The organism is Streptomyces sp. NPDC048442, from assembly GCF_040651475.1.
GTDB lineage: Bacteria > Actinomycetota > Actinomycetes > Streptomycetales > Streptomycetaceae > Streptomyces.
This window is the reverse complement of record NZ_JBEZKB010000020.1, coordinates 115343-172340: the sequence shown is the minus strand read 5'-3', so window position 1 is coordinate 172340 and position 56998 is coordinate 115343. Positions and strand designations below refer to the sequence as shown.

Sequence of the window (56998 nt, the reverse complement as noted above, 5' to 3'; positions counted from 1 at the left end):
GTGCGTGGAGGAGTGACGGCGTGCGACTGACCCCGACCGAACGTGACCGGCTGCTGCTTTTCGGAGCGGCGGAACTGGCGCGGGCCCGCAGAGCGCGCGGGCTCCGGCTCAATGTCCCCGAGGCGACCGCCCTGATCGCGGACACCGTCTGCGAGGCGGCGCGGGACGGCCGCCGGCTCGCGGAGGCGATCGAGGCGGCCCGCAGCGTGCTGGGCCCCGACGACGTCCTGCCCGGAGTCGCCGACGTGGTCACCGAGGTCCACGTCGAGGCGGTCTTCGACGACGGCTCACGGCTCGCCGTGGTGAGCGACCCCATAGGCGGCGGCTCACTCGGCGCCGAAGCCCCCGGAGCGCTGCTGCCGGGCCCCGGATACGAAGACCCCGCACCGGCCGTACACCTCACCGTGCACAACACGGCCGCGGTCCCGGTCTCGGTCACCTCGCACTTCCACTTCTTCGAGTCCAACCCCCGGCTGGACTTCCCCCGGGCCGCCGCCTACGGGATGCGGCTCGCCGTGCCAGCGGGGTCCTCGGTCCGCTTCGGTCCCGGCGAGAGCGCCGAGGTGGGCCTGGTCCCGATCGGCGGAAACCGCGTCGCGATCGGCTTCGCGGGCCTGGTGGATGGAGCGCTCGACGCCCCGGGCGCGAAGGAGGAGGCACTGCGCAGAGCGGTGGCCTGCGGCTACCTCGGGGCCACGGAATGACGCGCCGCCCGGCTCCGCCCCGGCCTGTCCCCGCTGCCGCCCCTCCCACCCCCACCCCCACTCCCACCCCGAGTCCGAGTCCGAGTCCGACGGAGGCAACCCGATGAGCCCTGGCATCACCCCCTACGAGTACGCCGCCGTGCACGGGCCCCGGGCCGGGGACCGGGTGCGGCTCGGGGATTCCGGGCTCACCGTGCGGGTGGAGTCGGACTCCCAGCTGCCGGGGGAGGAGTTTCTTGCCGGGTTCGGCAAGACCGCCCGTGACGGACTGCATCTCAAGGCCGCCGCCGTACGCGACACCTGCGACGTGGTGATCAGCAACGTGCTGCTCATCGACGCCGTACAGGGCATCCGCAAGGTGTCCATCGGGATCAGGGAGGGCCGTATCTCCGGTGTCGGGCGGGCCGGCAATCCCGACACCCTCGCCGGCGTCGACGTCGTCGTCGGCACCGGGACCAGCATCGTCTCCGGCGAGGGCCTCATCGCCACCGCGGGCTCCGTCGACACCCACGTACACCTGCTGTCGCCGCGCATCATGGAGGTGTCGCTCGCCAGCGGCGTGACGACGGTCATCGGGCAGGAGTTCGGCCCCGTGTGGGGCGTCGGCGTCAACTCGCCCTGGGCGCTGCGCCACGCCTTCAGCGCCTTCGACGCCTGGCCCGTCAACATCGGCTTCCTCGCCCGGGGTTCGTCCTCGGACGGCGCGCCCCTGGTGGAGGCGCTGGCGGAGGGCGGGGCATCCGGTTTTAAGGTGCACGAGGACATGGGCGCCCACACCCGCGCCCTGGACACCGCCCTGCGGGTCGCCGAGGAGCACGACGTCCAAGTCGCCCTGCACAGCGACGGGCTGAACGAGTGCCTGACCGTCGAGGACACCCTGAAGGTGCTGGAAGGCCGCACCATCCACGCCTTCCACATCGAGGGCTGCGGCGGCGGACACGTACCCAACGTCCTGAAGATGGCGGGCGTGCCGAATGTGATCGGTTCGTCCACCAACCCCACGCTGCCGTTCGGCAGGGACGCGGTCGCCGAGCACTACGGGATGATCGTCTCGGTACATGACCTGAAGACCGATCTGCCGGGCGACGCCGCCATGGCGCGCGACCGCATCCGCGCCGGGACCATGGGTGCGGAGGACGTACTGCACGACCTCGGGGCGATCGGGATCACCTCGTCGGACGCCCAGGGCATGGGCCGGGCGGGCGAGACCGTGCGCCGCACCTTCCAGCTCGCAGGGAAGATGAAGGCCGAGCGCGGCGCCGAGGGCGACGACGACAACGCCCGCGTCCTGCGCTACATGGCCAAGCTCACCATCAACCCGGCGATCGCGCACGGCCTCGCCCACGAGATCGGCTCCGTCGAGGTCGGCAAGATGGCCGACATCGTGCTGTGGCGGCCCGACTCCTTCGGTGCGAAGCCGCAGTTGGTGCTGAAGTCCGGCTTCCCGGCGTACGGAGTGACCGGCGATCCGAACGCCGCCACCGACACCTGCGAACCCCTCGTCCTCGGCCCCCTGTTCGGCGCCCACGGCGCGGCCCCCGCCGACCTCTCGGTGGCCTTCGTCGCCCAGGCGGCCCTGGACCAGGGCAACGACACGATGCCCACCCGCCGCCGCCGGGTCGCGGTCCGCCACACCCGGGGCATCGGCCCCGCCGACCTGCTCCTCAACTCCCGTACCGGCTCCGTCGACGTCGATGGCCGCACCGGCCTCGTCACCCTCGACGGCGACCCGCTGCGCTCGGAGCCCTCGGACTCCGTCTCGCTCAACCGCCTGTACTTCCTCTGAGCCCGTCCCGCGACACCCCTTAAGGACCACCATGTTCCGTATGCCCGCCGAGTGGGACCCGCACGAGCGCACCTGGATGGCCTGGCCGGGCCCCAACACCACCTTCGCCGACCCGGCGGAACTCGCCGAGTCCCGCGCCGCCTGGGCCGCCGTGGCCCGTGCGGTGCGCCGCTTCGAACCCGTCACCATGGTCGTGGGCCCCGGCCAGGCCGACAGCGCCGCCGCCCTCCTCGGCCCCGGCGTCGACCTCGTCGAACGCGACCTCGACGACGCCTGGATGCGTGACATCGGGCCCACCTTCGTCACCGACGAAGAGGGTCAACTGGCTGCTGTGGACTGGGTGTTCAACGGCTGGGGCGCCCAGGAGTGGGCCTCCTGGGAGCACGACTCGAAGATCGCCGCACACATCGCGGACCTCGCCTCCGTACCCGTACACCGCTCCCGGCTCGTCAACGAGGGCGGCGGCCTCCAGGTCGACGGCGAAGGCACCGTCCTGCTCACCGAGACCGTCCAGCTCGGCCCCGAGCGCAACCCCGGCTGGACCAGGGAACAGGTCGAGGCCGAGGTCCACGCCCAACTCGGCACCACCAAGGCCATCTGGCTGCCGCGCGGCCTGACCGGCGACTACCCTCCCCCAAGTTCTCGACTTCGCTCGAACAGGGGGGACCCCCTCCACAGTTACGGCACCCTCGGCCATGTCGACATCGTCGCCGCCTTCGCCGCACCCGGCGTGGTCCTCGTCCACTCCCAGCCCGACCCGGCCCACCCCGACCACGAGCTGTGCAAGGGCATCGCCGCCCTGCTGCGCGCCGAGACGGACGCCAAGGGCCGCCCGCTGGAAGTGATCGAGGTCCGAGCCCCCGAAGGCCTCAAGGACGAGGACGGCCACTGGGTCGACCACTCGTACATCAACCACTACCTCTGCAACGGCGGCGTCGTCCTGTGCGCCTTCGACGACCCCCGCGACGAGGAGGCCGCCGCACTCTTCCGCCGGCTCTTCCCCGACCGGGAGGTCACCCTCGTCGACGCCCGCACGATCTTCGCGGGCGGGGGAGGCATCCACTGCATCACCCAGCAGCAGCCCGCTCACGGCCGGTCCGCCCCCCGTCCGAAGCCGGTCGCGTAGAGCGCATCAGGTAGAACGTACGGGTGAAGGAAGCTCCCGCCCCCCGCCGCCGCAAGACCGCCCCGCCCCGCGAGACCGTGCTCGCCGCCGCCATGGCCGCCATCGCCGACGACGGCCTGGAGAAGCTGACCATGGCCGGTCTCGGGCGGGAGGTCGGCATGAGCAGCGGTCATCTCCTCTACTACTTCCACTCCAAGGACGAGCTGCTGCTGCGGACCCTGGAGTGGAGCGAGGAGCAGCTCGGGGTGGAACGGCGCTCCGCGCTGGCCCGCCAGGTGCCGGTGCGGGAACGGCTCGACGCCTTCGTGCAGCTGTACGTGCCGCAGGCGCCGCGCGACCCGCACTGGACGCTCTGGCTGGAGCTGTGGAACCGGGTGCGGGCCATAGACGACGAGGCCCGCGGCCGGCTCCTGGACATCGAGCTGTCCTGGCACCGCGACCTGGTGGCGCTGCTCGTAGAGGGCGCGTCGCGCGGTGAGCTGCGGGCGGTGGACGCGGAGCGCATCGCGACCCGGATCAGGGCGCTGCTCGACGGATTCAGCACCCATGTGGCGATGGGCCTGCCCGGCTCCGACCGGGAGCAGGTCCTCGCCCACATCGGCGACTTCTTCGACGAGACCCTCAGCTGATCCCGACGGGGCCTCAGCTGACTTCGACGGGACGCGCTGCGGATCTCGACGGGACCCTCAGCTGACTTCGACGGGACCTCTGCGGTTTTCGACGAGACGCGCCGCAGATTTCGCCTGGCCCCTGAGACGCTCCGCTGATGACGAGACATCCGGCACCTGCGATGGCAAGATCGGCGCAACTCACACGCACCACGATTCCGTGAGGCTCGCCCACCCCCGGGCCCGCAGCCGAACCTCTCGCATGGAGGCGTCTTGTCCGCTCGCACCGCGCTGCCCCTCATCGCCACCGTCGCCGCCCTCGTCGTCGTCAGTACCGGCTGTACGAGTACGAAGACCTCCGGCTCCGACGGGTCGAAGATCGAACTCGTGAAGGCAGGCAAACTCACGACCTGCACCCATCTGCCGTACGAACCCTTCCAGTCCCGCAAGGGCAACAAGGTCGTCGGCTTCGACGTCGACATCGTCGATCTGGTCGCCAAGGAACTCAAAGTCACCCAGGAGATCGTCGACACGCCCTTCGAGGGCATCCAGACGGGTGAGGACCTCAACGCCGGCAAGTGCGACCTGGCGGCGGCGGGGATGACCATCACGCCGGTGCGCGAGCAGAACCTGGACTTCTCCGCGCCCTACTTCGACGCCACCCAGGCACTGATCGCCAAGAAGGGCTCCGCCTTCACCTCGCTCGCCAGCCTGAAGGGCAAGAAGCTGGGGGTCCAGCAGGGCACCACCGGCGAGACCTACGCGAAGAAGAACGGCGCGGGCATCGAGACCGTCCAGTTCGAAGACGTGGCACTGCTGCTCACCGCCGTGAAGACGGGACAGGTCGCCGCCGCGGTCAACGACAACGGCGTCCTCTTCGAGTACGCCCGCAAGAACCCGGACACCGCGGTCACCGCCGAGTTCGAGACGGGCGAGAAGTACGGCATCGGCGTCCGGACCGGCAACACCGCCCTGCGCGCGGAGATCGACAAGGCCGTCAAGGCCGCGCGGGCGGACGGCCGGTACGACGCCATCTACAAGAAGTGGTTCCCCGCCGCTCCGAAGAATTGAGGGACCCCCACCGATGTCCATGTCCCGACGACAACGGACCCGCGCCGTACGGGGAGTTCAGTACGCCGTACTGATCGCCGTGGTGCTCGTGGTCGCCCTGGCCGCCGACTGGGGCGAGATCCAGCGCGCCTTCTTCGACGTCGAGGTCGCCAAGGCGCAGTTCCCCGACATCATCACCACCGCGCTGGTGAACACCCTCATCTACACCCTCCTCGGGTTCGGCTTCGGCCTGACCCTGGGGCTGCTGCTCGCACTGATGCGGCTCTCGCAGGTCCCGCCGTACCGCTGGCTGGCCGTCGCGTACATCGAGTTCTTCCGCGGCGTGCCCGCGCTGCTGGTCTTCATCGCCCTGGGCTTCGGTGTCCCGCTGGCCTTCCAGATGTCGCTCAACCAGTACGTGACGGTCATGCTGGCGCTCGGCCTCGTGGGCGCCGCGTACATGGCGGAGACGATCAGGGCCGGCATCCTGGCCGTTCCCAAGGGGCAGACGGAGGCGGCGCGTTCGCTCGGCATGTCGCAGGGCAGGGCGATGGTCTCCATCGTCATCCCGCAGGCGCTGCGCATCGTACTGCCGCCGCTCACCAACGAGCTGATCCTGCTGACCAAGGACTCCTCCCTGGTCTATCTGCTGGGCCTGTCCCTCTCCCAGTACGAGCTGGCCAAGTTCGGCCGGGACGCCCTGAACCAGAACCGCAGCCTGACCCCGATCCTGATCGCCGGCCTCTGCTATCTGGTGATCACCCTGCCGCTGGGCCATCTCGTCCGGCGGCTCGAAGCACGTACGTCAAGGGCGAGGTGAGCGCGATGGAGAACCCTCCGGCCGCGGTGGCGTCGGACACGCCGCAGGGCGCGCCCGCGATCGAAGTACGCGCCCTGCACAAGTCGTTCGGCCGGCTGGAAGTGCTGTCGGGCATCGACTTCACCGTCGCGCCCGGCGAAGTGGTCTGCGTCATCGGCCCCTCGGGCTCCGGCAAGTCGACACTGCTGCGCTGTGTGAACCTGCTGGAGGAGCCCACGTCGGGCACGGTCCTGGTGGCCGGTGACGAGGTCACCGACCCGGACGTGGACATCGACAAGGTTCGCCGCGGGATCGGCATGGTCTTCCAGTCCTTCAACCTCTTCCCGCACCTGACCGCCCTCCAGAACCTCACCCTGCCGCAACGGCGCGTGCTGGGACGGGACAAGGCGGAAGCCGCCCGCGTCGCGCGCGACCGACTGGCCCGGGTCGGGCTCACCGACAAGGAGGCCGCCTACCCGGCGCAGCTCTCCGGCGGCCAGCAGCAACGCGTGGCCATCGCAAGGGCGTTGGCGATGGACCCGCAGCTGATGCTCTTCGACGAGCCGACCTCGGCGCTCGACCCGGAGCTGGTCGGGGACGTACTGGCGGTGATGCGCTCGCTCGCCGACGAGGGGATGACGATGCTCGTGGTCACGCACGAGATGAGTTTCGCCCGCGAGGTGGCGGACCGCGTGGTCTTCATGGACGGCGGAGTCATCGTCGAGGAGGGCACCCCGGACCAGGTGATCGGCTCCCCGAGCCACGCCCGTACCCGCTCCTTCCTCGCCCGCCTGCTGGACCCGGCGGCGGCGGGACTGAGCGAGGACGGAACGGGAGGCGCGCACCTGGCTTCGCCGAAGGAGTGAGCGGGAGCGGGCCTCGCGGGACACTTCGGCGTGATCATGGACGGCGGTGACGTTCAGTGACCACCGCTGCCACCCGGATGGCAGGCAGCCGGGTGGCGGTAGAGGGGGTGACGGTCCCCGCGAAGGCTCGTTGCCCAGGCCATGAAGAAGATCGCCGCGCTGTGCGCGCTCACCCTTGCCTCCCTGGCCCTGACTGCCATCCCCGCTCACGCTGACGACGACAACGACAGCAACTTCGGGACCGGCGTCAACGCCGCCAACAACTGGAACTTCACCGCCGCCGCCGTCTGCTTTATGGAGGTCGCCGTCGTTCCCGTTGGCGGTGACTGGGTCGGCGACCACGTCAACCACTGCTCCCTCGGCAACGTCGTCAACCCCAACGGCTGACCCGATCCGTGCCCGGCGCTCTGGCGCCGGGCACGGGGAACAGGGGCGGGAGTCCTTCTCCGCGAAAGCGCTGTCGTTCTTCGGGAAGTGCCATGCTCCGCTGCGCCCGGGCCAGACACGCCGACGGCCGGGGTGGGGCGGCCGGGTCAGGCAGCGCGGCGGCGGCCGTCGGCGTCACAGGGCAGCTCGGCGGCCTTGTGGTTGGCGAGGAAGTCGCGGTCGGCCTGGCGCTGGGCTTCGGCCATGGCGGTGGGCTGGACGTCGATGATGCCGCCGAAGGGCCGGTCGACGTCACGGATGATGCACAGCGTGGCGGTGAGCAGCGCGGTGATCACGATCAGGGTGATCAGCTGCCCGCGGTTTTTCCTGCGGGGAATGCAGATGCCCAGGGCCACCACGGTCACGGCGAGGGTGGCGAGGAGGAACCACAGGATGGCGCTGGGGATGCTGGCGGTTGCCTGGGTGAGGCGTTCCTCGCGTTCGTCGGAGCGCTTGTTGTCGGCGGCGATGAGCATCCCGAAGACGGGTTTGCCTTCCAGGGTGCGGAAGGTCTGCCGGAAGTCGGCGGACCACACGCTGGGCGCCGCGGAGCCGTTGCCGTCGGCCATGGCGGGCCATTCCTGGGTGCGTACCGCGCGGGCGTAGCAGACGGCGGCGGCCTGGATCTGTCCCCGCTGCATCGCGGGCGCGTACTCGGCGCTCTCCACCATCTGGTCCAGGGCGCGAGCTTCGCCGCGGGACGCGACCTCGGCCTTGCCGTAGGAACCATTGGCGGTGACAAGGACGAAAGCCAGCAGCAGGACGGTCAGGGTGAGCAGAGGGCCGACGAGGTCCTTGACGGCCATACCGGTGTCGTCGTCCTCGCTGAGCAGCCGGGGGCGAAGGAAGTGGTTGGCCGCGAGCCCTGCGAGCAGGGCGAGAACGGCGACAACGAGGACGAGAACCATGGGTGCATACCTCCGAAGGCGGGCGGAACGCCCGGCTGTGGGCGCGCCGGGATCGTTTCCCGACGTCAGCGTCGTGAACAGCGGAAACGTTCAATCACCTTCGGATGGGGGCAGGCTTTGCGCCAGTGGGGCGGCGGACCGCGCATCGTGGTCACATCGTTCAGATGATCGGGGTGCGTCCCCGGGCGACAGAGGTTCGCGGATGTCCGTCTTGCGGCGGGGCGCGGGTGCGTACGGCCCCGGCGAGCAGTGGTGGGGCCGGGGGGCGTCATGGTGCGCTCCTTGGGCTCGGGGGAGGAGTGGAAAGGCAGGACCTCCCGAAGGGTGCCGGACCCCACCGCCGCCGAACCGACACCGGAGCGACAGCCGGCATGCCGGCGACACCGGACCGACAGCCGGCATGCCGCCGACACCGGACCGGCAGCCCTCCCCGGAACGCGGCGAAGCTTGTCGAGTGCGCTACTTGGCGGCCGGTGCCGTTGCGATGACGCGGCGGACGATGCGGCGGAGCCTTGCCCACCGAGAGGTCGGCGCGATGCGGAACGCAACGGCTTCCTCGCCGATCCCGAGCACCTCCAAGAGTGCGTCCAGCGCCTTGTCCGCGTCCCTGTGCGGCTGGGTGAGCCAGACCATGGAGACTCCGGCGGGATTGCCGTCGTGCTTGCTGACGGCGAAGCTGAAGCCCCGCAGCAGGAACAGCACGACGTCGAGATCTTCCAGCCCGTCCCAGGACCGCTCCACGTGCAGGCGCAACCGCTCGGCCAGGGGCTGCACCGGCGGTTCGAGCCCGCCGATCAGCTGAAAGAGCGGGGAGCAATGCTCCCAGACGCTCCACTGGTGGGCCGGGTTGTTGCCGGTGCGGTAGGGCGGGACGGTGGCTTGCTGCCAGTCGGGCTCAGGCCCGGGGACCTCGGTCGGTGCCATCGCAAGCCACTGTAGAGGCCGCCCGATCGTGCGGCAGGCCCGACCCCGCGGCCTCGCACCCGGACGTCCACCCGGTTCGAGGAACCGGCAACGTGCATCCCGTTACTTTCCGGGGGTTTATCCGGTTAGGGGTGCGTTTCGTCCGTCGGTTCTCTTTCCGGAGGCAACATGTCCCGTACGCGTACCTCTCTTGCCGTCCTGCTGCTGGCCGCGGCCGGTGTTCTCGGGGTGGCATCGCCCGCCCTCGCGGTCGCCCACTGCCCCAAGCCGCCCGGCACCCATGTGTTCTCCAACGAGGACCACGCACGCTTCCTGCTGGCGTCCCCGCAGGAGCGGCGGCTCATCGAGAACAACCCGGAGTACTACGAGGCCTGGCTCGGATGTCCGGCGCCCAGCCGTGTCGAGCCGAACGTCTGGGGGTCGGGGTACGTCTGCATTCCGGAGGGTGCCGTGCAGTGAATTCCGGAGGGCGCCGGGCAGTGAGCCGGGCGAGGGACTCGTCCTTCGCCAACTCCGCCCGGTGCCCGCCGTGTACGTACCTCTCGCTCCCTTCGTGGCCCCCGCATCCTCGGGTCCTGCGTGGGGTCCGCGTACATCCGTGGGCAACGGAGGCCGATCGCCTCGGTGCGCAGTTCGAAGTGCCAGGGTTCGTTCCGGTAGATCTGGCACAGGCCGTACCCGGCGCCGTGGGTGGACAGCCACGTCGTCGCAGCGGCGGGGCCGATGTCGGCCGCGTCGCCCGACACGTGGGGAGACGTCGCCGGGGGTGCCACCCAGCGGGCGGCCTCGTCCTCGGAGCCGTACTGGGAGACCGCCTCGTGAAGGAGCCGGCGCTGGTGCTGTGGGGAGCGCCAGCCGCTGTTCACGTATAACTCCACTCCGTCGTCCGCGGCAGCCGTCGCCGCCCGGCGGAGGGCCCTGAGCAGGTCAGGATCGAGGTTGGCCACCGCCGGTATCGCGTCGTCGAAGACCGTCACGTGGTGGGGGACGGCACCGAGGACTGCTGTGATCACTGCTGCGACGGCTGCCAGGCCGACGACGAGGAGCCGTCGGAGTGTGCGGGTCGCCGTCCTTGCTGAAGAGGGGGTTCGCGTCATGCTGCCAGGGGAGGCGGCGCGCTGTTGCCCGTACGTAGCCGGATTTCGGTACGCGGACGATATGTGCCGACTCGTAGGCTCTGGGTATGCGTGTACTGATCGTCGAGGACGAGCCCTATATGGCGGAAGCCATCCGCAACGGCCTGCGCCTGGCGGCGATCGCGGCCGACGTCGCGGGTGACGGCGACACCGCTCTGGAACTGCTCGGCATCAACACCTACGACATCGCCGTCCTCGACCGGGACGTCCCCGGCCCCTCAGGTGACGAGATCGCCACCCGCATCGTCGCCTCGGGAAGTGGCATGCCGATCCTCATGCTCACCGCCGCCGACCGGCTCGACGACAAGGCCTCCGGGTTCGGGCTCGGCGCCGACGACTACCTCACGAAACCGTTCGAACTGCAGGAACTCGTGCTCAGGCTCAGAGCACTCGACCGCAGGCGCGCGCACAACAGGCCCCCCGTACAGGAGATCGCAGGGCTGCGTCTTGATCCGTTCCGGCGCGAGGTGTACCGGGACGGCCGCTACGTCGCGCTCACCAGGAAGCAGTTCGCCGTGCTCGAAGTGCTCGTCGCAGCCGAAGGCGGTGTCGTCAGCGCCGAGGAGCTCCTGGAGCGGGCGTGGGACGAGAACGCCGACCCGTTCACCAACGCCGTACGCATCACCGTCTCGGCCCTGCGCAAACGGCTCGGCGAACCCTGGATCATCGCCACCGTGGCGGGCGTCGGCTACCGCATCGACGCGGCGGCCGGTGCCGGAAGCGAGGGGCAGGGCCGTGGATAGGCGGCCCGGTATGAGCGTGCGCGTCAAACTCACCCTCAGCTACGCCGGGTTCCTCATGCTGGCGGGCGCCCTGCTGATGGCGGCGGTGTGGGTGTTCCTCCTGCGTTACGTCCCCGACCGCGCGATGCTCTACGACCCCGACGACAGCCTCGACGGCGGTGTCTTCCCCGTCCGGTCCGTCCTGCTGGAAGTCTTCGTTCCGAGGGCGGCCGCGGTACTGGCGTTCCTGCTGGTGTTCGGCCTCGTGGGAGGGTGGATCCTGGCCGGCCGGATGCTCGCCCCGCTGACCCGTATCACGGACGCCACCCGCACGGCCACGAGCGGATCACTCTCGCACCGGATCCGGCTGCCGGGCCGCAAGGACGAATTCCGCGAACTCGCCGACGCCTTCGACGCGATGCTCACCCGGCTCGAAGCGCACGTCGCCGAACAGCAGAGGTTCGCGGCCAACGCCTCGCACGAGCTGCGCACCCCGCTGGCGATCTCGAAGACACTGATCGACGTGGCCCGCGCCGATCCGCACCACGACACCGGCGAACTCGTCGACCGCCTCCATGCCGTCAACACCCGAGCCATCGACCTCACCGAGGCACTGCTCCTGCTCAGCCGCGCCAACCAGCGGTCCTTCACCCGGGACCACGTCGACCTCTCCCTCCTCGCGGAAGAAGCCACCGAAGCGCTCCTCCCCCTCGCGGAGAGCCACGGCGTCGCCCTCCACTCCCGCGGCGACATCGCCCCCGTGACCGGCTCGTACGCCCTCCTCCTGCAACTGACCACGAACCTCGTGCAGAACGCGATCGTCCACAATCTGCCCGAACACGGCGACGTATGGGTGCGCACCGGCGTCCGCCCCCACTCGGTGGTGCTCACCGTCGAGAACACCGGCGAGCAGCTCACCCCCCAGCGGGTCTCGACCCTCACCGAACCCTTCCAGCGCGGCACCGAGCGCCTCCACACCGACCAGGCGGGCGTCGGCCTGGGCCTGGCCATCGTCAAGACCATCACCCAGGCACACGACGGAACCCTCACCCTCGACCCGCGCCCCTGTGGCGGGCTCCGCATCACGGTGGAACTACCCGCGACCTGCCGCTCAGGCCCGTGAAGGCGCCCCGCCCGTAGCCGGTGCGCCCGGAGCCGGTGCGCCCACGAGTGCGGCGAGGGCAGCCGGGGTCGGATGGCTGTAGAGGTCGCGCATGGCGACCGAGCCGAAGCCCGCTCTGCGCAGCGCGGCCAGCAACCGTACGGCCAGCAGGGAGTTGCCGCCCGCCTCGAAGAAGTGGTCGTGCGGGCCGAGGTCGGCGGTGATCACCTCGCGCCAGACGGCGAGCATCGGGCCGGCCGGGTCGGCGGTGTGCCCTACTGCCCCGCCCTCCGGCACAGCACGTGCCGGCCGCCGGGAGGGCAGCGCGGCGCGGTCCACCTTCCCGTTGAGGGTCATCGGGAGCTTCGGCAGGGCGACGAGCTCCGCGGGCACCATGTAGTCGGGGAGGACGGTGGCGATCCTGCGGCGTACGTCGGCCGCTGTCGTGCCGTCGGTGAGCACCGCATAGCCGACGAGGCGGGCGTGCGCGGGGCCCGCTTCCGCGCCCTCGACGAGGACGGCGGCGTCCAGCACGCACGGGTCGTCGAGCAGGACCGCGCGGATCTCGCCCAGTTCGATGCGGAACCCGCGGATCTTGACCTGATCGTCGAGACGGCCCGTGCAGTCGAGCGTCCCGTCCAGCCGCAGCTGCCCCAAGTCGCCACTGCGGTAGAGCCGTTCGCCACTCACCGGGTCCGTGACGAAGCGTTCCTCGGTGAGTTCGGCGCGGTTCAGGTAGCCCAGCGCGAGGCCCGCCCCGCCGACGTACATCTCGCCGACGGCCCCCGCGGGCAGCGGGCGCCCCCGGTCGTCGCGAACCGACACGGACCAGCCGGGGAGGGGCCGGCCGACGCCGTGCGGGCGGCTGCGGGCGTCCCAGGACCGGACGTGCCGGGCGGTGACGTGGACGGTGGTCTCCGTGATGCCGTACATGTTCACCAGACGGCACTCGTCGTCCGGATGGCGGCTGAACCAGGTGCCCAGTATGCGCGGATCGAACGCCTCGCCGCCGAGGACGACCAGCCGGGGGACCGGAGCACCCGGGGAACGGGCGTCCATTTCGAGGAAGCCCGCGAAGGCCGAAGGCGTCTGGCTGAGTACGGTGACCCCCTCGCGCACGACGAGCGCGTGGAAGTCCTCCGGGGAACGGGTCACCAGATACGGCACGACCACCAGGCGGCCCCCGGTGAGCAGACAGCCCCAGATCTCCCACACCGAGAAGTCGAACGCGGCGGAGTGGAAGAACGTCCAGACATCGGCGGGACCGAGGGCCATGAGGTCGGTGGTGGCGTCGAGCAGGGCCAGCACGTTGGAGTGGGCGACGACCACGCCCTTGGGGCGGCCGGTGGTGCCCGAGGTGTAGATGACGTACGCGGCGTCCTCGGGGCCCACAGTGGGCAGCGGGGTGTCCGCCGTGGAGCGCGCCGCGGCCGCGGTGAGCTCCTGCGGCCTGAGCACCTCGACGCCCTCGCCCGCGGGGAATCCGGACAACGTACTGACCACGAGGACCAGTTGGGCGTCCTGGGCGATGTGACGCAGCCGCTCGTCGGGGGCCTGCGGATCGAGCGGGACGTAGGCGGCGCCGGTCTTCAGGACGGCGAGCAGGGCGGTTACCAGGTCGACGGTGCGTTTGAGACACACCCCGACGAACTGTCCGGGCCCGGCCCCCCGCCGCACGAGCTCCCTCGCCCAGGCGGTGGCCCGTTCGTCGAGCTCCCGGTAGCCGAGGCGGCTCCGTTCGTCGCAGACCGCCGTGGCCTCGGGCTGCCGCCGGGCGAGCTCGGCGACGACCTGGTGGAGGGCGACGGCACGGGGCGGGCCGGGGGCCACGGTGCGCCCGGGGCCGAGGGCAGCGGCCGCGTCCGCGTCGTCGAGCAGGGCGAGGTCGGCGACCGTACGGCCGGGCCCGGCGTCGGCCAGCTGTGCGGCCAGGTGCGCGGTGTGCCGGGCGAAGTCCTGTGCGACGGCCGGGTGTACGGCAGCGGGGTCGTGGGAGTGCCCTGCCGGGGCCACGAGCCTGCCCCGGCCGTGCCAGGCCAGGACGAGCGGGACGGCGTCAGGGGCGAACGGGACGTACTCCTCCCCGTACCCGTCCCGGCCCTCCTCCCCGGCCTTTTCCCCGGTCAGTACGAGGCACAGCGGCGGGAAGTCGTCGGCCGGGGGCTCTGCGGGACCCGCCAGGGCGGCCCGCACCTGCGCGAGCAGGTCGGTCAGGGGCAGTTCGGCGCCGACCGGCACCGAGACGACCCGGGCGCCGGGTGCGGTCCCGGACCCCTCGGTGGCGACGACGGCGAGCCTGACGGTGCGGGCGCGTTCGTAGCGGGCGAGCGCCACGGCGGCCGCGGCCGCCGCCACCTCGGGGGTGAACTCGCCCTGGGGCAGGGCCTGTTGGGTCGCCGCGTACGCGTCGGTGGCCAGACCCCACTGCGGGGCCGGGGCCGCCGACCACCCCCCGCCGTGCTGCGAGCCTTGCTCGGAGTACTCCCGTACGAGCGTCAGCGGGTCGCCGTCGTCCCTGGTCAACGCCTGGAGGAGGGCACGCAGCCGGGTGTGGTCGAGGACGCCGCGGTGGGCGACGGCCACCAGGTCGCCGCCGCCGTCGGCATAGCGGGTGAGGACCACGCGCAGGCCGGGGTCGTCGGGGCTCAGCGCGCGCCGCACCTCCCGCTGCCGGGCGCGGACGGCGTGCGGCGCGTGCCGGTGGTGCTCGGAGTGCTGGACCCAGAAGCTGCCCACCGACGCGGCATCGGCCGACGCGGCCGCCCGGTCGAGGTGCGCCTGCGCGGCGCGGACGCGGGCCGCGTCGGTGAGGTGGACGGCGATGCCGTGTGCGCAACGGTCGCCGAGGACTGCGGGGCCCCCGGTCCTGGGGCGGGGCTGATCGGTCATGTCTCCATCCGCATCGGACGTGTCCAGGGGAGGCTCATCCGTGTCCAGGAAAGGCTCATCCGTGTCCAGGTGTGGGCCGTCGCTCCGTGGGCCCAGGTCGGTCTCGTGGTGCCGTGAGTCCAGGTCCGCCTCATCGCGCGGTGAACCCGCCGTCGACGGTGACGGTGGTTCCGGTGACCTGGCGGGAGTCGTCGCCGGCCAGCCACAGTGCGGCGCCCGCCACGTCCTCCGGCTCCACCAGGGCGTTCATCGGCTGAGCGGTGACGAAGGCCTGCTCGTACTCGTCGGCGCCGACGTCGAGGCTGCGGGCGATCTCGGACAGCATCCGGCCCTCCACGTGCGAGGCGTCCCGCACCGAACCGGGGCAGACCGCGTTGACCCGCACGCGCATCGGCGCGAAGTCGAGCGCGGCGGCCTTGGTCAGGCCGACCAGCGCGTGCTTGGCCGCGACGTACCCGGCGAAGTGCCGGTAGCCCACCAGGCCCGCGGTGGAGGAGATGTTGATGATGCTGCCGCCGCGCTGGGCGAGCATGGTGGGAGCCACCGCCCGGATCATCCGCCAGGCGCCGGACAGGTCGACGTCCAGCATCAACTGCCACTCGTCGTCGGTGATCTCGTGGACGGGTTTGCCGGACGGTGCGGCGATGCCCGCGTTGTTGACGAGGACATCGACCCGGCCGAACCGCCGCAGCGCCGCGTCGACCGCGTCCCGCACCGCGGCCGAGTCCCGTACATCGGCACGTACACAGAGGGTGTCCGCACCGGCCAGGCGGCACAGTTGGGCGGTGCGCTCCAGCTGGGAGCCGGCGGCCAGCGGATAGGGCACCCCTGCGATGTCGCCGCCGACGTCCAGCAGGACGAGGTCGGCGCCCTGCTCGGCGAAGCGCACCGCGCACATCCGGCCGAGGCCGCGCCCGGCGCCGGTCACCACCGCCGTCCTGCCCGCTAGACGCACGGCGCACCGTCGCCCGCGCGTCGGCCTTCGGGGTCGAGCGCGGCCGCCAGCACGCCCAGCAACTCCGGTTGCCCGTCGGTGAGATACATGTGCCCGCCGGCCAGCTCCCGGTAGTCGAAGGCACTGGTGGTGGCCGACTTCCAGAGCTGTGCGTCGTGCGCCGTCACCAGGGTGTCCCGGTCGCCGCGCAGACAGGTCAGGGGAGCCTCGATCGGGTAGTCGGAGGCGGGCCGGTAGGACTCGTGCATCTCCACGTCGGCGCGCAGCGTGGGCAGCATCAGCTCCCTGAACTCGGCGGACTCGAAAGCGGGATGGCGGTATCCGGCCAGCTCCTCGACCCGGGCGACGAACTCGTCGTCGGACAGCTCGGCGGCCTCCCCGGCGCGTCCGTGCTCCGGCGCGGGCGACCCGCTGACGAAGACGTGCGCCACGGGCAGTTCCGTACGCTCCTCCAGCGCGCGGGCCAGCTCGTAGGCGAGGACGGCGCCCAGGCTGTGGCCGAACACCGCGACCTCGGAGTGTCCCTTGACGGCGTCGAGGGCCTCCGGTAGCAGTGCGTGCACCGCGCGGGCCACCTCGCGGTGCGGCTCCTCGTCGGTGCGCTCCTCCCGGCCCGGCAGCTGCAGCGGGACGAGCCGCAGCGAGCTCGGCTGCTGCCACTTCCGGAAGAAGCCCGCACCCGCACCGGCGAAGGGCAGGCACAGGACGGGTACAGGTTCTGCTGGACTCATGGCACTGGCTTCCTTGTCTGCCGCCCCCGGACGGCGGGGCACGGCGGGCGGCGGGGCTGCGGCGCGGGGTGCGCCGGGGGAGTGCGGCGCCGGGCGCGTTTACGGGCGGACGAGACGCGATGACGGGCAGACGAGACGCGTTTACGGGCGGACGACGGCCTCGGGCCACGCGCCGGGCTCGTTGACCCGGGATACCAGCGGGATGTCGCGGATGTCGTCGTGGTTCAGCACCCACATCAGGAAGCGCTCGACGCCCATCCCGAAACCGGAGGTCCGCATCGGCGACTCCGCGCGCATCCGGACGTACCAGTCGTAGTCCTCCTCGTGCACGCCGTGCAGGGCTATCGACTTGCGCAGCAGATCCACGTCGTCGTGCCGCTCGCCGGAGCCCACCACCTCGCCCATCCCGAACAGCAGGTCGGCGGCGAGCGCCGTGCGGGCCTCGTCGTCGCCGAACGCCTGGTAGAAGGGGACCGACAGGGTGTCCAGATGGGTCAGCCAGACGAACTCGCTGACCCGGGACATCAGCAGCCGCTCGCCCTTGCGGGTCAGACTGCGCCACTCGCCGTGGTCCTGCACACAGCCGTCCACGTCGCCGACGACGCCCACGGCCTCCTCGAAGGTGACCCGCTCGAACGGAGCGCTGTGTCCGGCCATCCGCTCCAGGTGGGAAATGTCGCCCCGGCCCTTCGCGAGCCGGTCGCCGTGCTCGTCGAGGACGGCGGCAGCGAGGGCCTTCACATAGCCGTTGACGTAACGGATCAGGTCGTCGAGCCCACCGGGGATCTCCGCCTCGCTGTGCGTGAACTGGCCGAGGTGCGTCGCGTCGGGCGTCTCCAGGCGGAACGACGGCATGACGCTGTAGCAGCCGCCGGGTGTGAGCCGGCAGCCGTACTCCAGCAGGTACTGCATGGAGTCCTGCAAGTACGTGTCGACCCCGTTGACCTGCACCTTGACCGCCTCGGTGTCACTGCCGAAGCCGGTGGGGCAGGTGATGGTCCGGGTGGTCTGCGGAAGCCACATGCTCTTGACGCCCTGCGAGCGGGCGTAGTCCATGGTGGTCCGCTGCACCGTGTCACCGAGGTCGGCGATGAGCGAGTACCACGGCGAGCGCAGGGCGGTCACGAAGGCGGTGGGATCGTTGCTGTCGAAGGTGGCGGGCGGGACGGTGCTCGGCTGCGGGGTGTGGATCTGCGACATGGCGGGTGTCCTTCTGGGCGTACGGGCTGGGACTTGTCCGGGGTTCAGGGCGCAGCGGGGGAGATGTTCTGGTTGCCGGAGAGGACGTTCTCGGGGTCGTAGCGGCGCTTGAGGGCGGCGAGCCGCGCGTAGCGGGCACTGCCGTACACCTCGGCGACCTTGCCCGGCTGTTCGTCCTGGAGGTAGTTGACGTAGGCGCCGCCGAAGTGCCACTCGGCGAGCCTCTCGACGCCGCGCCTGCTCCAGGCCCGGTGCCCGGCGTCCTCGGCCGGATCCGTCCACTGGGCGGAGACGGTGCAGATGTACGGGGCGTCCCGGCGGGGGAACGCGGAGTCCTCGTCGGGGACGTCGCCGATCGCGCCGCGCAGGTACTCGAAGTCGATGGCCGACAGCGGGGAGGCGATCTCCCGCGTGGCGTCGAGGAGTTGGCCGACCGGGCCCTCGGTGAGGTCGGTGAGGTAGCAGGACTTGGTGTAGTAGCGGTTGCCGTGCGGCTCGCCGTGGTCGCCGAGCGCCTGGAGCTCCGCGAACGACAGCAGCCGGGTCAGGACGGCGTCGGGTGCGGCCGTGGCGAACAGGGGCGCGGTGTGCTCCGGGCCCTCGGCGCTCTCGCCGAACCAGGTGGCGGTGAGGAACAGGGCGGGGGTGCCGCGCAGCCGCTCGGGGATCCAGTCCTGCTGCCCGGCGATCTTCAGCGTGGCCACGGCGTGCAGATCGGGCCCCTGCCGTTCGGCGAACTCCCGGTAGAGCGCGAGCGCGGCGGCCGCGTCGGCGAGCGGGAAGACGCCGGTGCGGTGGTGCACGGGGCCCACCGGCCGCAGGCGCAGCGTGAACCGGGTGACGACGCCGAGGTTGCCGCCTGAGCCGCGCAGCCCCCACAGCAGTTCGGCGTGGTCGTCCTCGGTGGCCTCGACGATGCTGCCGTCGGCCAGCACCACCTCGGCGGCCACGATGTGGTCGCAGGTCAGCCCCCACTTGCGGGCCAGCCAGCCGTAACCGCCGCCGAGGGCGAGCCCGCCGAGACCGGTGTGCGAGACCACCCCGGCGGGACAGGCGAGGCCGTGCGCGAGAGTGGCGCTGTCGACGTCCCGCAGCAGGCAGCCGCCCTGCGCGCGGGCGGTCAGTGCGCCGGCGTCCACGTCGACGCGGTTCATCAGCGACAGGTCGATCATGACGGAGCCGTCGGAGACCGCGGTCCCGGCGACGTTGTGCCCGCCGCCGCGCACGGTCACGGCGCGGCCGGCCGCGACGGCGTACCGCAGGGCGACACTGACGTCGGCGGCACCGGTGCAGCGGGCGATCAGTTCCGGCTTCCGGTCGTGCATGCCGTTCCACACCGCGCGCACCTCGTCGTACGAGCGGTCGCCGGGACGTACCAGGACGCCCTGGAAGTGGTCTGTCAGGAACGACTCGGCGCGGTCTGGGGACACCGGGTCCAACAGGTCGGTCATCAGGGTGTGCTGCCTTCCGGTATGAGGGGTCTTGCCGGTCAGCGGCCGAAGAGTTCGGCGGTGACGGTCTCGGCGATGTGCTTGCTGGGGGCGGCGTCCATGGCCTGTTCGTGACGGCAGTCCAGGTCGTGGCGGACGAGCGAGTCGACGTACGGGGACCAGGCGGACGGGCCGGGGCGGCGGGCCCCGGATTCCCGGGCGGCGGTGAAGTGGAGCGTGCGGCCGGCCACCGGCGCGGGTCTCCAACCAGCCACCAGGCGGCTGCTGTTGACTCCGACGCCGACGAGCCGTGCGAAGGCGTCCGGGTCCAGGCCGAGCGACTCGCGGGCCCCGGCCCACAGCTCGTCGAGGACGGTCTGAAAGTCGGGGGTCCCCAGGGAGCCGCTGTCCGGGCCCGCTGCGGCGACGGCGTCCGGCACCAGGGTGGTCAACAGGCTGTACGTGTCCCACTGTTCGGCCGTCGCACGGGCCGGCACCGGCCAGCTCTCGCCCGGATAGGAGTCCACCAGCGCGAGCAGCTCGACCGCTTCGCCGTCCGCCTGGAGCCGGCCCGCCAGGGCGTGGGCGATGTTCCCGCCGAGCGACCAGCCGAGCAGCCGGTAGGGGCCGGCGGGCTGGGCGCCGCGGATCTCCGCGAGCATCCGGTCGAGCATCTCGTCCATGTCCCGCGGTGGTGCGCTGCCCGCCGACAGGCCGGGCGCCTGAAGACCGTACAGCGCGAGGTCCCCGGGCAGATGGGCGGCGAGCGAGGCGTAGCTCCAGGCGAGGCCGGTGGCGGGGTGGACGCAGAACAGGGGGCGCGGGCCGGCGCCGGTGCGCAGCGGGAGCAGCACCGGATGCTCGTCCTCGTCACCGCCGCGCCCGACGGCGTCGAGGATCCCGGCGACGGTGGGGGAGCCGAACAGGGTACGGATGGTGACCTGCGTGCCGAGCACCGCGCGGATCCGGCTGAGCAGCCGCATCGCGAGCATCGAGTGCCCGCCGAGGTCGAAGAAGCTCTCGTCGACGCCCACCCGGTCCAGGCCGAGCAGCTCGGCGAACAGCCCGCACAGCAGGGTCTCCCGGGGAGTGCGCGGCGGGGTGCCCCGCTGCGCCGTGGACGTCTCGGGGGCGGGCAGGGCGTGCCGGTCCAGTTTGCCGTTGGGCGTCACGGGCAGCTCGCCGAGCTCGACGAAGTGCGTGGGCACCATGTACTCGGGGAGCATCCGCTCGACGTGCCGGCGCACCCGGGAGAGGTCGAGCGCCGCGCCGTCGGCCGGCACCACGTAGGCCACCAGGCGCTTGTCGCCCGGCCGGTCCTCCCGGGCGAGCACCAGGGCCTGGCGCACCTGCGGATCGGCCTGTACGGCGGCCTGCACCTCGCCCGGCTCGATCCGGTAGCCGCGGATCTTCACCTGGTGGTCGACGCGGCCGAGGAACTCCAGCTCGCCGCCGGCGTTCCAGCGCACCAGATCGCCCGTGCGGTACATGCGCGTGCCCGGGGCGCCGAACGGATTCGCCACGAAGCGCTGTGCCGTGATGTCGGGGCGGCCCGCGTAGCCGCGCGCGAGCCCCGCCCCGCCGACGTACAGCTCGCCGACCGTGCCCGCGGGAGCCAACTCCAGGTAGGAATCCAGTACGTAGGCCTGCATGTTGCGCAGCAGTTGGCCGATGGGCGCCCGGCTGCGGCGGTACGCGTCGCCCTCCTCGATCACCGCGATGGACACGTCGTCCGAGCACTCGGCGGGGCCGTACACATTGGCCAGCGGAATGCCGGGATGCCGGGCGAACCAGCGGTCCACGAGGTCGGGCGGGAGCTCCTCGCCGTGCACCAGCATCCAGCGCAGCCCCTTGAGCAGGCCGACGGACGAGTCGTCCAGGTCCCACATGTCCAGGACGGCGCGCAGCACCTGCGGCACGATCTGCACCACGGTGATGCCCTCGTCCGCGATGCAGTGCGCGAGGGCCAGCGGGTCGCGGGTGGTGTCCTCGTCCAGTACGTGCACCCGGCCGCCCACGAAGGGCATGGTGAGCGCCTGCCACACCGAGACGTCGAAGGTCAGCGGCGCGTTGAAGGCCATCGTGTCGTTCTCGTCGAGGCCGTACAGCTCGGCCACCGCGTGCAGATGGTTGGACAGCCCCCGGTGCGGCACCAGGACGCCCTTCGGCCGCCCGGTGGAGCCGGAGGTGAACACGGCGTACGCGAGCTGGTCGGGCCGTGCGCCGGCGCCGGGCTGCGGCTGTTCCGGGGCGGCCGGGTGCGGTGACGTGGCGTTGAGCGGGACCACCTTCGTACGGCCGTCCCCGCCGGCGGCCAGCGCGGCGGCGCGCTCGCGGAGCGCGGGGGCGGCCAGCAGGAAGCGGGTGGAGCTGTCGGCCAGCATCCGGCGGGCCCGGTCGTCGGGCAGCGTGGAGTCCAGGGCCAGATAGCCACCGCCCGAGCCGAGCACACCGAGTGCGGTGGCGACGAACCAGGCACTGCGGTCGGAGAGGACCGCGATGAGGTCGTCGGGCCCCGCGCCCGCCGCCACCAGGGTGCGCGAGAGGCGGTCGGCGGTGTCGGCGAGCTCACGGTACGTCCAGCGGACGTCGCCGTCCGACACGGCGACCGCGTCGGGCCGCTCCTTAGCCCGGCGCCGTACCAACAGGGCGAGATCGACCGGGACTTCAGGGCGGGCGGGCCCGTTCCACTCGACGAGCTGCTGGTGGCGTTCGGCGTCGGTGAGGACGGGCACCGTACGGATGCGCAGCCCCGGGTCGTCGGCGAACGCGGCCAGCAGCCGCATCAGCCGGTCGGCCAGGCCCGCCACGGTCGCCTCGTCGAAGAGGTCGGTGGCGTACTCGAAGGCCGTGTGCAGCCCGGCCGGCGCACCGTGGGCGTCGCGCCGGTCGTCGAAGTCGACGGAAAGGCTGAACTTGGCCGTACCGGTGGCCGTGGGCAGCGTGGTGGTCTCGATGCCGGGCAGCCGCAGGGTGTCGCCGGGGCCGCTCTCGGCCAGCGCGAGCATCACCTGGAAGAGCGGGTGCCGGGTCGGCGAGCGGCGCGGGTTGAGCGCTTCGACGAGCCGGTCGAACGGCACGTCCTGGTGGCCGTACGCGTCGAAGTCGGTGTCGCGGACCCGGTGCAGCAGCTCGGCGAAGGTGGGGTTGCCGGAGGTGTCGGTGCGCAGCACGACGGTGTTGACGAAGAAGCCGACCAGGTCGTCCAGGGCTTCGTCGGCGCGCCCGGCCACCGGGGTGCCGAAGGGAATGTCGGTGCCCGCGCCGCAGCGGGTGAGCAGCACCGCGACCGCCGCCTGGACCACCATGAACAGGGTGCACCCGTGCTGCTGCGCCAGCTCGGCCAGCCGGGCGTGCAGCTCGGGCGCCACCTCGCGCCGTACGGTCGCCCCGCGGAAGGCGGCCGCGGTGTCCTGCCCGCTCTCGCCCGCCGGGAGCCGCAACCGGTCGCAGGGCAGCGGCAGTTCCTCCGGCAGAGCGGCCAACGCGTCGCGCCAGTAACGCAGTTGTACGTTGAGGAGGCTCTCGGGGTCCTCCTCGTCGCCGAGCAGGTCACGCTGCCACAGCGTGTAGTCGCTGTACTGGACCGGCAGCGGCGCCCAGGACGGCGCCCGGCCGCCGAGCCTGGCGGTGTAGGCGGCGGACAGGTCACGCAGCAGCGGGGCCATCGACCAGCCGTCGCACACAACATGGTGCAGCACCAGGGCGAGCACATGGCCGTCGTCGCCCGCCCGCAGCAGCCACGCCCGGACCGGCAGGTCCGCGGCGAGGTCGAAGGGCAGGCGCACCACTTCCCGCAGATCCGCCTCGACCCGCTCGGGACCGCTGTCCAGGACGGTCAGTGACAGTCCTGTCTCCGCCGGTGCGAGCACCCGCTGGCAGGGCTCTCCTTCGCGCTCGGCGAAGACCGTGCGCAGGCTCTCGTGACGCTCCAGCACATCGGCGAGGGCGGCGTCGAGGGCCCGGACGTCCAGGGCGCCGCGCAGCCGCACGGCCACCGGCACGTTGTACGTCGAACTCGGCCCTTCCAGCCGGTTCAGGAACCACAGCCCCTGCTGCGCGAACGACAACGGGTACACGCTCAACTCCTCACCAATCGATGCCACCGGGCCCGCCCTGCTCGCCGTTACGACCGGCGGGTCAGCCGGGGGCGCGCGGGCGCGGCCGCGGAGCCGTGCTCCAGGGCGGCCACCACACCGGCCACCGTGGGGCGTTCCAGAACCTGCTTGAGCGCGAGGTCGCGGCCGGTGACCGAACGGATCCGGTTCCAGAGCCGCATCATCCGCAGGGAGTGGCCGCCGAGGTCGAAGAAGCTGTCGTCGACGCCGACTTCACGCAGGCCGAGGGCCTCGGCGAAGAGTCCGGCGACGGTGACCTCCAGTGCGGTGGCCGGGGCCCGTCCGGAGGCGCGGCCGGCCGTGCTGTCTTCCGGTTCGAGGGCGGCCAGCGCCGCCCGGTCGATCTTGTGGTTGAGGTTGCGGGGCATCTCGTCGAGCCGGAGGAACGCCGAGGGGACCATGTAGTCGGGCAGGTCCCTGGCGAGCGCCTCGCGCAGCTGTGCCGCTTCCACCGGTGCTTTGGCGGTGAAGTACGCGCACAGCAGGGGCTCTTCGGCGGCGCGGGGGCGCAGCAGCACCACCGCGTCACGCACCCCGGGAAGCTGGGAGAGCCGGCTCTCGATCTCCGTGAGCTCCACGCGGTAGCCCCGGATCTTGACCTGGTCGTCGGTGCGGCCCAGACAGTCCAGCAGTCCTTCGGCGGTCCACCGTGCGAGGTCGCCGGTGCGGTAGAGCCGCTCGGGGGTCGCGGGGGTGCCGTCGAGGAAGCAGCTGGCGTTCAGCTCGGGAAGGTTGAGATAGCCGTCGCTGAGCCCGTCGCCGCCGACGTGCAGTTCGCCGGGGACACCGAGGGGCTGGGGGTTGCCGTCGCGGTCCAGCACCCACGCGGTGGAGTTGGCGACGGGGCGGCCGATGGGGACCCTGCCGCAGGGGCGGGCGGTGACACGGTGGGTGACGGAGAACGTGGTGTTCTCGGTCGGACCGTATCCGTTGGTGAAGACGCTGTCGGGGCAGGCGTCCATGGCCAGTGCGAGGTGCCGGGCGGACACCGGCTCACCGCCCAGCAGCACCTGAGCGCCCGCCAGGACCTTCGGGTCCTGTTCCACGAGCTGGTTGAAGAGGGTGGCGGTGAGCCACAGGGTGTTGATCCGGCAGCGGGACATCACGGCGCCGAGGTCGGTGGAGCTGAGGACGGTGGTGGCGGGTTCGAGGACGAGCGTGCCGCCGTTGAGCAGGGAGCCCCAGAACTCGAAGGTGGTGGCGTCGAAGGCGAGCGCCCCGGTCTGCAGGATCCTGGTCCCGGGGGACAGGTCGACGTAGTCGGCGCCGCGCACCAGGCGGATCACGGCGCGCTGGCCGACCAGGACGCCCTTGGGCCGCCCCGTAGTGCCGGAGGTGTACAGCACGTACGCGGGGTCCAGCGGCGAGACGGCGACATCCGGCGGCCCGGCGGGGGCGTCCTGGGCTGCGGTGTCCTGGGCCGGGGCGTCCTGGGCTGCGGCGTCCTGCGCGCGGCTCAGGTCCAGAACGGGGACGTCCGCGGCGACCTGCTGCCCGTCCACGAGCAGCAGGGCGGCCCCGCTGTCGGCGAGCAGGAAGTCCCGGCGCCCCACGGGCAGGCTCCTGTCGAGCGGCACATAGACGCCGCCGAGCCGCAGCACGGCGAGGACCGCGACCAGGAGCAGGGGAGTGGCGTCGAGCAGAAGAGCGACCCGGTCGCGCGGGCCGATTCCACGGGAATGCAGAACCGCCGCCAACTGCTCGGCCTCGTCCTGGAGTTGACGGTACGTCAGTGACCTGCTGGCATGCTCGACCGCGATCCGGTCGGGCCGCTCGGCCGCCTGCGCGGCGAACAGCTCGTAGATCGACGCGTCGCGCGGATAGGGGCCGGCGGTGTCGTTGAAGGCGCGCAGCTGAGCGTGCTCGGCGTCGGTGAGCAGCCGCAGGTCGCCGATCCGGGTGTCCGGGAGGTCCAGGAACTGCCGCAGCAGGACGATCAGATGGCCCAGCATCCGCTCCGTGAAGCCGGTGTCGTGGACGTGCGCGTGGCAGTCGGCGTAGAGGGTGGTCCCGTCGGGACCGCCCGCGCGGGAGACGACCAGGTCGGCGCCGTTCACGCGGGCGGCCGCCCGGTGGCCGGCCGAGCCCAGGACGTACAGCACCTTCGGCCCGCCGGACGCGTCCGGGACACCGGCGAGCAGCACACCCGGCTCCGCCACCGCGCCGCCGTCTGCCGGAACGCTGCCGTCCGCCACGCCGCCGTTTGCCGCGCTGCCGTCCGCCGCGCTGCCGTCCGCCACGCTGCCGTCTGCCGGTACGCTGCCGTCCGCTGCGCTGCCGTCCGCCACCACGCCGCCGTCCACCGTGCCGCCGTCTGCCGCCGCGCTGCCGTCCGCCACCACGCCGCCGGCCGCCGCGCTGCCGGCCGCCGGAACGCCGCCGTCTGGCGGAACGCTGCCGTTTGCCGCGCTGCCGTTTGCCGCGCTGCCGTCTGCCGGAACGCTGCCGTCCACCGCGCTGCCGTCTGCCGGAACGCTGCCGTCCGCCACCGCGCCGATTGCGGCCAACTCGTCCGTCACCGCCCGCAGATGCTCGGCGGCACTTCGCGCGGACGGCATCGCCGCGACGAGCGGCACGGCGGGCCGGCCCGTGGGCCAGGAGGCGTGGCGGACACCGATGCGGAAGGCGAGCGAGTCGCTGTACTTGCGGGCCAGCACCAAAGTCGCCGCGAGCAGCAACTCGTCCGCCGTATCGCCCAGTCGGGCCGCCAGATCGGCGGGCAGCCGCACCGAGCGGCGCTCGACGGGGCAGGGCCCGGTGAGCGCGCAGGAATCACCGAAGGGGAACCGGGACGGAATGTCGGCCTCTTCCGGAAGTGCCATTCCCACGACCATGTGTTCACCACTCCCGATCAATCCACGTGGCGGTAATCGCCGCATATTGTCCAAGGAGGCCGACAGTGCCGGAATCCCGTTCTTTCGCCCTCTGGCAATTTGCGCGTTCCCCACGGGAAAAGCGCAGATGAGAACCCCTGGAAACAATGTTAGGCAGCGCCTTCCTGCGCCGGCGGCACAACCTTCGGCAGAAGACCGGCAGTTGCCAAAAAGGCCTTAGAACCGCGCCAGTTCCAGCCCGTTGACGCGTCGGACGCCGTCCGCGAAACGGAACTCGAAGGTGAGCGCCGCGCGGGCCGCGTCGATCGTCCGCATCACCGCCTCGTGCCCGTCGCACACTCCGGAGACGGTGTCCAGGGTGAGCGTCGTGGTGCCGCCCGGCAGCTCCACTCCCGGCCGGACGAAATTCCGGTACGCGGTCACACCGGGAATCTCCCGTACCGCTTCCGCTCCGTGGACGGCCTCAAGGGTGCACGGGGCGAGCGGGGACAGGTTGTTGTACTGGAAATGGACCTTCCCGCCGAAGTCGAAGGTCGGCAGATACGGCTCCTCGCCCAGCGCGACGAGTGCGCCGAGCCGGACCAGGTCCAGGCCGCAGGATTCCCGGGCCATCATGTTCACATGGCCCGACAGCCTCCCGTTGAGCTCGATGAGACGCGGCCCGTCCGGGGTGAGCTTCAGCTCGGAATGGGCGAATCCGCTGTCGCAGCCGACCGCTTGCAGGGCCCGGGTGACGAGGTCGAAGACCTCCCGTTCCTCGTCCTGCGGCAGATGACTCGGCCAGATCCGGCCGGTGCCCCGGAACGGCGGCATCACCGGTGACTTCCCGGTGAGTACCAGATGGGTGATGCCCGAGGGCGTACAGACGCTCTCGACGGAGACGTAGTCGCCGAACGGCTCGCTCGGCCTGCCCTCCAGGAACTCCTCCAGGACGAAGGGCGCCCACTCGCCGGCGGCGGCGATCTCCGCCAGCCTGGCGTGCGCGGCACGCACGTCGTCCGGGGTGCGCAGGGCGTACGCGTCCTTGCTCCGCGAACCGGTCACCGGCTTGACGATCGAGGGCAGACCCACCTCCGCGAGCGCCTGCTCCCAGTCGTCGAGCGTGTGCACCACCCGGGTGCGGGTGCGGTCGACGCCCGCCTCCCGCAGCACCTGGCGCTGCTGTCCCTTGTCGGTGAACAGCTCGGCGGTGCGCACCGACTGGCCGGGCAGATTCGCCGCGGCGGCGAGCGCGGCGGCCGGGCGGATCATGTCCTCGCAGAAGGTGAGGATGCCGTCCGGGGCGATCGCCCGGACGAGAGCGGCGTCCTCCTCCGGCCGGCCGCTGAGCGTGCGGACCTCACCGAGCAGCTCCATGACCGGAAGCATCTGCTCCACGTGCGCGGAGACGGGCGGCACCAGGAAGACGATGTCGCCGAGGTCGGCCAGGCCCGCGCCGACCTCGCCCGCGGGCACCGCGCCCGCGTCGTACAGGACGGCGAACAGGGGCCTCGATCGCTGTGTCACGGTCGCTCCCCGCGCTCGTCGCCACTCTGCCCGGCCGGACTGACCGGGTTCGCCACCAGGGACTTCAGGGCACGCCGCAGAGTGTGGGCGTACGCCTCCACGGACGGCCTTGCCACATAGGCCGAGTCGAAGCCGACCCGGATCTGCCCCTCGGTGCCGGTGATCTCCAGGTTGACGTGGAAGGGGAAGCTGGGCTTGCCCCGGCGCCACCAGCCGCGGGTGGGCACCGAGGTCAGGCGGTCGAGCTCCCGGTAGGCGTGGAAGTTCATGAAGTTGAACGTGACGTCGAAGGCGGGGCGGCCGAGCCGCTCCGCGACGTGCGCCTGCGGGAACGCCTGGTGCGGGGCACCTTCGCGCTCGGCGTCGGACGCCGCCTTGATCAGGCCGGTCCAGGTGTCGTCGACCGTCGCGAAACGCACCGGCAGCGTGTTCAGGAACAGCCCCGTCGCCAGATCGGAACCGGCGCTCTCCGGGCGGGTGTTGAAGACGACTCCGGTGACCACGTCGTGCTCGCGCCGGGTCCAGGTGCCGAGCGCCCGCGCGTGCGCGGCCAGGGCGACGGACTTCACGGAGACGCCGAGCATCCGGGCCACGCCGTTCATCGACCGTACGAGAGAGGGGTCCAGGGCGAGTTCGTAGCGCTGGTTCGCGTCGGGGATCCTGTCGTGCTTGGACCCGTCGAAGAGCAGCGGCTCCGCATCGGCCTGATCCAGCCAGTGGCCGGCCGCGGCCGGGGAGGCCGCCGCGGCGCGCTCCGCCACGATGAAGTCGCGCTGTACGTCCGGGGAGAGCGCGGGCAGCGCAGTGTCCTGGCCGCCGGTCGCGGTGCTGTACAGCGTCATCAGCTCCACCGCCAGCCTGCTGAGGCTCCAGCCGTCGACGACGGTGTGGTGGGCGGCGAGCACGGCGTGGAAGGAGTCGGGCCCGGCCACCACGTGGCAGCGCACGAGGGAGGGGACGGTCCAGTCGATCGGCGTGGCGAGCTGCCTCTCGCGCCACCGGTCGAGCAGTTCCCCGGCCTGCCCGGCCCCCTGCGCGCGGTCCACGCTCAGTTCGGGTCCCGCGTCGGCCCACACCAGTTGCGCGGGCTCCGAGAGACCCCCGAAGTCGAAGGAGGTACGCAGCGCGGGATGGCGTGGGGCGAGCGTGCCCAGCGCGGTGCGCCACGCGCTCTCGTCGAAGGGCGCGCACACCTCCCAGCCGTCCATGCTGTGGTACAGCAGCGGGTCCTGGCTGCTCTCGCAGAGGTAGAGCATGCCGACCTGGAGCGCGGAGGCGGGCAGCGCGTCCTGTACGCCCTCGGGGATCAGGGCCCGGTCCTCGGGGGCGAGCAGCTCGAACGCGGCGGCCCCTTCCGTCCCTGCGGCCCCGTCCGCACCGCCGCCGGCCAGCGCTTCGAGGACCGGGGGAGCGGCGAGCATGCCGCGCACGGTCTGCTGGACCATCAGGTCCCGCAGCGTGATCGGTATGCCCTGCGTGCGTGCCGCGTTGACGACGCGCACCGCGATCAGCGAGTCCCCGCCGTGCGCGTAGAACCGGCTGTCCATGTCGAGGCCGGGAGCCGCCAGGTTCTCCCGCAGGATGGCGAGCAGGACTTCGGCGGGGCCGGCCGGGGCCCCGGCCGGTTCTCCGGGCCGTATCGGGCCTTCTGCTTCCTGTTCCGGTAGTTCCGGCATGCTGGGGCATTCCCTTCGGTGAGGTGAGGTGGGGGGACTCGTGGGGGGGGGCTCGTTGGGGGGACAGGCAGGGAGGTCAGCCGGCCACGGCGGCCGTGAGCGGTACGTCGCGCATCTTGCGCAGCGGCGAGAACACCACGAACAGGGCGGCGCTCCACATGCCCGTCGCACACACCCACAGCGTGGCCCTGAGCCCGACCCCGGTGGCGAGCGTGCCGCCGAACAGGGCGCCGAGCGGGATGACTCCGTAGGCGATCCACAGATAGACGGCACCGACCCGGCTCAGCAGCTCCGGCGGGCAGACGATTTGCCGGTAGGACAGGGAGGCGACGTTGAACAGGGTGCTGTTGGCCGACAGGGCGGCCAGCCCCACCGCGTACAGGGCGACCCCCCAGCCCGACGAGGACAGCGGCATCAGGAAGTACAGCGGTCCCGGCAGCAGCATGGAGACCCAGATGACGCGTGCGCTGCCCACCCGTCCGGCGATCTGCCGGGCGAAGATCCCGGTGAGCAGCCCGCCGACGGAACCGGCGGTGAAGACGAGGCCGACGGCCGTCGCGGAGGCGTGCAGCTCGCGCAGCATGAAGGTGACCGCGATCGCGTTGGTCGCCGTCACGAAGAAGTTGGACACGCTGGTGCAGATCAGCAGCTTGCGCAGGATCGGCTGGTGGCGGACGAAGGTGAGGCCCTCGCCCACCGCGGCCTTGAACGGCACCCGGGCGGAGGCGCCCTTCGCGGTCCGCCCGGCCGCCGGCACCCGCATCAGCCCGAGGGACAGGGCGCTGAGCGCATAGGTGAGGACGTTGGCGAAGAGCGCGCGCGAGGTGCCGACCAGGCCGATCAGCGCACCGCCGAGCCCGGGGCCTGTCAGCTCGGCGAGCGATTCGACGATGCCGAGCTTGCCGTTGCCGTCGACGAGCTGAGAACCCCTCACCAGCCTCGGCAGCTGGCTGCGGTAGGCGACGGTGAACTGCACGGTGAGCACCCCCGAGACGCCGACGACCGCGTACAGGTACCACAGGCTGAGCCCGCCGCCGAGCGCGACCAGCGGCACGGAGAGGATCAGCAGCAGCCGGGCGACATCACAGAAGATCATGATCCAGCGCTGGTCGAGCCGGTCCGCGAGCACACCCGCCGGCAGCGAGAACAGCAGATACGGCAGCCAGCCGAGCGAGGTCAGCAGCGACACCTGGAACGCGCTGGCGTGCAGGGTCTCCAGGGCCAGGAGCGGCAGGACGACCATCGCTATGCGCGGGCCCAGCGTGCCCGCCCCCTGGCCGCCCCACAACAGCATGAAGTTCCTGTTGCGCCAGAGCGAGGTTTCCTTCGCGGGGGCTGCGGCGCGCTGCGCCGACGCCTGGTGCGTCATGTGTCGTCCTGCCTTGCTCCGTGTGCGGTTCCCTCGGGTCCCTCGTACGTCCTACAGTGCCCAGCCGCCCGTACCGGTCCTACCCGACGGGCCGGAACTACCGCTGAACTGCCGGTTCCACGTCGCTTCGCGGCGACGTTCACGACGCGACGGCCCCCGGGGCCAGCGAGGCCGCGGGCGTCCGCAGATAGGTGCGGATGACGTTGAGCACCGTGAACCGGACGCGGTTGTCACCGGCCGGGGCGACCTTCATGATCAGCCCGCTCTGGAGCAACGCGTGCACCGCACGGGCCACTTGCACGCGCGGCATGCCGATGCCGCAGACCACCTTCTCCACGGTCCACGAACCGGGCCAGTCCGCGAGCCGCTCCAACAGGTCCCGGTAGAACCGGGGCTGGGCCGCCACCGCGTCCCGTACCGTCGCCGCCCCGTCCGTGAGGTCGCCCGGGTGCGTGGCCAGCAGGTGCGGTTCGTCGCGGGCCATGGCCACGACCTCTTCGGTCGAGACGATCGTGAACCAGGAGGCGGCCGCCTCAAGCGCCCTCGGCAGGCCGTCGAGACGGCTGCAGATCTCCGCGCAGTCGGCCAGCGTGGCCGCGTCGAGGGCGAACCCGGGCTGGAGGTCGGTGATCAGGTCGAGCAGCAGCGCCACCGCCGGCGAGGCGGCGATCTCCGACTGCGCGGCGGGGGGCACCACGACGGGGAGCGGCCGCAGCGCGAGCCGGTAGTCGTCCGGGGCGCCCTGCGGGGTGCGGGCCGTCTCCAGGATGCGCAGGTTCGGACATTCGCGGATGAGCGTCCACATGGTCTGCCGCCGTACCTGCCCGGCGTCGTTGCCGTCGAGCACGAGCAGCACGGCCCGGTCACCGATCAGCCGGAGCAACTGCTCGACACCGCCGGTCCCTTGCGTCAGCATCGCCTCAAGACCGGTGTACGGGGCTTCGTGGCGGCACTCCGCATGGCCGGGGGCCTCCGGTCCTGCGATCCCGTGCGGTCCTGCGATCCCGTGCGGACCTGTGGTCCCGTGCGGACCTGTGGTCCGGTACGGCGCTGTGGCCTCGTACGCCGCTGTGGTCTCGTACGGTGCCGTGGTCTCGGGCCGCAGGGAAACCCACAGTGTGGGTACGCCGTTGAGGGAACGCAGCATCTGCGCCACCGCGTCGGCCAGGCGCGTCTTGCCGACCCCGCCGAACCCGGTGATGGAGGTGATGCGTTCGTGCTCGCCCTGTACGCGCCTGACGATCGTGTCGACCTCCCACTCCCGCCCCTGGAGGGGACGGGCCGCGGCCGCGGACGTCAGGGTCAGCGTGTCGAACAGGGCGTCACCGGCCTCGCATCCGGCGGCGGTTTCGAAGGACACCCGCTCCTGGGCGGTCAGCCGCAGGGCGTCGGCCAGCAGCCGCACCGTGTCCCGGCGCGGGGCCGCCACCAGCCCCTGCTCAAGATTGCGGACGGCCCGCACGCTCACAGTGGAGAGGCCGGAGACTTCGATTTGAGTGAGCCTGCGGCGCTCCCGGTATTTACGCAGCTGTTGCCCGAATTCTTCACCGTTGGCTGCGACAATCATCGCGAATCGCTCCGTGGGGGTCTATACCGATGGGAATACCGAACGGTCCGTCAATTCCCATCAATGACTGAGGGCTTCATCGTGAGTGGATGACGGCCCAAAAGGTCTCATGGCCTGCTTGTGGCGGCCGAGGAGACGAAACCCGAGCGAACCGTGGTGTGTTCCCCCGAAGTACATCCCTGTTTGCCCAACTGATAGAAAAATCTAGGTAATACGCGATCCCTTCGGGCAAGTTCACACGGACGGGCGGGCCGGACGAGAGACGACTATAAGGGCCGCTGACCTGGTCTTGGCTAGGGCTTTTATAGGCGGTCGGGAGAGAGATGGGACACGCAGGGAAAGCACTGTCATCGGTATTTCGGGGGGTCTGGCCGATTCCGCCCCTTCTGACAGAGAGACGACCGCTGTCACCGATTGAATTCGGCCAACCTGGAATACGCGCGGTACGACGGACGGCGTGCGCGACCTGACGAGCGCCAGGAACCGGCCATCGGAGGCCGGTTGCGGGACCACCGACGCCCGCCGCGGCCACGGCGAAGGCCCGGGGCTACGGGCCGCTACCTGTCCGCGCTACCTGCCCGGCGGCGGCCCGTACCCCCGGGCCCCCACACAACCGGTCCCGAACTGCCCGTCATCTACCGCTCGTTCTGCCGCCTGGACCGAATCCACCGCTCCTAGAGTGGCCGCAGATATTCCATGCTGTCCGTGCCGCAGGGGTGCGCAGGACGGGCGGGAAGTTGCTGGAAAGGCCAGACCACAACAGCTATTCGGCTGGGCGACGCAATGGCCGGTCTCTTCGAGGTGGGTGCAATTTGAACAGCTCGCATTACACGCAGTCCTTGCCCTTTGTCACGGGTGTCGCCGTCCAGCGCTACCTGAGCGGAGAGGAAGGGCTGGCCGCGGCCCAGGAAGAGGGCTGCAGCCACTGGTACATCGACGCCAGCCTGATGTCGGACATGCCGCACAACTGGTCTGCCGACCGCAGCCGCAACCTGGTCGCGGCAGCCGCCGACCGTGGCCTCTCACCCATTCTGCACGGCAACTTCCGGGCCCCGCTGGCCTCCGAGATCCCCGAAGTACGGGCAGCCTCCCTGCAATACGTACGCAGCGAGATCGACCTCGCGGCACGCCTCGAAGCGACGTCCCTGGTCATACACGGCGGCGCCTTCGTCGAACCCCGCCCGACGAAGGCGCACCGGGACGCCGCCCTGGAGCGCTTCCTCACCCTGCTCGGCGAGGTCGTGCGCGAAGCGACCGAGAAGGGGGTCGAGGTCTGGCTGGAAAACCTCTCCTACTACCCGAAGTTCCGGCCGTTCTCGTACGTCTTCACCCGCGAGGCCGACTTCGAGGTGGCGCTGTCGGCGCTGCCCGACATCAAGTTCATCCTGGACGTCGGCCACGCGAACGTGAACCAGGAAGCAGCCGTGCCGACCTTCGAGGCGTACTCCTCGTCGATCGCCGCGCTCTCGCTGAGCAACAACAGCGGCGACCAGGACGCCCATCTCGCCCTGGACGAGGGCACCTTGTCGATCCGTCAGATCACCGACGCGATCCGGGCCGGTGACTGGAAGGGCATCATCGCCTTCGAGACGCGCAACGAGAGCGTCGACTCGGGCATCAACTACCTGACCAAGATCTGGCAGTCCGCCAACCCGCCGAGCGTGGTCGGTTGAACCGCCGAGGGTGAGCAGCCGTACGCCGGCGTCCGGCCAGGGTGCCCGGCGTGCAGTCGGCGCGGATCGGCTCAGCGGCCCCGGCGGGAGTTGAGCCGGGCGGCCTGGCGCGTCAGGTGGTCGCGCTCGGCGAGGTTGGGTGCCTTGTGGGCCGCCTCGGCGTACAGCCGTGCCGCCGTCGACAGGTCGCCGTCGCGCTCGTGGAGGTACGCCGCAGCCGCGGTGTGACGGGGCAGGGAGTCCGCCAGCGCCGCGAGCGCCTTCAGCCCGGCGCGCGGTCCGTCGGCCTCGCCGACGGCCACCGCACGGTTGAGCCGGACGACCGGGCTGTCGGTCAGCCGCACGAGCTCGTCGTACCACTCGACGATCTGCACCCAGTCGGTCTCCCCGGCGGTGGGCGCGTCGGCGTGCAGGGCGGCGATGGCGGCCTGGGCCTGGAACTCGCCCAGCCGGTCGCGGGCGAGAGCCGCCTGCAGGACGACGACACCCTCGGCGATCGCCCCGGTGTCCCACCCGCCGCGGTCCTGCTCGGCGAGCGGCACCAGGCTCCCGTCGGGCGCGGTCCGGGTGGCGCGCCTGGCGTGGTGGAGCAGCATGAGGGCGAGCAGCCCCGCCACCTCGGGGTGGTCGACCTGGGCCGCGAGCTGCCGGGTGAGCCGGATGGCCTCGGCGGCGAGGTCGACGTCGCCGGAGTACCCCTCGTTGAAGACCAGGTAGAGGACGCGCAGCACGGTGGCGACGTCGCCTGGCCGGTCGAACCGCACCCCGGAGACGGTGCGCTTGGCCCGGCTGATGCGCTGCGCCATGGTCGCTTCCGGTACGAGGTAGGCCGCAGCGATCTGACGGGTGGTCAGTCCGCCGACGGCGCGCAGGGTGAGCGCGACCGCGGACGACGGTGTCAGGGACGGGTGGGTGCACAGGAAGTAGAGCTGGAGCGTGTCGTCGACGGCGGGCGCGGGCTCGGGCACCGGCTCCTCGTCGACGCGGTCCTCGCGCCGGCGGCGGGCGGCGTCCGCCCGGGTCGCGTCGAGGAACTTGCGCCAGGCCACGGTGACCAGCCAGCCCTTCGCATCCCGTGGCGCCTCGGCCGGCCAGAGACGGACCGCCTCGACGAGCGCGTCCTGAACGGCGTCCTCGGCCGCCGCGAAGTCGGCTCCGCGGCGGACGAGGACGGCGAGCACGCTCGGTGTGAGGCTGCGCAGCAGGGCCTCGTCCATCGATGAGGTCACTCCGTGATGGTGGGCGGCTCGACCAGGAACGGACGCAGTTCGAGCCACTCGTGGATCGGCTCCCCGCCCGCACCGGGCGCGGCCGACAGCTCCCCGGCCAGCTCGACGGCGCGCTCGTAGCTGTCCACGTCGATCACCATCCAGCCGGCGATGAGGTCCTTGGTCTCGGCGAACGGTCCGTCGGTGACCGGCGGACGGCCCTCGCCGTCGTACCGGACCCACGTCCCTTCGGGGGCGAGCGCCTGACCGTCGATGAACTCGCCAGACTTCTCCAGCCGGGCCGCGAAGTCGTTCATGTACTGGATGTGGTCCGAGATCTCCTGCGGCGTCCACTCGGCCATGGGTACGTCATTGGCCGGGGCCGGGGCGCCGCGGTAGTGCTTGAGCAGCAGGTACTTGGCCATCGTGATTCTCCTCGGTACTGGTGCGACCCATTGTGGCCGCCTTCACCCCAGGGACGGAGCCAGTCACGGGTTCTCGACATCGCCGTCGACTTTTTCTTGGGCTCTTCCGGTTTTTCCTTCTTGGGCTCTTCGACGGGGCGGGCCCGGCCGGCGTGGCGGTGGCGCCGCGGCGCAGGGCCGTGCCGGGCGTCGGCCGGATGCAGCACGTACGCCCTGCACCCCTTTTCGCCGCTCAGCCGATCCGCCGATCCGCCGGTACAGCGCGGTCAGTGCGCCGAGCACACCTTTGCTTGCTCCTGCGACGACTGGCCGAAAAGCAGTCCTTGCCGGACGTCCGGCCAACTTCACATAATCCAGCAGCGCGTTGACGAGCACATGCCATCACTGCGTCGGTGTGTGCGCTCCTCGTGTCCTTCCGGCTCCGCCCCCCACGAAAGGCACTCCGTTGAAGAACGTACTCATGGCCCTCAAGAGATCCGCTGTCATAGGCGCCGTCGCCCTCGCCGCCGTCAGCCTCCAGCCCGCCGGGGCCTCCGCGGGCCCCACCCCCAGTCCTCAGCCCGTCGTAGGAGGAACGCGCGCCGCCCAGGGTGAGTTCCCGTTCATGGTCCGGCTCTCGATGGGCTGCGGCGGCGCGCTCTACGCCAAGGACATCGTCCTGACCGCCGCCCACTGTGTGGACGGATCCGGCAACAACACCAGCATCACCGCCACCGGCGGTGTCGTGGACCTCCAGAGTTCGAGCGCGATCAAGGTCAAGTCCACCAAGGTCCTCCAGGCCCCCGGCTACAACGGCAGCGGCAAGGACTGGGCCCTCATCAAGCTCGCCAAGCCGATCAACCAGCCCACGCTGAAGATCGCCACCAACACGGCGTACAACTCGGGGACCTTCACGGTCGCCGGCTGGGGCGCCAACCGTGAGGGCGGCGCCCAGCAGCGCTACCTCCTCAAGGCGCAGGTGCCGTTCGTCTCCGACGCCTCGTGCAAGTCCTCGTACAGCGACCTGATCCCCGGCGAGGAGATCTGCGCCGGGTACGCGCAGGGCGGCACCGACACCTGCCAGGGCGACTCGGGCGGCCCGATGTTCCGCAAGGACAACGCGGGCGCGTGGATCCAGGTCGGCATCGTGAGCTGGGGCAACGGGTGCGCGCGGCCGAACTACCCGGGCGTGTACACGGAGGTCTCCACGTTCGCGTCGGCGATCGCCAGCGCGGCGTCAACCCTGTAGCTCCGCGAGCCAGGGCGGGGAGGGGCGCGTGTGCGCAGGCCGGTGGGTGCTGCCGCCCGGCCTGCGACGAAGCCCCCTCCCCGCCCCTCCACCTCCCGGTTCAGCGAGCGAACTTCTCGACGGCGGCCGGCGTGACGGGGGTGAAGAAGTTGACGAGGTTGCCGTCGGGGTCACGGAACAGGAGCGCACGGTTCCCCCAGGGCATCGTGGTGGGCTCGTTGACGAAGTCCTCGACGAAGCCGCTCAGATTCTCGTAAACGCTGTCCACGTCGTCGACGAGGAATTCGAGGATGACGCTGTGGTTGTCGGCCGGGCGGGCGGAGCCGGGCGCGAAGAGAGGGACGGTGCGGGTACTGCCGATCGCGAGGGTGGCGGAACCGGTCCTGATTTCGGCGAAGTCCTCGTTGGCCCAGGCGGCAGATGTCTTCGTGGCGCGCTCGTAGAAATCAACGAGGCGTGCGACGTCGCCCGTGATGATGCGGAGGGAAACGAAGTCCATGGGTTTTCTCCTCTGATCTGCCCTGTCGGTGGATACGACCGCACGCTACGACCCATACCGGACGGAACCCGCCCGGTATTCGCGGGAGACTTTTCAGGCACGCCGAACCTGCCAGCCGGGGCCTCCCCCGATCGAGGGAGCACTTTCTCCCGCCTTTCCGCGATGCGCGTACGCGGCCCCGGAAGCCAGGATCGTGCCCTGACCTGTGGACGGGAGTACGGCTGATGGCCAACGTCCCGCGCCCCCAAGGGCGGAAGGGCCAGCCAGCCTCTACCCAGCAAGGACGAGCACCACTGTGCGACACACCCGCATTGCATCCGTCATGGCCGTCGGCGCCGTGGCAACTCTCCTTTCGGCACTCACACCTGCAACGGCCCCTTCCGCATCCGCGGCTTCCGAGGCCTCCGCGGCCAAGGACCCTCTGCAGCAGTACACGCAACAGACACCACGGTGGCAGCGCTGCGACGCGGAGAACCCCGCCACCTTTCAGTGCGCGACGCTCAAGGTGCCGCTGGACTACAGCGATCCCGGAGGCAAGAAGACCGACATCGCGATATCCCGGCTGAGGGCAGGCAGTGTGAAGGAGCGTCGCGGTGTTCTGCTGCTCAACCCGGGCGGCCCCGGCGGGCCGGGGCTGAATCTGCCGGTCGGACCGGAGCTGAGCCTCTCCCCGGCGGTGAAGAGGCAGTACGACCTCATCGGATTCGACCCGAGGGGTGTCGGGCAGAGCTCCCCCGTCGGCTGCGGACTGACGGGCGAGGAGCGGGACGCGGAGCCCGCGTACCGGGCCGAGACCTACCCGAAGGACGTGCGACGGGCACGCGCGGTGGCCGCCAAGTGCCGGGCCCGGGAGGGCGACAGGCTGCGGCACCTCACCACCCGCAACACCGCACGCGACATGGACGTCATCCGTGCCGTGCTGGGCGAGGAGAAGATCTCCTACCTCGGCTTCTCGTACGGCACCTACCTCGGCGCCGTCTACACGCAGATGTTCCCCCGGCGCGCCGACCGGTTCGTACTGGACAGTGCGGTGGACCCGGCGCAGTACGGGCGGGGCATGTTCCTGAGCATGGCGAAGGCGACCGAGCCCGCCTTCGTGCGGTGGAGCGCGTGGACCGCCAGGCGGCACGCGACGTACCACCTGGGCCGCACCCCGGCCGAGGTCCGCAAGACCTTCTGGGACCTGGTCGTCCGGGCCGACCGCAGGCCCATCGACGACAATGGGACTCCCGTCACCGGGGACGGTATCCGCGCCGGGCGCGCCACGTTCTTCCGCGTCAGGAAGGCCGCCGAATGGGTAGCCGGGCTGAAGCGGGCGGCCGGGGGCGCGAAGCCGAACCCGTCCGGCACGCACAGGGCGGCCCCGGCCACGGTCCCAGCCCCGGCCCCCGGCTCGGCCCCAGGTTCGGCGTTCGCCCGTGCCGTTCCCCCGGACAACGAGGCCGCGAGCGCCTGGGCCGTCCTGTGCGCCGACACCCGCGCATCGTGGCCGCGCGAGCCCGAGCGGTACCGCGGTGACGCCATCCGCGACAGGGCCCGGTATCCGCTGTACGGCGACTTCGCGTCCACCATCAAGCCGTGCGCCTTCTGGACGCCGGGCAGCGAGCCCGCGACCACGGTGGACCACAGCAGCAGAGTGCTGATCGTGCAGAACGAGTGGGACTCCCAGACACCCCTGGCCACCGCCCGCGGCATGCACCGGGCCCTGCGCGGCTCCCGGATGGTCACCGTCGCCGGAGGAGAGGGGCACATCGTCCACGGCACCAACTCCTGTGCGGACAGGAGCGCCACGGTCTACCTGACCACGGGCAGGCTCCCCGCCGGAGACCTGACCTGCCGAGCGTCTGCCGGGCGGTAGGCAAAATCCCGCATCGGCCACCGTTCGTCGACGGGCGGGCACCGAGTGAGAAGGCCTTGTCCGTCGGACGGAAGCCGCAGGCGCCGAAGCGGAAGGCCCGTAGCGCGGGTTCGAAGGCGGCGTACAGCCACTCGCAGCGCGACGCACGCGCGCGGGCCGCCGCCGGACGGGCGACGGCTGTGGCGATACAGCGATACAGCGATACAGCGATTCGGGGATACGGGGATACGGGGATACGGGGATACGGATACGAGCCCGGGTCTTGGTGTCGTGCCGCGAGGCGCGTGGTCTCCACCGTCCCGGGCCACGTTCACGAAAGCACCAGCACCACCGGACTGATGAGTCAAGGGGGGACCCCCCTTCCCAGCTACTTGCTCCACCAGGTATCTTGCATCGCATGGAACCAGGTGATTCGACCAAGCAGGCTCGGGCAGCCGCCCAGCTGCGCAAGGGCGTCCTGGAGTACTGCGTACTCGCCCTGATGCGGGACCGCCCCCGCTACGGCGTGGAACTCCTCCACGCCCTGGAGGACTCGGGTGCCCTGGCCACCAGCCAGGGCACGGTCTACCCGCTGCTCTCCCGGCTCCGCCGCGACGACCTGGTCACCACCACCTGGCAGGAGTCCGCCTCCGGACCGCCCCGTCGCTACTACGCGCTCACCGACAGCGGCCGGGCCGCGCTCGACGAGTTCACCCGCGTCTGGCCCGGCTTCCGCAACGCCGTCGACACCTTCCTGACCACCCCACACCCCCCACACCCCCCACTTCCCCCCACCGGAGACCCCGCATGAAGACCTCTGCCGATCCCGTACGCGACTACCTGTCCACCGTCGAGCGCGAGGCCTCCGCGCTCCCCGCCGACCGTCGCCAGGAACTCCTCGCCGACCTCGCCGAACACATCGAGGTGACGCGCGCCGAACGCCCCGCCGCCCCGATCGGCGAGGTGCTGGCGGAGCTGGGAGACCCCCGTACGATCGCAGCGACGGCGCTGGCCGAGGCGGGGAACGGGGCCGCCGGGGCCCCGGCCAGGAGCGGTGTCGGTGAACCCGCCCGGCGCGGCAAGGTGCACCCCCTGGTCCCGCTCCTGATGCTCACCCTTTCGATGCTCTTCATCGTGGTCTTCCCCGAAAGCCCCGGTCCCCTATTCGGCGTTCTGTTCCGCATCACAGGCGCGGTGCTTCTCTGCACATCAGTGCGCTGGACCGCCGTCCAGAAGACAGCAGGCGTACTGCTCGCCGTCGTCGTGCCGAGCGTCGTCATCGTCACCTCGAACCTGTCCAGCGTCGGCCCGGCGGCCGGCACCCCGGCCCTCCTGGCCAACCTGGCGATGCTCGCCCTGATGGTCGGCACGGCAGTCTGGCTCTGGCGGGTCCGCCGCGCCTGAGCCGCGCCTGAGATGTTGCCGGGCAGGGCGGTGTGCCCGCCGAGCGCAGAGTTTCCTTGCGCGGGCCGGCGCCGTTACCAGCGCGTCGCGGTGAAGTCGACGGGGCGGGGGCGGAGTTCCCGGGTACGTGCCGTCAGCTGCCGCAGGCGTCGGGCCATGTCGTCGCTGGGGAGGTGCCGGCGGTCGCCGTGGCCCGGCAGCAGCCACTCGAAGCGCAGCCGGTGGGCGGTCCTAGTCAGTGAGGCGGCCAGTTCCTCGATGGAGTACCAGGTGACGTTGTCGGCCACCTCGATGTCCGCTGTCGTGCGTGACCAGTAGAAGCTGTCGCCGCTGAAGCAGTACCGCTCGTCCGCGAGGTAGAGCACGCTGCCCCGTGTGTGTCCGGGAAGGGGGAAGGCCATCATCCCTTCGGCGATCTCCACCGGGTCGGTGCCACGGAGCACTCGGTCGGCGTCCGGGGCGGCATCGAGGTCACCCTCGTGGATCCATAACCGGGCGCCGAAACGATCGGCGTAGCGACGGCCGTGCGCGGCGTGGTCGCGGTGGGTGAGCAGGACGTCGGTGACGGGGCCCAGTGCCTCGTAGCGCGCGGCCAGCGAAGTGCTCCAGCGCGGGGTGTCCACCATCATCGCGGTGCCGTCGGCGCGGTGCACCAGGTAGGAGTTGGCCCCTGCGGTGTGCGGGGAATTGTGCCCGCACAGGTGCACGGTGGCGTCCAGTGCCAGCGGGAAGGGGTCCAGGTCCGCATCGAGCCGCCCGGTCGGGGGACGAATCGACCGGGTCGGACAGGCGTGCGCAGCGGTGTGGAGCTGCTGGATCTCGGTCTGGTTCCGCGGCTGTCGCAGGACGACCGCGCGGCCGTCGGCCTCACCGATCAGACCGGGGGCGAGCTGCCGGGCGACGTCGCAGTTCATGCAGCGCTCGTCCACCCGCCAGCCGGCCTCGAACCGTTCGTCACCCATGGTCCACTCCCTTTCGCACTGCGCCCGCCGACCGGCCGCTCGTTCTCAGGGGTATCGCGCGCCGGGCGAAAAGTGGAAGGGGGTACGGATCTTGTGCTTGCGCCACCGCCCTGTTCTGAGGGGAGTTTTAAGGGCGCATATCCACATTTTCCCGCAGCCTGGTCAGGCGACTTCCCAGGCCGCTTCGATCATCCGGAAGATCTCGTCCACGGCGGCCTGCGGGTCGTCCGCCTCGCGGGCCAGCGCATAGGCCTCGGCCACGAACCTCGCGATCGTCCGGCAGGCCGTTGCGCTCCTGGACAGGTCGGGATCGGCGGCGATTGCCGTTGCCAGTGACTCCGCATGGCGCAGCCGCATCGACTCCTCGTACTCCCGCAGGGCACGTGACTCTTCGATCATGCGGTAGATCGGAGCGGAGCCGTCCGCCGTGCAGTGCCGGACCATGGCCAGGATTTCGCGGCGCAGTGCGGGGATGAGCGGTTCGTGCGGTGCCCGGTCGGTGACGGCCTGCGTGAGGCGTTGTTCGAAGTTGTCGTCCTGCTCGAAGACCAGGGCCTCTTTCGAGGCGAAGTGGGAGAAGAGCGTGGTGACGGCCACGTCGGCCTCGGCGGCCACGTCCCGGATGCCCACCGCGTCGTACCCGCGTTCCAGGAAGAGCTGCAGGGCGGTGTCGGCGATCTTCTGGCGGGTCGCGGCTTTCTTGCGCTCGCGGCGTCCGGTCGGCACGGTCATGGCGCTCACACTACCAAATCCAAAGATGTACCCGTTTCGAAACCCTAACCGTTAGTGCTACGGTCGGCCGCATGAAGAGAGTGAGCTTCGCCGAGTTCGGCGGTCCCGACGTTCTGCACCTCGTGAACGCCGAAGAGCCCCATGCGGGCCCCGGCCAGATACGTATCGCCGTACGGGCGGCGGGCGTGAACCCAGTCGACTGGAGGATCCGTGAAGGCCAGTTCCAGAAGGTCCGCCCGATCGAATTGCCCGCCGGAGTCGGGCAGGACGCCTCCGGAGTGGTGGACGAGGTGGGCGAGGGCGTCGACGGGGTCGAGGTCGGCGACCACGTGTTCGGACGAGGGTCGAGCACCTATGCCGAGTTCGCCGTGCTGGCGGCCTGGGCCCGTAAACCCGAGAGCCTGAGCTTCGAAGAGGCCGCCGGGTACCCCTCCGTGGTGGAGACCGCGCTGCGCATCATCCGCCAGGTCGGCGTACGGCCGGGACAGACGCTGCTGGTCAGCGGTGCGTCCGGGGGAGTCGGATCGGCGGTGCTGCAGATCGCCCGCGACCGCGGCATCACGGCGATCGGCACCGCAGGGGCCGCGAACCAGGAGTACCTGCGCGGCCTGGGTGCCCTCGCCACGACATACGGCGAGGGCTGGGTCGGGCGGGTGCGCGAGCTCGGCCAGGTCGACGCGGCGCTCGACCTCGCCGGCTCGGGTGTGATCCCCGAACTCGTCGAGCTGACCGGGGACGCGGGGAAGGTGATCTCCATCGCCGATCTCACCGCGCCGGAGTTCGGTGCCCGGTTCTCCGGCGTGACCGGCGACGTACCGCAAGCACTCGCCGAGGCCGCCGACCTTCTCTCGCGGGGACAGCTCCACATCCCGGTCGAGAAGTCCTACCCGCTCGCCGAGGCCGCGACGGCACACATGGACAGCCAGGCCGGTCACACGCGAGGACGCCGGGTCCTCACCATCTGATCAGCCCCTTCCGGCCTGGCCTGGATCGGCTCTGCTCGGCATGCTCGGCATGCTCGGCCCGGCATGGCAGGGCCCGGCCTGGCCATGGCTCGGCTGGGCCTGGCCCTGCGCGGCTCGGCCCGGCACGGCTCGGGCTGGCACGGCATTCCGTGACGTCGAAGAGCCGTTTGTCCAGCTTGCCCGTGGCGATCAGGCGTTGTGCGTCGGTGGGCAGCACCAAGGTGTGGCCCTTGGCGCGCTCCACCTTCACGGGTATGCGCTCACGGCCCTTGGCGGGCTCGAAGCCCAGCCACGGAGCGTTCGCCCCGGGCTGGCCGTCTCCACACCTCGAGGGAACCTGTTGCCGTCAGGGCGGTCACACACATCCCTCGTATCGCCTGGGGGGGGCCGCCACGCACCGATCGTCGGCCTGGCGGCCTCAGAGTTTGCGGGTCAGCGCACGCAGGCCTGACTCCAGCGGTCCGTAACGCAGTGCGGTGCGGGCGAAGCAGCGCTGCCAGACCCAGCAGCCGACCACCGCCGTCACGCAGAACCACGCCAGCTTGACCCAGCCGTCCGGGCCGTGGACGAAATTCGAGATCGCGAACGCGTGGACGACGTAGACCGACAGGGCCATGGTTCCGGTCACGGCCAGCGGATTCAGCACGGTGGCCAGCGGGCGGAGGCGGACGACGAACAGGCACAGTCCGATCACGGCCGCGCCCACGCCCGCGTTCGCCAGGGTCTCGAACGGCGTCTGGCTGTACGGCTCGGAGAGCAGCAGCCAGTGCCAGTCGGTCGAGGGGATCGCGCCGATCTGCCGGGCGAGGACGGACACGATCGGATCGGGCCTGTCCACCGCCCAGGCATGGTGCCGGGCTATGCCTTCGAGGAGTGCCTGCCTGCCGCCGCCGTGTTCCACCGCCCACCAGGAGATTCCGTGACCGGCGACCGCGGCCGCTGCTCCCCAGAGGGTCATCCGGAGTACGGGCCGGGTGCGGTGGACGTCCACCAGCCTGCCGAGGGCGAGACCCACGAGTACGTAAGGGAAATAGGTGAGGAACGGGTACCCGCCGGTGACCAGCAGCTTGTCGAAGAAGTTGAACGTGCCCGACCACGTGGTGAAGTCGGACAGCGCGGGAGTGCCGCCGCGTCCGGACGCCCAGTGGCCGGTCAGCGGCCCGATCACGTACGAGAGGAGCGGACCCAGGACGACTCCGGCCGCCGCACAGGCGGTGAGGACGGCGGGGCGCAGCCGGGTGAAGGGCTCCGCGGCCAGGAAGTACGCCGCGTAGAAGGTGAGGATGATCAGTACGCCCGGCTGCGTGGTGAGGAGGAGACCCACCAGCGCCATGACGGCGCAGCGCACCGCGACGGCCCGGATGCCGCCCGGGTCGCGGCGCGGTTGAAGGCCGCCTCGCGCCAGGGCGAGCGAGAAGCCCGCTATCAGGGTGAAGACGGCCGGGGCCCGGCCGTTGGCCGCGACCATCAGCCAACCCGCGCCCGAGGGCACGGGGTTCGGGCCCACGTGCGCCGCAAACATGGCGAGCACGGCCACGGCGCGCGCCAGGTCCACGCCGAGGAGACGGCGTGGGGCGACGGGGGCCGTGGCGGCTGGTGCGGGTGCGGATATGAGGGGTTCGGGTCTGGTGGTGGGCCCGGCCATTGTCACGTGAGGCTCATGGATTCTTGTCGGCGGCAGGTGGACGAGCGCCGTGTGGTGTCGGCGTTCATATAACCCTACTGATCCGCTCCAGTGGACAGGGTGATTCCGGCCGGGCGGTACGGGGCGCCGCCGGTGGGGATCCGGGGGCGGCCTGCCCCCCCGCCACGGGGATCGGGCTCCGGCGTGCGAGCCGACGCACGGCCGTGGGAGGCTGCGTAACACCCCGGGAAGGAGTGTGTCGCGCGTCACATTGCGGGGCGGCTGGCCTCAACTCCGCGCCCCTTTAGGCGTGTTGACGCGGCACGGCCGGGTGAAGAGTGGCTGTTCAGCAGGTGTTCGGGAGGCCGTTGTGGGGTGCCGGGGCGGAGCGGACACCGCGGTGGCGCGTTCCGGCCGGTCCGGTACGGGGTGAAGAAGTCCGGGTGGGCGTTGCACAGTCCGGGTCCAGGATCGGTCTTGTGAGGCGGAGGCGCACAACGGCGCATCCCGGGACCGTCGAGGGGGCGCGGTCCCGCCCGGCGCACACAGAGGAGTCTGCACGCTCGTGACGATGGAGCACGTGGAAGAGATGGTCATGGCAGCACTCGTGGTGCGGGTGTTCGGCCGTGACGTGATCGTGTGGTCCCGGCGCATAGCCGCCGCCGGAGTACGCGCCGGCATCAGCGAAATGCACCGCTCCGACCTGGAGCGGGGGCAGGAATGACCAGAGAGCAGCACCCAAGCCCCCGCCCGTACGGAGTCAGGCCGCCGATGACCAAACTCCCGGTGGACTTCAGCGCGTTCCACCAGATGCACCGGGCGGCCTACATCCGCTACGCGGAGACCGTGCTGAACAACCGGGCAGACGCCGAGGAAGCGGTCGACGCCGCCTTCGAGCGGCTGCTGAGGGCCTGGCCCTCCGTCCTCAGCTCGGAAAACCCCGACGGGTACGCCTGGCGGGCCCTGCGCAACATCACCATCGACACCGGCAAGGCCCGCAACCGGCGCCCGGTCCTGCTGGACATGGCCGCCTTCCGGACCGAGGCGCTGCTCAAGGCCGTCGACCCGATCGGCCAGCTCGAAGAGAGCCTCAACCTCTTCTGCCACATCCGCCGGCTGCCCCCGCGCCAGATGGACGTGGTCCTCCTCCTGCACGCACACGGCATGACCAACCAGCAGGTCGCCGCCGAACTCGGCATAACCCCCGCGAGTGTGCGCTCCAACGCCCGCCACGCCGTACGCCGGCTGCGCCAGCTCCTCGCACTCGACACCGACACCGACACCGACACCGAAAGGACCGCTGGATGACCCCCCGCATAGAGAACCTCCTCGACCGCGCCCGCCTCACCGCCCGCCCCTATCCGCAGAGCGACATCGCCGCCGCCGAGATCCGTCTCGCCGCCCGGCTCGGCGTCGGCGCTGCCGTTTCCCCGGTGCCGCCCGAACCTCAGGGGTGCGCGGAGCGCCCGGAAGGCGACGCGGCACGCGATCTGCGCCTCCTCTGCGAGGCGGTCGCCGGGCACGCCGGGGCCCTCACCGAACTGGAGGAGTTCGTCACCGGCGTCCTGCCCGCCCCGGCCGGAGCGAGGGTGCTGGGCTGTCTGCTGCACCTGGCCGACCAGGAGGAAGCGGCCCGGTTCTGGTGGCAGTTCGCTGCCGGAGCGGACGACATCGCCGCCGCGTACTGCCTCTTCCTGCACCACCTGGCCCTCGGCGAGGAAGGGGCCGCCGAACTCTGGCTCGCCCAGACGGCACACCCCGCCCCCGGCGAGGACACCGTCGCCGCCGCACTGCGCATCCTGAGCCTCCTCAAGAAGGACACCCGCACGATCCCCGACCCCATCACCGCCGTCCTCACCTACATGCCCGACGCGCTCGCCTACGTCGACGACGACCTCGACCTCCCGCTCCCCAAGCCCGGCTTCACCGACCGCATCCGCCGCCTCCAGCAGACCCTGCACGCACCCGACACCGCCTCCACCACCCAGGTGGAGACGCTGCCCGAACGCACCTTCCCCCGCCCCGAGCCCGCCGAATCCGACCACATCTCCCTCGAAGTCAAGCGCGCGGAACCCGCACCCGGCGTCTCCCTCCCCACCTTCGACCTCGTCCGCGACTTCAACGCCCTGCACAGCGCCCTGCTCGGCACGCAGGGCTGACGAGGAGTTCGGCAGAGTCGGGTGACACCGGAGCGGCGCAGGCGCTCTTCGTACGGGGCGAACCGCCGCGCCTGCTCCGTGCCCGTACAAGCCTTACGGCGCATACCTCCGGCCGCCCGCCGGTCGCGCCCGGAACGCCCTCCGGTAGGCACCCGGTGTCGTACCGAGTGCCCGTACGAAGCGCCGGTGGAGGTTGGTGGCCGAGGAGAGGCCGACCCGGTGGGCGATCGCCTCCAGGGCGAGGTCGGAGGACTCCAGCAGCTCGCGGGCCGCGGTGATACGCCGGGAGAGGAGCCACTGCCCCGGGGTCGAGCCCAGCTGCTCGGTGAAACGGCGGGCGAGCGTGCGTCCGGAGACGCCGATGTGCGCCGCCAGGTCCTCGACGGAGAGGGACTCGCCGAGGCGTCCCGTCACCCACTCCAGCAGCGGAGCGAGCGAGCCGTCGATCTGCGCGGCGTGCGCAGGAGCCGCGAACTGGAGCTGCCCGCCCTCGCGGTGGGGCGGCATGACCATGCTCCGGGCCACGTGGGCGGCGTAGTCGGCGCCCTGGTCCGTACGCACCAGGTGCAGGCACAGGTCGATGCCCGCGCCGGAGCCCGCGCTCGTGGCCACGTCGCCGTGGTCCACGTACAGCACATCCGGATCGACCCGGACCGCCGGGAACCCGGCGGCCAGTTCCGCCGCCCGCGACCAGTGCGTGGTGGCGCGCCGCCCGTCCAGCAGTCCGGAGTGTGCCAGGGCGAAGGCACCGGAACAGATGCTGGCCACCCGCGCCCCCCGGTCGTGCGCGCGACGCAGGGCCGACACGATCGCGGCGGACGGCGGTTCCTCGGTGGGCAGCCACCCGGGGACCACCACGGTGTCCGCCCGGTCGATTTCCTCCAGCCCGCCGGCGACGGACATGTCGTACCCGGCGAGCGTCGGGACCTGCCCGGGATGCTCGGTGCACACGCTGAACGTGTAACGACGGGGGATCCCGGGGCGCTCGATGCCGAACACGTCCGCCGCACAGCCGAGTTCGAAGGTCGATTGGGGCGGGTGGACCAGGGCGACCACATGATGCATGGCAGGAAAGTACACCAGAATGTCATTTCTGACACTGGGCCGGAAGGCGGTGGCCGGACAGGCTGGCTCCATGACAACGAACTCCCCGCCGACCGGGTGGAACACCCCCGGCTACACCTGGTCCCACGTACGTGACGCACCCGTCCGCGAGCTCTTCCCCGGCATCCGGCTGCGCCCGCTCTGGAAGGGGGAGAACGGCGCGAACGCCCAGCTGGTGGAGCTGGATCCGGGCGCGTGCTGGCAGGGCGTGGACGTGCACGACCCGGGCCCCGAGGAAGTGTTCGTGGTGTCCGGCGTTTTCAACGACGGCGACCGCGACTACCCGGCGGGCTCCTTCCTCCACGCCCCCGCGGGCTCGTCACACATACCGCAGACGGCGACAGGGTGCACCCTGTTCGTCTTCTACCCGGAGGGATAGGGGGAAGAGGGCGGGGGCGGGCCCCGGGCCGGTGGCGGGGGCGCGCCCCCGCCACCGGCGGTCGAGCGCCCCCGCCGGCATGCCCACCGTCAACATCATCCGCAGACGCCTCGGACGCCTCGGACGCCTCATTCGCCAAGTCGTCCCCGACCTCCCCTCCGGGGGCTCTGGTAACCACCTCTCACGCCTGCTAGTTTCACCGTCCGATTGGTGAAGTCCCTTGAAACCAGGGCCACTTCGCGACGACAGGCAAGTCTCCAATCGTGGGAGGCACCATGAACAGACGCGTCACAGTGCCATTAAGTGCCTTGTTACTCCTGCTCGGAACCGCGGCGCCCGCCGTCGCGGGCGACGACAACGGCTCCGCTTCCGAGAAGACGATCTACCGGGACGACGCGGTCAGCGTTTCCTACCAACAGCTCGCGACGGACGATCCGCAGTGGAGCAAGGTGCCACGGACGCTCCGCGACACGTTGCCGAAGGGCTCCTACATCGCGCAGCTGCAGATCAAGAACGTCTCCAAGGACGACATCAACGGTTGGTCGCTGTCGTTCGAGTCGCCGGACCGGATCACGGCGACCGGGGCGGCGAAGCTGGAAGCCCGGCAGGGCATGCGTACGACGCTCCAGAACGACCCGGCGGACAAGCGGATCGAACCGGGCACGACCTCGACCCTCTGGTATCGCGCGCAGGACGGAAAGACGGCGGCGCACACGCCCGCGTGGGCGACTTTCGCGAGGAACGGGGCGCGGCCGACGAAGGACACCGACGGCGACGGACTCCCGGACGACATGGAGCAGCGCGCCAAGCTCGACCCGTCGAGCCGGGACACGGACCGGGACGGTCTGTCCGACTTCCTCGAACTCGGCACCGGCAGCAGTCCGTTGAAGCCGGACAGCGACGGTGACGGGGTCCAGGACGGCAGGGAGGACCCGGACGGCGACAAGGTGGCGAACCAGCGCGAGGTACAGCTCAGGACCTCGCTCACGCGTGCGGACACCGACGGCGACGGACTGGCCGACGGAAAGGAGCTTGCCGGGCACACGAGTCCGGTCAAGTCCGACACCGACGGCGACGGCGTGGACGACGGCCAGGAGATACGGATCGGGTCCAACCCGCGCGCCGCGGAGTCCGCCTTCGACGTGACGCGCTCCGCGAACGGCGGCGCCACCAAGGTCTCGGCCACGATCAAGGGTCTCGGCCCTCAGCAAGTGTCGACGTTCCGGATCACCGAACTTCCGGCCGGCCAGAGCCAGTTCCCGACCTCCACTCCGGGTTACCTCGGCAAGGGGTACGAGTTCGCGGTCGACGGCCGCTTCGACCGGGCGAAGATCTCCTTCACGCTCGACCCGAAGCAGACGGGACCGGATGCCAAGCCCGCCGTCTACCGCTACGACGACACGTCCCAGCGGCTGGTCAAGCTCGCGGACCAGCAGGTCGACGGTGCCACGATCACGGCCACGACCGGGAACTTCTCCAAGTACGTCGTGCTCGACAGCCGCGTCTTCGACAAGGTGTGGGACCAGACCCTCCGCAAGGGTTCCGCCCAGGCACCGGACCTGTCGAAGGACACCGACAACGACGGGCTCAGCGACTACTACGAGAACGAGATCCGGGACGGGAGCCTCCTCCAGGGCAACGGCGTGCCCGTCGGTGCGATGGACCCCAGGAACCCGGACACGGACGGCGACTCGCTGAAGGACGGCAAGGAGCTCCAGATCGTCACGGACGAGCTGTCCGGGACGAAGGGGCTGCGCTACGCCAGGCTGACCTCGAATCCGCTGAAGCGGGACACCGACGGCGACGGCACCCGGGACAGCACCGACCGGCAGCCGCTCGTCTCCGACCCGACGGACATGCTGATCCACCAGTCCCAGAACCGGGAGGGCAGGCGCAAGGAGCCCGACCCCAACAACTTCCCGGTGCCGCCGAGCCAGCAGGTCGCGGACGACCTGACGTTCAACGACTACGACTACGACGAACTGACCGACATAAGCTGGGACTTCTGGGTCGCCTCGTTCACCCCCGAGTTCCTGATGTGGGCCGAGTTCAACGACATCATGAACATCGGCAAGTTCGGCGCGGACGCCGACAACCAGCAGGCGGTGGACGACCTGCGGAACGCCTTCCGCTACGGCCACAACGGGCAGAGCGCGGGCACCGTCACCGTGGACGACAACTACGACCCCGCCAAGTACCTCCAGGTCGGCTCCGGCAGCGCCCTGTCCCGGGCGGTCGCGGCATCACCGCAGGAGAAGAGCTACATCGAGAAGGCCAAGGGGATCATCCTCCAGTCCCTCACGGAGAACCGGGGCGGAACGGCCCAGTTCCAGGTCCAGGACGACCTGAACAAGAACCTGCTGTACCAGCTGTTCAACAACAGCGGCCTGCAGTACCCGGTGTACGACTTCTCCGTCGGCGACGCCAACCAGCGTGCCCTCTCCATCGCCATCCACCAGTTCCACGGGCACACGATCCGGCTGAAGGACTACCAGGTCACCGGTAGCACGTTCTCCGGAACCCTGGTCTTCCACTCGTACGACCACTTCGGGCTCGACCCCGACGACGAGATCACCAACTACGGTTTTATCGACTGGTTTACACTCCAGCACTATGACCGGTTCGACGGGAAATACGCCCCGGCAATCGCGGTGGCGGACGTCGAAGTACCCATCAATGGTTCCTTCTGACGCCCTCGAACCGGAGCGGCGCCGACGGCGGCGCTCGCCGGGCCGGATCGTGCTCGTCACGCTGATCGTCGTGGCGGCGCTCTTCCTGGTCTGGCGGGTCGTCGTCCTCGGAGTGCTGGAGGCACATTTCGGCAGCGGGTTCGACGACCGGCGGTTCGACAAGGTGGAGACGCAGTTCGCGCACAGTCGGGCGGCCTTCGCCAAGGCCGACGCCCGGATGCGGGAGCTGGCGGCCGCCCACCCGCAGGCCGAACGGATCGGCTGGAGTCTGACGCTGATCTGCGTACGTGAGGCCGGACGGGCCGAATCCTGCAAGCAGGCGACCGCGGGGGACCGGGCGGCGTACGAGGCCCTGCGAGGCGTCGACGTGATTGTGCATCAGTCGAAAGACCCTGGGCGCACGTTCTTCCGCCTGTACGGGAACGACCCGCCGCGCTACACGATCATGCACGTGTCCGACGGTACGGACGCGGTGGCGTACGCGAAGGACCGCGGGTTCCGGGGCACCCGGTCACTGCGGCCGGGGTGGACGCTCCTCGGGCCGATCCCCGACGTGGAACGTGAGGATGATCAGTGGCAGTAGCGCTCGGACGTCTTCGGCCGGACGTCTTCGGGCGGACGTCTTCGGGCGGACCCGGGGTTTCAGTTAGGCCAAAGGGCGGCGCGGACTTCCCGGGAGACGGCGTCGTCGCCAAGGAGTTCGTTGTGGTCGAGGCAGCCGGCGGAGTGGTTGACGGCACCGGTCAGCGGCACGCTGTTGTCGGGGTTGATGACCTCGTCGCAGTTCGACCACCAGGTGGCGTAGCCCACGGCCCCGGGTGTCTCGTCGCCCTCCGCGAGCCGCTTCTGGACGTATGAGCGGGGAGTCATGTCGCGGCAGGCCTGGTCCCACAGGGCACAGGCCCACGCGGTGCTGGTGCCGTGGTTGGGGCCGGCGAGGGAGATCCAGTGCGCCACGGACGACTGGCCGGCGGGGTCGAACTTCGTGTACCAGCGGGTGACGAGGCTGCCGAAGGAGTGGGCGACGAGATCGACGCGGCTCGCTCCGGTCTGCCGCTTGACGCCCTCGACGTACGCGGCGAGTTGGCCGGACAGGACTTCGTTGACCGACCGGTGGGTGTCGTAGCCGAAGGAGAAGAGCTCGGCCTCGGTGTACCCGTCGGCCTTGAAGTCCTCGCGCAGAGCGCCCCATACGCCGGGGTCGGCGTTGTAGCCGTGGACGAAGACGACCGGGACGCGGGTGGCGTCCGCACTTCGCGCGGCTTCCTGTGCGTGGACGGTGGCGGCCGGCAGGAACAGGGACACGACGACGGCGAGCAGCGGAACGGCGATCCTGCCGCCGAACCAGGAACCGGGCTTCCCCACACTTCCCCCTACGACCTGTTACGCACGAGTAGTCAGCAGCATGGTGGGGCCTGCGGACGCGGATGAACAGCCCCGTGCACCGCTTCGCTGTCCTGCCTTGCGCACCGTGGCTCAGTGCTGTGGGTCGTGTGTGCCGTAGGTGACGGAGTACGCCGACCAGACCTTCTGGATTTCGGCGGTGAGCGACGCGGTCGAGTCGCCTACGAACGTGAACGTGCCTGCCAGACGGTCGTCGGAGACCGTGAGAACGTCGCCGATGCGCGGCACGGTGTTCCGGGCGACGGAAGCGGGCAGTCGGTCGGCGCCCTCGACGCCGAGCACCTCCAGGGTTCCCTCGCCCGGGGCCATGACCCACAGCCAGCCGGACGCGCCGACCCCGGTGTCGAGGAGGGTGCGGGGGCCGTCGTAGCACGGTGCTTCACCGAGGCACACCCGTACGGCCTCCTCCACCAGATCGATGCCGTAGGCGTCCTGGACGACGTCCGGGATGCCACCGCCCGCCGGCCGGCCGGCGATCTCCAGGAACGTCAGCCGTCCGTCCGGGCGGATGAACAGTTCCAGGTGGAACACCCCGTCTTCGAGGCCCACCGCGTCCAGCACGGTCGTCGTCACCTCCTCGACGGCGGCGAGCAGTACGGGGTCGTCGATGCTGACCGAACCCAGGGGGAGTCCGCCCTTGTTGAGGACGTCGTGCAGGGGCGCCAGATAGGTCGCCGCGCTGAGGAACAGCAGTCGTCCGTCCCGGACCAGACCGTCGGCATGGCACAGGTCGCCGGTCAGGAACTCCTCGACCTCGTAGTCCGCGCCGATGCCTTCGGCGCGTACGTGGGAGAGGAACGCCGACGGGTCGCGGAAGATCTGCACGCCGACGGAGACGCACTGGGAGACCGGCTTGAGCACGATGCCGTCCGGCATCAACGCGGCCAGGCGCTCGGCCTCTTGGGGAGTCGTGTCCGGTCCGACCGGCCAGAAGCGCGGGACGTCGACGCCGGCGGCGCGGACCGCTTCCTTCATCCGGACCTTGTCGCGCAGCAGCTCGGCCTGCCCGGGACGCATCCCGGGCAGCCCGAGGTGCTCGCGCAGCCGGGCCGCAGGCATCACTGCGGCCTCGGACAGACCGATGACGGCGCTGGGCGGGCCCAACTCCGCGGAGAACCGCTCGACATGCCACGTCATCTGCTCGAAGGCGGCGTCGTAGGCGTCGTAGGGCGTCCCCGGTTCGACGTGCAGCGCACCGATGCGGGCGAAGCGGTCACGAGCGCGGCCGGGCAGGGCGGCCGCGGACGTCTCGTCGAGCAGCGCCGTCAGGTGGTGTCCCGTTCTGAGTAGCCGCTCCTGCCTGACGTTGAAGTCGATGTGCACGATGTGCGACGGCTCTGGATTCATGCACCGGACGATGCCGCCGGCTTCCCCCCTCGCACATCACCCGGCCGAGTGGTGCGAAGGAATTTGGCGGTGTGGGGAACGCTTTGGGGATGTGGCCCGTCTAGCGGGGCGGACCATGTTTGACCGAGTGCGACAACGTACCGGCGGGTAGTTGTCAAGTTGCGTTCATTGAGGAGAAGTTGAGGAAGTTTTTCGGCGATGCGTGATCGACTAAACGACGTCAAGTCGCTAGATTCCCCTTCTATGCACCCCCCTCTGTGGCTGACGGTCCCCTACGAGTGTGACCTGCCGCGCGTTCGACCACCGTGCGGCCGGACCTGCGGCGACGGCCAGGAGGGACGTCCGCACCGTGAATTCACTTTCTGTTCTGCAGGGAAGCAGGCCGGCGTCGAGGACAGTGACGAACGTCCTGCACGGGCATTTACGCATCAGCGGCTGGGGTGACGGTTGTGACGCAACAGACCGGTGACAACGTTTTCAATATCGGGGACTCCCTCAGCGCGGAGGAGATCTCCGTCTACCGATGGCTCGCCCTGCACCGCGACTTCGACCTGCCCCGCATGGCGGCCGAGGTGGGTCTCGATGAGGCCACGGTCCGCCAGGCCCTGGAGTTCCTCTTCCGGATCGGCCTGGCACAGCCGGACAAGAGGGACCCGAGCCGGGTGTGGGCGGTCGATCCGCATCTGGTCGCGGCCGTGGCCACCGCTCCCCTGGAGCGGACCATCGCCGAGCAGCAGACGCGACTGCGGGCCTTCCGCGACCAGTTCGCGCGGCTGGCCTCCGACTACGAGAAGGGCCAGCAGAGCGGCGGCGCCGAAGTCGAGACCATACCGGGGCTGTCCGAGGTGCGGGCAGCGCTGAACCGGGCCTCCGAACAGTGCGTCGAGGACATGATCACGGTCCAGCCGGGCGGCACCCGCACGCCCGAGGTGCTCCAGGACGCGCTGGCGAGGGACAGCGAATTACTCGCACGCGGAGTGCGGATGCGTACGCTCTACCACCACACCGCGCGTTTCAACGGGCCCAGCCAGGCCTACGTGGCCACGGTGAGCGCGCTGGGCGCCGAGTACCGCACCGCGCACCAGCTCTTCGGCCGGATGGTCATTTTCGACCGCCGGACGGCGTTCCTGCCCGACCATCACGGCACCCTCGGCGCGGTGGTGGTGCGGGAGCCGTCGATCGTGCACTTCCTCTGTGAACTGTTCGAGCAGGCGTGGTCCCAGGCGAAACCGTTCTCCGACGCCGCGAACGACGGTCTGGAAGCCGTGGCGAAGGACCTGGACCGCACCCTCCTGCAACTGCTGGCGACCGGCCTGAAGGACGAGACGATCGCCAGGCGACTGGGGATGTCCTTGCGGACGACCCGTAAGCACATCGCCGACATCATGCAGGCACTGGGAGCGGAGAGCCGGTTCCAGGCCGGAGCGGCGGTGGCCATCGCCGGACTGCTGGACGACGAGACGGACTTGGGTACGCCGCCGCCACCTACGGCGTCGGTCTGATCCGGGGAGCCGGGGGCGGGTCCCTTCCTGCTGCTTCCTGCTGCTTCCTACTGCCGGACCCTGTCCTCCAGGACGAGTTCGAGCAGCACGGTGGGGGTGTGGACCTCGGAGAGCCGGCAGGCGCCGTGCCGGGGCGTGAACAGGGTGCTGCCCGACCGCAGCCGCATGCCGAGCGGATGGTGCGGTGCGGGCGGCGGGGTACGGCCGACGGGAGAGCCGGATAACAGGTCGCAGCGACACGCCCCTTCGAGCACGGTGACCGTGCGCTCGGCGCTGCCGGACACGTCGTACGTCCAGGCGGAGCCGGGCGCCAGGGCACGGAAGCGCGGGGTGACCGACAGCCCCAGCCGGTCGCTCAGGGCCGACGTCAGCGCCGCCGCCCCGGGTCCGCCCGGCGCGGCGGCGGACCCGGGGCCCAGTTCCTGCGGGCGCGGTATCCGCCGAAGGGCGGGCAGGGTCGCCGCGGCGTCGGGCCACAGCAGGCTCGGGCCGACGTCACCGTTGATCGCCACACACAGCGCCAGCTCTTCCACGAAGGACTGCAGCGGTCGGCTCAGGCGTCTCTTTCCTGGCATGGTTCTCCGATCTCGTACGATCTCGCCACGGCCCAGGGCCCGGCGTTGAGGTGGGGAACGCCGACGGGCGAGCACAGCCGCTCCGGGAACGAAGGAAACGGCCGCCAAGGGGACGTGGCGGCCCTGTCAAGTATTGTGCCCCGCGCGTCGTGGCCCGGATAGTCACGTGTTCCCGTGACATGGAGGGTTGTTGGGCCCGCGGGCCGAGGGGCGGGGCGGTGTGCGCGGGCTCCGGGCGCGGTGGGGTCGCGCCCGTCCCGCCAACCCGTACGGGTGATGTGACCCGGGCCCCGGGACGGGATGCTCACGGAACCCGGTCCCGATCCGGGTTCCGGTTCCGACCCGGGTTCCGGTTCCGGTTCCGGCCGGCCCGGCACGACCACGGACACCGTACTGCTGCCGTACGACAAGGCGTGGACGAACGCGTGGACGAACGCCTTGCGGAACGCACGGATGACGGGCGGGGCCGTACGAGGGCCTCGGTCCCGGGCCGACGGCCCGCCGTACCGACGCGTCGTACGCATCCACCCCACCACTCCACGAGGAGCAACCGTGAGCACCCTGCTCGTACAGCCCCAACTCTCCCTGCGTACGGCCCTGGTCATCGGCGCGGGCCCGATCGGTACGTCCGTGGCCCTGGCCCTCACCGCCGGGGGTGTACGGGTGCACCTGCGCGACACCGACCCTGAAGTGGCGGCGCGGGCGGCCGAGTTGGGGGCGGGCACCCTGGAGCCGCCCGGTGGGAACACCGACCTCGCGGTGGTCGCCGTGCCGCCCGGCCGGGTCGGTGCGGTGGTTCGGGAATGTCAGCGCCGGGGGCTGGCGCGCCACACACTGGACGTGGCAGGG

49 protein-coding genes (1 of these 49 only partly in view) are annotated in these 56998 nt (G+C 70.9%); 25 read left to right on the top strand and 24 right to left on the bottom strand.

Annotation, left to right across the window (positions count from 1 at the left end; genetic code table 11):
* The first annotated feature begins 20 nt into the window (after positions 1–20).
* The 8 genes from ureA (at position 21) to AB0D18_RS27420 (ending at position 7326) form a co-directional block, all read left to right on the top strand.
* Positions 21–704, top strand: a complete 684-nt coding sequence (ureA, locus tag AB0D18_RS27455; protein WP_362423941.1) for an urease subunit gamma — start codon at positions 21–23, stop codon at positions 702–704.
* Positions 705–807: 103 nt separating this feature from the next.
* Entirely contained in the window at positions 808–2490 is a 1683-nt protein-coding gene (locus tag AB0D18_RS27450; protein WP_362423939.1) for an urease subunit alpha, read from the top strand.
* Positions 2491–2521: 31 nt separating this feature from the next.
* Positions 2522–3616: an agmatine deiminase family protein gene (locus AB0D18_RS27445; protein ID WP_362423936.1), complete on the top strand. Its 1095-nt coding sequence runs from the start codon at positions 2522–2524 to the stop codon at positions 3614–3616.
* Positions 3617–3708: 92 nt separating this feature from the next.
* Entirely contained in the window at positions 3709–4245 is a 537-nt protein-coding gene (locus AB0D18_RS27440; RefSeq protein ID WP_362423978.1) for a TetR/AcrR family transcriptional regulator, read from the top strand.
* Positions 4246–4497: 252 nt separating this feature from the next.
* Positions 4498–5295: an ABC transporter substrate-binding protein gene (locus AB0D18_RS27435; protein ID WP_362423933.1), complete on the top strand. Its 798-nt coding sequence runs from the start codon at positions 4498–4500 to the stop codon at positions 5293–5295.
* 13 nt (positions 5296–5308) lie between these two features.
* The gene (locus AB0D18_RS27430; protein ID WP_362423930.1) at positions 5309–6094 is read left to right on the top strand and encodes an amino acid ABC transporter permease; all 786 of its coding nucleotides are present in this window, start codon (positions 5309–5311) and stop codon (positions 6092–6094) included.
* A 5-nt stretch (positions 6095–6099) separates the two neighbouring features.
* The gene (locus AB0D18_RS27425) at positions 6100–6939 is read left to right on the top strand and encodes an amino acid ABC transporter ATP-binding protein (RefSeq protein ID WP_362423927.1); all 840 of its coding nucleotides are present in this window, start codon (positions 6100–6102) and stop codon (positions 6937–6939) included.
* A gap of 141 nt (positions 6940–7080) precedes the next feature.
* Positions 7081–7326, top strand: coding sequence for a hypothetical protein (locus AB0D18_RS27420; RefSeq protein ID WP_362423924.1), 246 nt, complete (start codon positions 7081–7083; stop codon positions 7324–7326).
* Between the two features lie 146 nt (positions 7327–7472).
* Here AB0D18_RS27420 and AB0D18_RS27415 read toward each other — a convergent pair whose 3' ends face one another.
* Together AB0D18_RS27415 and AB0D18_RS27410 are read right to left on the bottom strand one after the other, a co-directional pair.
* The gene (locus tag AB0D18_RS27415; RefSeq protein WP_362423921.1) at positions 7473–8273 is read right to left on the bottom strand and encodes a hypothetical protein; all 801 of its coding nucleotides are present in this window, start codon (positions 8271–8273) and stop codon (positions 7473–7475) included.
* Between the two features lie 459 nt (positions 8274–8732).
* Positions 8733–9197 carry a hypothetical protein gene (locus AB0D18_RS27410; RefSeq protein WP_362423918.1) on the bottom strand — a complete coding sequence of 155 codons (465 nt, stop codon included), beginning with the start codon at positions 9195–9197 and terminating at the stop codon, positions 8733–8735.
* A 168-nt stretch (positions 9198–9365) separates the two neighbouring features.
* On the opposite strand from AB0D18_RS27410, the gene AB0D18_RS27405 reads away from it, so the two are divergent.
* Positions 9366–9656 carry a hypothetical protein gene (locus AB0D18_RS27405; RefSeq protein ID WP_362423915.1) on the top strand — a complete coding sequence of 97 codons (291 nt, stop codon included), beginning with the start codon at positions 9366–9368 and terminating at the stop codon, positions 9654–9656.
* Here AB0D18_RS27405 and AB0D18_RS27400 read toward each other — a convergent pair.
* Complete coding sequence (locus tag AB0D18_RS27400) at positions 9560–10294, bottom strand: M15 family metallopeptidase (RefSeq protein WP_362423912.1); 735 nt, start codon at positions 10292–10294, stop codon at positions 9560–9562. The genes AB0D18_RS27405 and AB0D18_RS27400 overlap by 97 nt on opposite strands.
* A gap of 86 nt (positions 10295–10380) precedes the next feature.
* Between AB0D18_RS27400 and AB0D18_RS27395 the strand changes: the two genes are divergently transcribed.
* Together AB0D18_RS27395 and AB0D18_RS27390 are read left to right on the top strand one after the other, a co-directional pair.
* A complete protein-coding gene (locus AB0D18_RS27395) occupies positions 10381–11076 on the top strand; it encodes a response regulator transcription factor (protein WP_362423909.1) in 696 nt (231 codons plus the stop codon).
* 10 nt (positions 11077–11086) lie between these two features.
* Positions 11087–12178, top strand: coding sequence for a HAMP domain-containing sensor histidine kinase (locus tag AB0D18_RS27390; protein WP_362423906.1), 1092 nt, complete (start codon positions 11087–11089; stop codon positions 12176–12178).
* Here the strand turns inward: AB0D18_RS27390 and AB0D18_RS27385 are convergent.
* From AB0D18_RS27385 to AB0D18_RS27335, 11 genes are all read right to left on the bottom strand, one after another.
* A complete protein-coding gene (locus AB0D18_RS27385; RefSeq protein WP_362423903.1) occupies positions 12167–15046 on the bottom strand; it encodes an amino acid adenylation domain-containing protein in 2880 nt (959 codons plus the stop codon). The two genes, AB0D18_RS27390 and AB0D18_RS27385, sit on opposite strands and share 12 nt — an antisense overlap.
* Positions 15047–15176: 130 nt before the next feature.
* Positions 15177–16001: an SDR family oxidoreductase gene (locus AB0D18_RS27380; protein ID WP_362423900.1), complete on the bottom strand. Its 825-nt coding sequence runs from the start codon at positions 15999–16001 to the stop codon at positions 15177–15179.
* Positions 15992–16732: an alpha/beta fold hydrolase gene (locus AB0D18_RS27375; protein ID WP_362423897.1), complete on the bottom strand. Its 741-nt coding sequence runs from the start codon at positions 16730–16732 to the stop codon at positions 15992–15994. Before AB0D18_RS27375 ends, AB0D18_RS27380 begins: the two co-directional genes overlap by 10 nt.
* Before the next feature lie 141 nt (positions 16733–16873).
* Positions 16874–17932: an amino acid--tRNA ligase-related protein gene (locus AB0D18_RS27370; RefSeq protein WP_362423895.1), complete on the bottom strand. Its 1059-nt coding sequence runs from the start codon at positions 17930–17932 to the stop codon at positions 16874–16876.
* Positions 17933–17976: 44 nt separating this feature from the next.
* Positions 17977–19383: an FAD-binding oxidoreductase gene (locus AB0D18_RS27365; RefSeq protein WP_362423892.1), complete on the bottom strand. Its 1407-nt coding sequence runs from the start codon at positions 19381–19383 to the stop codon at positions 17977–17979.
* Positions 19384–19421: 38 nt separating this feature from the next.
* Positions 19422–23468: an amino acid adenylation domain-containing protein gene (locus AB0D18_RS27360; protein ID WP_362423889.1), complete on the bottom strand. Its 4047-nt coding sequence runs from the start codon at positions 23466–23468 to the stop codon at positions 19422–19424.
* 20 nt (positions 23469–23488) lie between these two features.
* Positions 23489–26302: an amino acid adenylation domain-containing protein gene (locus tag AB0D18_RS27355; RefSeq protein WP_362423886.1), complete on the bottom strand. Its 2814-nt coding sequence runs from the start codon at positions 26300–26302 to the stop codon at positions 23489–23491.
* A gap of 228 nt (positions 26303–26530) precedes the next feature.
* Positions 26531–27820 (bottom strand): ATP-grasp domain-containing protein, encoded by a 1290-nt coding sequence (locus AB0D18_RS27350; protein ID WP_362423883.1) that lies wholly within the window; start codon positions 27818–27820, stop codon positions 26531–26533.
* On the bottom strand, positions 27817–29496 hold the full coding sequence (locus AB0D18_RS27345; protein ID WP_362423881.1) for a condensation domain-containing protein: 1680 nt from the start codon (positions 29494–29496) through the stop codon (positions 27817–27819). The genes AB0D18_RS27350 and AB0D18_RS27345 overlap by 4 nt, the downstream gene beginning before the upstream one ends.
* Positions 29497–29572: 76 nt before the next feature.
* Entirely contained in the window at positions 29573–30865 is a 1293-nt protein-coding gene (locus AB0D18_RS27340) for an MFS transporter (RefSeq protein ID WP_362423879.1), read from the bottom strand.
* A gap of 139 nt (positions 30866–31004) precedes the next feature.
* Positions 31005–32432, bottom strand: a complete 1428-nt coding sequence (locus AB0D18_RS27335; RefSeq protein ID WP_362423877.1) for a helix-turn-helix domain-containing protein — start codon at positions 32430–32432, stop codon at positions 31005–31007.
* An 839-nt stretch (positions 32433–33271) separates the two neighbouring features.
* Between AB0D18_RS27335 and AB0D18_RS27330 the strand changes: the two genes are divergently transcribed.
* Positions 33272–34105: a sugar phosphate isomerase/epimerase family protein gene (locus AB0D18_RS27330; protein WP_362423875.1), complete on the top strand. Its 834-nt coding sequence runs from the start codon at positions 33272–33274 to the stop codon at positions 34103–34105.
* Positions 34106–34176: 71 nt separating this feature from the next.
* On the opposite strand, the gene AB0D18_RS27325 is transcribed toward AB0D18_RS27330, so the two are convergent.
* A complete protein-coding gene (locus AB0D18_RS27325) occupies positions 34177–35322 on the bottom strand; it encodes a DUF6596 domain-containing protein (protein WP_362423975.1) in 1146 nt (381 codons plus the stop codon).
* Between the two features lie 8 nt (positions 35323–35330).
* Entirely contained in the window at positions 35331–35738 is a 408-nt protein-coding gene (locus tag AB0D18_RS27320) for a YciI family protein (protein WP_362423872.1), read from the bottom strand.
* A 445-nt stretch (positions 35739–36183) separates the two neighbouring features.
* Here AB0D18_RS27320 and AB0D18_RS27315 point away from each other — a divergent pair, with 445 nt between their 5' ends.
* Positions 36184–36966, top strand: a complete 783-nt coding sequence (locus AB0D18_RS27315) for a serine protease (protein ID WP_362423869.1) — start codon at positions 36184–36186, stop codon at positions 36964–36966.
* A gap of 100 nt (positions 36967–37066) precedes the next feature.
* Here the strand turns inward: AB0D18_RS27315 and AB0D18_RS27310 are convergent, their stop codons facing one another.
* Positions 37067–37465: a VOC family protein gene (locus AB0D18_RS27310; RefSeq protein WP_362423866.1), complete on the bottom strand. Its 399-nt coding sequence runs from the start codon at positions 37463–37465 to the stop codon at positions 37067–37069.
* Between the two features lie 295 nt (positions 37466–37760).
* Here AB0D18_RS27310 and AB0D18_RS27305 point away from each other — a divergent pair, with 295 nt between their 5' ends.
* From AB0D18_RS27305 to AB0D18_RS27295, 3 genes are all read left to right on the top strand, one after another.
* Positions 37761–39323: an alpha/beta hydrolase gene (locus AB0D18_RS27305; protein WP_362423863.1), complete on the top strand. Its 1563-nt coding sequence runs from the start codon at positions 37761–37763 to the stop codon at positions 39321–39323.
* A 397-nt stretch (positions 39324–39720) separates the two neighbouring features.
* Positions 39721–40113, top strand: coding sequence for a PadR family transcriptional regulator (locus AB0D18_RS27300; RefSeq protein WP_362423860.1), 393 nt, complete (start codon positions 39721–39723; stop codon positions 40111–40113).
* Positions 40110–40706, top strand: a complete 597-nt coding sequence (locus tag AB0D18_RS27295; protein WP_362423858.1) for a hypothetical protein — start codon at positions 40110–40112, stop codon at positions 40704–40706. The genes AB0D18_RS27300 and AB0D18_RS27295 overlap by 4 nt, the downstream gene beginning before the upstream one ends.
* A 74-nt stretch (positions 40707–40780) precedes the next feature.
* Here AB0D18_RS27295 and AB0D18_RS27290 read toward each other — a convergent pair whose 3' ends face one another.
* A complete protein-coding gene (locus tag AB0D18_RS27290) occupies positions 40781–41668 on the bottom strand; it encodes an MBL fold metallo-hydrolase (RefSeq protein ID WP_362423855.1) in 888 nt (295 codons plus the stop codon).
* A 162-nt stretch (positions 41669–41830) separates the two neighbouring features.
* Complete coding sequence (locus tag AB0D18_RS27285; RefSeq protein ID WP_362423852.1) at positions 41831–42400, bottom strand: helix-turn-helix domain-containing protein; 570 nt, start codon at positions 42398–42400, stop codon at positions 41831–41833.
* Positions 42401–42471: 71 nt separating this feature from the next.
* Here AB0D18_RS27285 and AB0D18_RS27280 point away from each other — a divergent pair, with 71 nt between their 5' ends.
* Positions 42472–43365 carry an NADP-dependent oxidoreductase gene (locus tag AB0D18_RS27280; RefSeq protein WP_362423849.1) on the top strand — a complete coding sequence of 298 codons (894 nt, stop codon included), beginning with the start codon at positions 42472–42474 and terminating at the stop codon, positions 43363–43365.
* Positions 43366–43783: 418 nt separating this feature from the next.
* On the opposite strand, the gene AB0D18_RS27275 is transcribed toward AB0D18_RS27280, so the two are convergent.
* Positions 43784–45010, bottom strand: a complete 1227-nt coding sequence (locus AB0D18_RS27275) for a DUF418 domain-containing protein (RefSeq protein ID WP_362423972.1) — start codon at positions 45008–45010, stop codon at positions 43784–43786.
* Between the two features lie 544 nt (positions 45011–45554).
* Here AB0D18_RS27275 and AB0D18_RS27270 point away from each other — a divergent pair.
* From AB0D18_RS27270 to AB0D18_RS27260, 3 genes are read left to right on the top strand one after another with little or no spacing between them, the layout of a single operon-like run.
* Positions 45555–45713 (top strand): hypothetical protein, encoded by a 159-nt coding sequence (locus AB0D18_RS27270; protein WP_362423984.1) that lies wholly within the window; start codon positions 45555–45557, stop codon positions 45711–45713.
* Between the two features lie 47 nt (positions 45714–45760).
* On the top strand, positions 45761–46297 hold the full coding sequence (locus tag AB0D18_RS27265) for a sigma-70 family RNA polymerase sigma factor (protein ID WP_362423846.1): 537 nt from the start codon (positions 45761–45763) through the stop codon (positions 46295–46297).
* Positions 46294–47148, top strand: a complete 855-nt coding sequence (locus AB0D18_RS27260; protein ID WP_362423843.1) for a hypothetical protein — start codon at positions 46294–46296, stop codon at positions 47146–47148. Before AB0D18_RS27265 ends, AB0D18_RS27260 begins: the two co-directional genes overlap by 4 nt.
* A 93-nt stretch (positions 47149–47241) precedes the next feature.
* Here the strand turns inward: AB0D18_RS27260 and AB0D18_RS27255 are convergent, their stop codons facing one another.
* A complete protein-coding gene (locus AB0D18_RS27255) occupies positions 47242–48213 on the bottom strand; it encodes a helix-turn-helix domain-containing protein (RefSeq protein WP_362423840.1) in 972 nt (323 codons plus the stop codon).
* A 70-nt stretch (positions 48214–48283) separates the two neighbouring features.
* Between AB0D18_RS27255 and AB0D18_RS27250 the strand changes: the two genes are divergently transcribed.
* The 3 genes from AB0D18_RS27250 to AB0D18_RS27240 all read left to right on the top strand — a co-directional run bounded on the left by AB0D18_RS27250 (position 48284) and on the right by AB0D18_RS27240 (position 51904).
* Entirely contained in the window at positions 48284–48631 is a 348-nt protein-coding gene (locus tag AB0D18_RS27250; RefSeq protein ID WP_362423838.1) for a cupin domain-containing protein, read from the top strand.
* Positions 48632–48906: 275 nt separating this feature from the next.
* Positions 48907–51321 carry a DUF3289 family protein gene (locus tag AB0D18_RS27245; protein ID WP_362423835.1) on the top strand — a complete coding sequence of 805 codons (2415 nt, stop codon included), beginning with the start codon at positions 48907–48909 and terminating at the stop codon, positions 51319–51321.
* Positions 51308–51904, top strand: a complete 597-nt coding sequence (locus tag AB0D18_RS27240; RefSeq protein WP_362423832.1) for a hypothetical protein — start codon at positions 51308–51310, stop codon at positions 51902–51904. Before AB0D18_RS27245 ends, AB0D18_RS27240 begins: the two co-directional genes overlap by 14 nt.
* A 59-nt stretch (positions 51905–51963) precedes the next feature.
* Here AB0D18_RS27240 and AB0D18_RS27235 read toward each other — a convergent pair whose 3' ends face one another.
* Together AB0D18_RS27235 and AB0D18_RS27230 are read right to left on the bottom strand one after the other, a co-directional pair.
* Positions 51964–52686, bottom strand: a complete 723-nt coding sequence (locus AB0D18_RS27235) for a triacylglycerol lipase (RefSeq protein WP_362423829.1) — start codon at positions 52684–52686, stop codon at positions 51964–51966.
* 111 nt (positions 52687–52797) lie between these two features.
* Complete coding sequence (locus tag AB0D18_RS27230) at positions 52798–54072, bottom strand: hypothetical protein (protein ID WP_362423827.1); 1275 nt, start codon at positions 54070–54072, stop codon at positions 52798–52800.
* A 449-nt stretch (positions 54073–54521) separates the two neighbouring features.
* Between AB0D18_RS27230 and AB0D18_RS27225 the strand changes: the two genes are divergently transcribed.
* Complete coding sequence (locus AB0D18_RS27225; protein ID WP_362423825.1) at positions 54522–55574, top strand: helix-turn-helix transcriptional regulator; 1053 nt, start codon at positions 54522–54524, stop codon at positions 55572–55574.
* 47 nt (positions 55575–55621) lie between these two features.
* Here AB0D18_RS27225 and AB0D18_RS27220 read toward each other — a convergent pair whose 3' ends face one another.
* Positions 55622–56149, bottom strand: coding sequence for a hypothetical protein (locus AB0D18_RS27220; protein ID WP_362423822.1), 528 nt, complete (start codon positions 56147–56149; stop codon positions 55622–55624).
* 552 nt (positions 56150–56701) lie between these two features.
* Between AB0D18_RS27220 and AB0D18_RS27215 the strand changes: the two genes are divergently transcribed.
* Positions 56702–56998 carry the beginning of a prephenate dehydrogenase/arogenate dehydrogenase family protein gene (locus AB0D18_RS27215; protein ID WP_362423819.1) on the top strand. 588 nt of this gene lie beyond the right edge of the window, so the window shows 297 of its 885 coding nt (coding positions 1–297); its start codon is at positions 56702–56704; its stop codon lies off the right edge, out of view.

Coding starts and splice junctions, on each gene's coding strand:
- AB0D18_RS27450 (WP_362423939.1), top strand. CDS start 808: ATGAGCCCTGGCATCACCCCCTACGAGTACGCCGCCGTGCACGGGCCC.
- AB0D18_RS27425 (WP_362423927.1), top strand. CDS start 6,100: ATGGAGAACCCTCCGGCCGCGGTGGCGTCGGACACGCCGCAGGGCGCG.
- AB0D18_RS27400 (WP_362423912.1), bottom strand. CDS start 10,294: ATGACGCGAACCCCCTCTTCAGCAAGGACGGCGACCCGCACACTCCGA.
- AB0D18_RS27445 (WP_362423936.1), top strand. CDS start 2,522: ATGTTCCGTATGCCCGCCGAGTGGGACCCGCACGAGCGCACCTGGATG.
- AB0D18_RS27240 (WP_362423832.1), top strand. CDS start 51,308: ATGGTTCCTTCTGACGCCCTCGAACCGGAGCGGCGCCGACGGCGGCGC.
- AB0D18_RS27250 (WP_362423838.1), top strand. CDS start 48,284: ATGACAACGAACTCCCCGCCGACCGGGTGGAACACCCCCGGCTACACC.
- AB0D18_RS27355 (WP_362423886.1), bottom strand. CDS start 26,302: ATGGCACTTCCGGAAGAGGCCGACATTCCGTCCCGGTTCCCCTTCGGT.
- AB0D18_RS27310 (WP_362423866.1), bottom strand. CDS start 37,465: ATGGACTTCGTTTCCCTCCGCATCATCACGGGCGACGTCGCACGCCTC.
- AB0D18_RS27290 (WP_362423855.1), bottom strand. CDS start 41,668: ATGGGTGACGAACGGTTCGAGGCCGGCTGGCGGGTGGACGAGCGCTGC.
- AB0D18_RS27440 (WP_362423978.1), top strand. CDS start 3,709: ATGGCCGCCATCGCCGACGACGGCCTGGAGAAGCTGACCATGGCCGGT.
- AB0D18_RS27395 (WP_362423909.1), top strand. CDS start 10,381: ATGCGTGTACTGATCGTCGAGGACGAGCCCTATATGGCGGAAGCCATC.
- AB0D18_RS27335 (WP_362423877.1), bottom strand. CDS start 32,432: ATGATTGTCGCAGCCAACGGTGAAGAATTCGGGCAACAGCTGCGTAAA.
- AB0D18_RS27295 (WP_362423858.1), top strand. CDS start 40,110: ATGAAGACCTCTGCCGATCCCGTACGCGACTACCTGTCCACCGTCGAG.
- AB0D18_RS27280 (WP_362423849.1), top strand. CDS start 42,472: ATGAAGAGAGTGAGCTTCGCCGAGTTCGGCGGTCCCGACGTTCTGCAC.
- AB0D18_RS27375 (WP_362423897.1), bottom strand. CDS start 16,732: ATGAGTCCAGCAGAACCTGTACCCGTCCTGTGCCTGCCCTTCGCCGGT.
- AB0D18_RS27410 (WP_362423918.1), bottom strand. CDS start 9,197: ATGGCACCGACCGAGGTCCCCGGGCCTGAGCCCGACTGGCAGCAAGCC.
- AB0D18_RS27230 (WP_362423827.1), bottom strand. CDS start 54,072: ATGAATCCAGAGCCGTCGCACATCGTGCACATCGACTTCAACGTCAGG.
- AB0D18_RS27245 (WP_362423835.1), top strand. CDS start 48,907: ATGAACAGACGCGTCACAGTGCCATTAAGTGCCTTGTTACTCCTGCTC.
- AB0D18_RS27275 (WP_362423972.1), bottom strand. CDS start 45,010: ATGGCCGGGCCCACCACCAGACCCGAACCCCTCATATCCGCACCCGCA.
- AB0D18_RS27285 (WP_362423852.1), bottom strand. CDS start 42,400: ATGACCGTGCCGACCGGACGCCGCGAGCGCAAGAAAGCCGCGACCCGC.
- AB0D18_RS27370 (WP_362423895.1), bottom strand. CDS start 17,932: ATGTCGCAGATCCACACCCCGCAGCCGAGCACCGTCCCGCCCGCCACC.
- AB0D18_RS27255 (WP_362423840.1), bottom strand. CDS start 48,213: ATGCATCATGTGGTCGCCCTGGTCCACCCGCCCCAATCGACCTTCGAA.
- AB0D18_RS27405 (WP_362423915.1), top strand. CDS start 9,366: ATGTCCCGTACGCGTACCTCTCTTGCCGTCCTGCTGCTGGCCGCGGCC.
- AB0D18_RS27325 (WP_362423975.1), bottom strand. CDS start 35,322: ATGGACGAGGCCCTGCTGCGCAGCCTCACACCGAGCGTGCTCGCCGTC.
- AB0D18_RS27415 (WP_362423921.1), bottom strand. CDS start 8,273: ATGGTTCTCGTCCTCGTTGTCGCCGTTCTCGCCCTGCTCGCAGGGCTC.
- AB0D18_RS27345 (WP_362423881.1), bottom strand. CDS start 29,496: ATGCCGGAACTACCGGAACAGGAAGCAGAAGGCCCGATACGGCCCGGA.
- AB0D18_RS27320 (WP_362423872.1), bottom strand. CDS start 35,738: ATGGCCAAGTACCTGCTGCTCAAGCACTACCGCGGCGCCCCGGCCCCG.
- AB0D18_RS27385 (WP_362423903.1), bottom strand. CDS start 15,046: ATGACCGATCAGCCCCGCCCCAGGACCGGGGGCCCCGCAGTCCTCGGC.
- AB0D18_RS27420 (WP_362423924.1), top strand. CDS start 7,081: ATGAAGAAGATCGCCGCGCTGTGCGCGCTCACCCTTGCCTCCCTGGCC.
- AB0D18_RS27220 (WP_362423822.1), bottom strand. CDS start 56,149: ATGCCAGGAAAGAGACGCCTGAGCCGACCGCTGCAGTCCTTCGTGGAA.
- AB0D18_RS27300 (WP_362423860.1), top strand. CDS start 39,721: ATGGAACCAGGTGATTCGACCAAGCAGGCTCGGGCAGCCGCCCAGCTG.
- AB0D18_RS27340 (WP_362423879.1), bottom strand. CDS start 30,865: ATGACGCACCAGGCGTCGGCGCAGCGCGCCGCAGCCCCCGCGAAGGAA.
- AB0D18_RS27390 (WP_362423906.1), top strand. CDS start 11,087: ATGAGCGTGCGCGTCAAACTCACCCTCAGCTACGCCGGGTTCCTCATG.
- AB0D18_RS27265 (WP_362423846.1), top strand. CDS start 45,761: ATGACCAAACTCCCGGTGGACTTCAGCGCGTTCCACCAGATGCACCGG.
- AB0D18_RS27260 (WP_362423843.1), top strand. CDS start 46,294: ATGACCCCCCGCATAGAGAACCTCCTCGACCGCGCCCGCCTCACCGCC.
- AB0D18_RS27430 (WP_362423930.1), top strand. CDS start 5,309: ATGTCCATGTCCCGACGACAACGGACCCGCGCCGTACGGGGAGTTCAG.
- AB0D18_RS27365 (WP_362423892.1), bottom strand. CDS start 19,383: ATGACCGACCTGTTGGACCCGGTGTCCCCAGACCGCGCCGAGTCGTTC.